Source organism: Shewanella sp. SP1S1-7 (assembly GCF_031932105.1).
Lineage (GTDB): Bacteria > Pseudomonadota > Gammaproteobacteria > Enterobacterales > Shewanellaceae > Shewanella > Shewanella baltica.
Genome location: NZ_JAUOEU010000033.1, coordinates 1 through 52582, shown reverse-complemented (window position 1 = coordinate 52582; position 52582 = coordinate 1). Strand labels below are relative to the sequence as shown.

General features: G+C 44.5%; 43 protein-coding genes, 1 rRNA gene and 1 pseudogene. 30 read left to right on the top strand and 15 right to left on the bottom strand.

The features are described 5' to 3' along the window. Positions 1-33: 33 nt before the first annotated feature. The 4 genes from rrf to Q4Q49_RS19340 all read left to right on the top strand — a co-directional run bounded on the left by rrf (position 34) and on the right by Q4Q49_RS19340 (position 4690). A 5S ribosomal RNA gene (gene rrf / locus Q4Q49_RS19355) occupies positions 34-149 on the top strand. A 1300-nt stretch (positions 150-1449) separates the two neighbouring features. Further along, positions 1450-1716 carry an OadG family transporter subunit gene (locus Q4Q49_RS19350; RefSeq protein WP_312000189.1) on the top strand — a complete coding sequence of 89 codons (267 nt, stop codon included), beginning with the start codon at positions 1450-1452 and terminating at the stop codon, positions 1714-1716. Between the two features lie 11 nt (positions 1717-1727). Continuing rightward, positions 1728-3551 carry a sodium-extruding oxaloacetate decarboxylase subunit alpha gene (gene oadA, locus Q4Q49_RS19345; protein ID WP_312000188.1) on the top strand — a complete coding sequence of 608 codons (1824 nt, stop codon included), beginning with the start codon at positions 1728-1730 and terminating at the stop codon, positions 3549-3551. Between the two features lie 8 nt (positions 3552-3559). Further along, positions 3560-4690 (top strand): sodium ion-translocating decarboxylase subunit beta, encoded by a 1131-nt coding sequence (locus tag Q4Q49_RS19340; protein ID WP_312000187.1) that lies wholly within the window; start codon positions 3560-3562, stop codon positions 4688-4690. Positions 4691-4804: 114 nt separating this feature from the next. Here Q4Q49_RS19340 and Q4Q49_RS19335 read toward each other — a convergent pair whose 3' ends face one another. Together Q4Q49_RS19335 and Q4Q49_RS19330 are read right to left on the bottom strand one after the other, a co-directional pair. Further along, the gene (locus tag Q4Q49_RS19335; protein WP_006080601.1) at positions 4805-4972 is read right to left on the bottom strand and encodes a hypothetical protein; all 168 of its coding nucleotides are present in this window, start codon (positions 4970-4972) and stop codon (positions 4805-4807) included. A gap of 243 nt (positions 4973-5215) precedes the next feature. After that, positions 5216-6475 (bottom strand): dicarboxylate/amino acid:cation symporter, encoded by a 1260-nt coding sequence (locus tag Q4Q49_RS19330; protein ID WP_071939274.1) that lies wholly within the window; start codon positions 6473-6475, stop codon positions 5216-5218. Between the two features lie 292 nt (positions 6476-6767). On the opposite strand from Q4Q49_RS19330, the gene Q4Q49_RS19325 reads away from it, so the two are divergent. The 5 genes from Q4Q49_RS19325 to Q4Q49_RS19305 all read left to right on the top strand — a co-directional run bounded on the left by Q4Q49_RS19325 (position 6768) and on the right by Q4Q49_RS19305 (position 13396). Then, positions 6768-7193, top strand: coding sequence for a YqaA family protein (locus Q4Q49_RS19325; protein WP_312000186.1), 426 nt, complete (start codon positions 6768-6770; stop codon positions 7191-7193). Positions 7194-7464: 271 nt separating this feature from the next. Then, positions 7465-10317, top strand: a complete 2853-nt coding sequence (locus Q4Q49_RS19320; protein WP_312000185.1) for a pitrilysin family protein — start codon at positions 7465-7467, stop codon at positions 10315-10317. A 184-nt stretch (positions 10318-10501) separates the two neighbouring features. Beyond that, a complete protein-coding gene (gene gshA, locus Q4Q49_RS19315) occupies positions 10502-12151 on the top strand; it encodes a glutamate--cysteine ligase (RefSeq protein WP_312000184.1) in 1650 nt (549 codons plus the stop codon). Beyond that, on the top strand, positions 12148-12612 hold the full coding sequence (locus Q4Q49_RS19310) for a hypothetical protein (RefSeq protein ID WP_006080606.1): 465 nt from the start codon (positions 12148-12150) through the stop codon (positions 12610-12612). Before gshA ends, Q4Q49_RS19310 begins: the two co-directional genes overlap by 4 nt. A gap of 166 nt (positions 12613-12778) precedes the next feature. Continuing rightward, on the top strand, positions 12779-13396 hold the full coding sequence (locus Q4Q49_RS19305) for a hypothetical protein (RefSeq protein ID WP_311900400.1): 618 nt from the start codon (positions 12779-12781) through the stop codon (positions 13394-13396). Positions 13397-13659: 263 nt separating this feature from the next. Here Q4Q49_RS19305 and Q4Q49_RS19300 read toward each other — a convergent pair whose 3' ends face one another. The 4 genes from Q4Q49_RS19300 to dauA all read right to left on the bottom strand — a co-directional run bounded on the left by Q4Q49_RS19300 (position 13660) and on the right by dauA (position 18705). Continuing rightward, entirely contained in the window at positions 13660-14913 is a 1254-nt protein-coding gene (locus Q4Q49_RS19300; protein ID WP_312000183.1) for a sensor domain-containing diguanylate cyclase, read from the bottom strand. Between the two features lie 163 nt (positions 14914-15076). Next, on the bottom strand, positions 15077-16180 hold the full coding sequence (purK, locus tag Q4Q49_RS19295) for a 5-(carboxyamino)imidazole ribonucleotide synthase (protein ID WP_126491349.1): 1104 nt from the start codon (positions 16178-16180) through the stop codon (positions 15077-15079). Beyond that, positions 16180-16671, bottom strand: coding sequence for a 5-(carboxyamino)imidazole ribonucleotide mutase (purE, locus tag Q4Q49_RS19290; RefSeq protein ID WP_312000182.1), 492 nt, complete (start codon positions 16669-16671; stop codon positions 16180-16182). Before purE ends, purK begins: the two co-directional genes overlap by 1 nt. A gap of 270 nt (positions 16672-16941) precedes the next feature. Beyond that, complete coding sequence (dauA, locus tag Q4Q49_RS19285; RefSeq protein ID WP_312000181.1) at positions 16942-18705, bottom strand: C4-dicarboxylic acid transporter DauA; 1764 nt, start codon at positions 18703-18705, stop codon at positions 16942-16944. A 231-nt stretch (positions 18706-18936) separates the two neighbouring features. Here dauA and Q4Q49_RS19280 point away from each other — a divergent pair. The 4 genes and pseudogenes from Q4Q49_RS19280 to Q4Q49_RS19265 all read left to right on the top strand — a co-directional run bounded on the left by Q4Q49_RS19280 (position 18937) and on the right by Q4Q49_RS19265 (position 22965). Further along, positions 18937-20831 (top strand): annotated as a pseudogene (locus Q4Q49_RS19280) (vWA domain-containing protein). A gap of 45 nt (positions 20832-20876) precedes the next feature. Further along, positions 20877-21482, top strand: coding sequence for a sigma-70 family RNA polymerase sigma factor (locus Q4Q49_RS19275; protein ID WP_312000180.1), 606 nt, complete (start codon positions 20877-20879; stop codon positions 21480-21482). Further along, positions 21475-22197 carry a hypothetical protein gene (locus Q4Q49_RS19270; protein WP_312000179.1) on the top strand — a complete coding sequence of 241 codons (723 nt, stop codon included), beginning with the start codon at positions 21475-21477 and terminating at the stop codon, positions 22195-22197. Before Q4Q49_RS19275 ends, Q4Q49_RS19270 begins: the two co-directional genes overlap by 8 nt. Before the next feature lie 231 nt (positions 22198-22428). Beyond that, positions 22429-22965, top strand: coding sequence for a hemerythrin domain-containing protein (locus Q4Q49_RS19265; protein WP_106649732.1), 537 nt, complete (start codon positions 22429-22431; stop codon positions 22963-22965). 210 nt (positions 22966-23175) lie between these two features. Here Q4Q49_RS19265 and Q4Q49_RS19260 read toward each other — a convergent pair whose 3' ends face one another. The 5 genes from Q4Q49_RS19260 to Q4Q49_RS19240 all read right to left on the bottom strand — a co-directional run bounded on the left by Q4Q49_RS19260 (position 23176) and on the right by Q4Q49_RS19240 (position 30151). Further along, the gene (locus Q4Q49_RS19260) at positions 23176-23361 is read right to left on the bottom strand and encodes a DUF3545 family protein (RefSeq protein WP_006080618.1); all 186 of its coding nucleotides are present in this window, start codon (positions 23359-23361) and stop codon (positions 23176-23178) included. A gap of 216 nt (positions 23362-23577) precedes the next feature. Next, positions 23578-25215 carry a glucose-6-phosphate isomerase gene (pgi, locus tag Q4Q49_RS19255; RefSeq protein WP_312000178.1) on the bottom strand — a complete coding sequence of 546 codons (1638 nt, stop codon included), beginning with the start codon at positions 25213-25215 and terminating at the stop codon, positions 23578-23580. A gap of 19 nt (positions 25216-25234) precedes the next feature. Then, a complete protein-coding gene (gene tal, locus Q4Q49_RS19250) occupies positions 25235-26191 on the bottom strand; it encodes a transaldolase (protein WP_106649734.1) in 957 nt (318 codons plus the stop codon). 250 nt (positions 26192-26441) lie between these two features. After that, positions 26442-27545 carry an OmpA family protein gene (locus tag Q4Q49_RS19245; protein ID WP_220592251.1) on the bottom strand — a complete coding sequence of 368 codons (1104 nt, stop codon included), beginning with the start codon at positions 27543-27545 and terminating at the stop codon, positions 26442-26444. Between the two features lie 239 nt (positions 27546-27784). Continuing rightward, positions 27785-30151 carry a phosphoketolase family protein gene (locus tag Q4Q49_RS19240; RefSeq protein WP_312000177.1) on the bottom strand — a complete coding sequence of 789 codons (2367 nt, stop codon included), beginning with the start codon at positions 30149-30151 and terminating at the stop codon, positions 27785-27787. Between the two features lie 433 nt (positions 30152-30584). On the opposite strand from Q4Q49_RS19240, the gene Q4Q49_RS19235 reads away from it, so the two are divergent. Together Q4Q49_RS19235 and yaaA are read left to right on the top strand one after the other, a co-directional pair. Continuing rightward, positions 30585-32027, top strand: a complete 1443-nt coding sequence (locus Q4Q49_RS19235; RefSeq protein ID WP_312000176.1) for an alanine/glycine:cation symporter family protein — start codon at positions 30585-30587, stop codon at positions 32025-32027. A 129-nt stretch (positions 32028-32156) separates the two neighbouring features. After that, positions 32157-32930 carry a peroxide stress protein YaaA gene (gene yaaA / locus Q4Q49_RS19230; RefSeq protein ID WP_312000175.1) on the top strand — a complete coding sequence of 258 codons (774 nt, stop codon included), beginning with the start codon at positions 32157-32159 and terminating at the stop codon, positions 32928-32930. A 72-nt stretch (positions 32931-33002) separates the two neighbouring features. On the opposite strand, the gene Q4Q49_RS19225 is transcribed toward yaaA, so the two are convergent. Continuing rightward, on the bottom strand, positions 33003-34409 hold the full coding sequence (locus tag Q4Q49_RS19225; protein ID WP_312000174.1) for a M28 family metallopeptidase: 1407 nt from the start codon (positions 34407-34409) through the stop codon (positions 33003-33005). A gap of 136 nt (positions 34410-34545) precedes the next feature. Here Q4Q49_RS19225 and Q4Q49_RS19220 point away from each other — a divergent pair, with 136 nt between their 5' ends. Next, positions 34546-34842, top strand: coding sequence for a metalloregulator ArsR/SmtB family transcription factor (locus tag Q4Q49_RS19220; protein ID WP_006084975.1), 297 nt, complete (start codon positions 34546-34548; stop codon positions 34840-34842). 63 nt (positions 34843-34905) lie between these two features. On the opposite strand, the gene rpsT is transcribed toward Q4Q49_RS19220, so the two are convergent. After that, on the bottom strand, positions 34906-35172 hold the full coding sequence (gene rpsT / locus Q4Q49_RS19215; protein WP_006080633.1) for a 30S ribosomal protein S20: 267 nt from the start codon (positions 35170-35172) through the stop codon (positions 34906-34908). A gap of 252 nt (positions 35173-35424) precedes the next feature. Here rpsT and murJ point away from each other — a divergent pair, with 252 nt between their 5' ends. From murJ to Q4Q49_RS19155, 12 genes are all read left to right on the top strand, one after another. After that, on the top strand, positions 35425-36984 hold the full coding sequence (gene murJ, locus Q4Q49_RS19210; protein ID WP_312000173.1) for a murein biosynthesis integral membrane protein MurJ: 1560 nt from the start codon (positions 35425-35427) through the stop codon (positions 36982-36984). A 65-nt stretch (positions 36985-37049) separates the two neighbouring features. Then, entirely contained in the window at positions 37050-37985 is a 936-nt protein-coding gene (ribF, locus tag Q4Q49_RS19205) for a bifunctional riboflavin kinase/FAD synthetase (protein WP_106649739.1), read from the top strand. 32 nt (positions 37986-38017) lie between these two features. Then, on the top strand, positions 38018-40840 hold the full coding sequence (ileS, locus tag Q4Q49_RS19200; RefSeq protein ID WP_312000172.1) for an isoleucine--tRNA ligase: 2823 nt from the start codon (positions 38018-38020) through the stop codon (positions 40838-40840). 9 nt (positions 40841-40849) lie between these two features. After that, positions 40850-41365: a signal peptidase II gene (lspA, locus tag Q4Q49_RS19195; RefSeq protein WP_006080637.1), complete on the top strand. Its 516-nt coding sequence runs from the start codon at positions 40850-40852 to the stop codon at positions 41363-41365. Continuing rightward, entirely contained in the window at positions 41362-41784 is a 423-nt protein-coding gene (gene fkpB, locus Q4Q49_RS19190; protein WP_006080638.1) for an FKBP-type peptidyl-prolyl cis-trans isomerase, read from the top strand. The genes lspA and fkpB overlap by 4 nt, the downstream gene beginning before the upstream one ends. Positions 41785-41812: 28 nt before the next feature. Next, positions 41813-42742, top strand: a complete 930-nt coding sequence (gene ispH / locus Q4Q49_RS19185; RefSeq protein ID WP_170927454.1) for a 4-hydroxy-3-methylbut-2-enyl diphosphate reductase — start codon at positions 41813-41815, stop codon at positions 42740-42742. A 185-nt stretch (positions 42743-42927) separates the two neighbouring features. After that, a complete protein-coding gene (gene pilV, locus Q4Q49_RS19180; protein ID WP_199908792.1) occupies positions 42928-43533 on the top strand; it encodes a type IV pilus modification protein PilV in 606 nt (201 codons plus the stop codon). A gap of 23 nt (positions 43534-43556) precedes the next feature. Then, positions 43557-44540 (top strand): PilW family protein, encoded by a 984-nt coding sequence (locus Q4Q49_RS19175; RefSeq protein WP_106651781.1) that lies wholly within the window; start codon positions 43557-43559, stop codon positions 44538-44540. A gap of 12 nt (positions 44541-44552) precedes the next feature. Continuing rightward, on the top strand, positions 44553-44984 hold the full coding sequence (locus Q4Q49_RS19170; RefSeq protein WP_107946753.1) for a PilX N-terminal domain-containing pilus assembly protein: 432 nt from the start codon (positions 44553-44555) through the stop codon (positions 44982-44984). A gap of 2 nt (positions 44985-44986) precedes the next feature. Further along, entirely contained in the window at positions 44987-48496 is a 3510-nt protein-coding gene (locus Q4Q49_RS19165) for a PilC/PilY family type IV pilus protein (RefSeq protein WP_312000171.1), read from the top strand. A gap of 7 nt (positions 48497-48503) precedes the next feature. Beyond that, on the top strand, positions 48504-48896 hold the full coding sequence (locus tag Q4Q49_RS19160; protein WP_107950146.1) for a type IV pilin protein: 393 nt from the start codon (positions 48504-48506) through the stop codon (positions 48894-48896). Then, complete coding sequence (locus Q4Q49_RS19155) at positions 48893-49192, top strand: TapY2 family type IVa secretion system protein (RefSeq protein WP_107946755.1); 300 nt, start codon at positions 48893-48895, stop codon at positions 49190-49192. The genes Q4Q49_RS19160 and Q4Q49_RS19155 overlap by 4 nt, the downstream gene beginning before the upstream one ends. Before the next feature lie 4 nt (positions 49193-49196). Here Q4Q49_RS19155 and Q4Q49_RS19150 read toward each other — a convergent pair whose 3' ends face one another. Then, entirely contained in the window at positions 49197-49724 is a 528-nt protein-coding gene (locus Q4Q49_RS19150; protein WP_107946756.1) for a GspH/FimT family pseudopilin, read from the bottom strand. A 180-nt stretch (positions 49725-49904) separates the two neighbouring features. Then, positions 49905-50417, bottom strand: coding sequence for a GspH/FimT family pseudopilin (locus Q4Q49_RS19145; protein WP_312000170.1), 513 nt, complete (start codon positions 50415-50417; stop codon positions 49905-49907). A 242-nt stretch (positions 50418-50659) separates the two neighbouring features. On the opposite strand from Q4Q49_RS19145, the gene glnB reads away from it, so the two are divergent. Both glnB and Q4Q49_RS19135 read left to right on the top strand, forming a co-directional pair. Continuing rightward, positions 50660-50998: a nitrogen regulatory protein P-II gene (glnB, locus tag Q4Q49_RS19140; RefSeq protein ID WP_006080649.1), complete on the top strand. Its 339-nt coding sequence runs from the start codon at positions 50660-50662 to the stop codon at positions 50996-50998. Between the two features lie 259 nt (positions 50999-51257). Beyond that, positions 51258-52547 (top strand): NAD(P)/FAD-dependent oxidoreductase, encoded by a 1290-nt coding sequence (locus Q4Q49_RS19135; RefSeq protein WP_006080650.1) that lies wholly within the window; start codon positions 51258-51260, stop codon positions 52545-52547. Positions 52548-52582 lie beyond the last annotated feature (35 nt).

Genomic DNA, 52582 nt, shown 5'->3' with positions numbered 1-52582 from the left:
GTCAGAGATGGCCACGGTAATAAACAGAATTTGCTTGGTGACAATAGCCTTGTGGAACCACCTGATCCCATCCCGAACTCAGAAGTGAAACGCAAACGCGCCGATGGTAGTGTGGGGTCTCCCCATGTGAGAGTAGGTCATCGCCAAGCATCCAAATAAACACAAAAGCCCTAGCCTAAACCGCTAGGGCTTTTGTGTTTATACGCTTCGCGAGAACCTATCTCGATGTCGGTCAATAAATGTTCCTTCAATATTGACACTTCCACCATCCATGGTGGTCGCCCCGCCGCTAAGCGGACTCCCCTGCTACGAAGACAAGCTTCTTCGCGTTCAATCATGGCTAAATACTACGTATTTATAGCGCTATGATTTCACCCCCATGTGAGAGTAGGTCATCGCCAAGCGCCTAATTATCTCATTGAGATGTAACGAAGCCAGCTGAATAAGCTGGCTTTTTTGCGTCTGAAATTTGCAGGAATTGATATATTTTCTTCCAACTTGCATTTTCCTTGCTATTTTTCTCACCAGCTCACCAGCTCACCAGCTCACCAGCTCACCAGCTCACCAGCTCACCAGCTCACCAGCTCACCAGCTCACCAGCTCACCAGCTCACCAGCTCACCAGCTCACTAGCTCACCAGCTCACCAGCTCACTAGCCATTTGAATTACTGAGTACATTTTCGATCTTAGGCTTTCTTATCTCGTTCTTGTCATAGTGCTATTACTTAATCTTGCGCATATCTAAAAGCCTAAGGTCTACTGAGGCAACACTCTTGCGTGTCTCTCAAGGTAACCGTTCGATACACAGATCGTATTGCCGGGCACTTCTCTGCGTTGATACCAAGGCGGATACTTAAGTTGTCAAAATGGGTGATTTAATTTGTTAGATTGAACCCATTCCTCTTCTTCAATCAATGCCTTTAGAACGACATTCCTTTTTTATCTTCTACCAGAATCAAATAGCAGTAACTTGGATTGTGAAATTTGCATACTTTTTCACTTGGTTTATTCCTATGTCCGTTGTCTTCAATTTAGGAATCATTTTTTAGCCTAGGACATCATTTCGACTTAAATCCAGCATAGTAGGTATTTCATTATGGAATATTGAATTAATGGCCCGATTTATGAGGATTAATGACTGGCCGCCTTTGAATTTATTTAATATTGGTAAGACCAATTTACATGTATATGGTTTTTTTGTTATCAATTGGTTATGTTTGTGGCGGATTAAGTTCAGCTTACTTTCTTGTTGCGTGATTTATTAGCTTTTAAATGTGATTTTTTATTCAAATGTTCTTTGGTTTGGTGGTCGCTATAGGTCTGTCTACGAGAGACCCATAGTTTGTAAACCGTTCAACCGATTGAATGTTGAACTTGTGATGCGATAGCGATGGTTTGGGGCAATCGTACTGTTGATAGGGATTGAGAGAGTAAGGGGGAAGGGGAGCTATGGAGGATGTAACACAATCTTTATTGGATGCCGTTGGCATTATGTTTTTGGGGATGGGCTTAGTATATTTATTTTTAAGTGTACTAATCCTTGGGATCCATGTGGTTGCGCGCTGGTGTGCAGTCGATGCTGCCTCAGCACGTTTTGCTAAAAATCATGCTAAAAGTCAGCAGAGGGTAGCGCAATCTGATGTTAAGCCTTTAGACCCAAATGTGGTCGCTGCGATTTCACTAGCGGTAAAGCAGTATCGTTCACAGATTAAGTAATGGGGAGCAGTATGACTTTTGTATCTAATTCTACGACGGCAGTGGCTAAGCCATTATTTTTAACTGATGTCGTTTTGCGGGACGCGCATCAATCTATTTTAGCAACGCGCTTACGCCTTGATGACATGTTACCGATTGCGCCATTACTCGATAAGATCGGTTTCTGGTCACTGGAATCTTGGGGTGGGGCGACGTTTGATGCCTGTATTCGTTATCTTGGTGAAGATCCTTGGGATCGGATTCGTGAGCTGAAAAAGGCCATGCCCAATACGCCACAGCAAATGTTGTTGCGTGGCCAAAACCTCTTAGGTTATCGCCATTATGCCGATGATTTAGTCACGCGTTTTGTTGAGCGCGCCCACACTAATGGCGTTGATGTATTTCGGATTTTCGATGCGATGAACGATGTGCGCAACCTCGAGACTGCGGTGAAAGCGGTGCGCCAAGTTGGCGGCCATGCGCAGGGGACGATTTCGTATACCACGAGTCCAGTGCATACCATAGAGACGTGGGTTGATATGGCAAAACGTCTCGAAGATATGGGATGCGATTCTTTGTGTATCAAAGATATGGCGGGGTTGCTTAAGCCGATGGAAGCGTTTGAGCTTATTAGCAGACTCAAATCTCAGACGCAACTTGTGTTATCTATGCATTGTCATGCGACGACAGGGTTGAGTACTGCCACTTATCAGAAAGCCATTGAAGCGGGTATTGACGTGCTCGATACGGCAATTTCGTCGATGAGTCAAACCTATGGACATACTGCAACTGAAACCGTTATCGCTATGGTGGAAGATACTGAGCGCGCGACTGGTTACGATATGGTGTTGCTTGAGGAGATTGCCGCTTATTTCCGTGAAGTGCGCAAGAAGTACGCTAAGTTTGAAGGCGCACTGAAAGGCATAGATTCGCGGATCTTACGTGCACAAGTGCCTGGTGGCATGCTGACCAATATGGAGAGCCAACTAAAGGAACAGGGCGCGGCCGATAAGATGGACTTGGTATTGGAAGAAATTCCCCGCGTACGTGCTGACTTAGGTTTCTTGCCGTTAGTGACGCCTACATCGCAGATTGTCGGCTCGCAGGCGGTCATTAATGTGCTAATGGGTGAGCGTTACAAGTCACTGACTAAAGAGACTGAAGGCGTGCTTAAGGGCGAATATGGCGCGACGCCTGCGCCAGTAGATGCCGCCTTGCAAGCCAGAGTCTTGCAAGGAGCTGAAGCCATTACATGTCGTCCAGCGGATCTATTAACGCCTGAATTGGCTAAGTTAAGGCTTGAGTTAGCAGATAAAGCACAGGAACAAGGCATTCGCCTATCTTCAGAGCATGACGATGATGTGCTGACCTATGCACTCTTCCCACAAATAGGATTGCAGTTCTTAAAGAATCGTGACGATCCAAGCGCCTTTGAGCCTAAGCCTGAATTGACTGCGGCACTTGCTACTAATGCTGCGGATCGTGGCCCTGAAACCTACACTGTGACTGTCGAAGGGCAAGAGTACGTAGTTGAAGTCGCCGCAGGCGGGGAGATCTCGCAAATCCAGCTACAGGGCCAAGGTGTTCATGCCGTGCAAACGGCTACGGCGAGCACTATGCCAACTGCGTGCCATGGAGAGATCAGGCTTGAAATGAGCGCGCCGCTGTCGGGCAACATCTTCAAAGTGCATGTTTCTCCAGGCGATAGAGTGTGTGAAGGCGATGTCGTGATCATCCTTGAGGCGATGAAGATGGAAACTGAAATTCGTGCTCAGGGCGATGGCATTATAGCTAAGCTCTGGGTGAAAGAAGGCGACTCAGTGTCTGTGGGTTCTCAATTACTGGCCTTGGCGTAGGAGTCATTATGGAAGGTTTAATGGCTTTTTGGGCCGAGACAGGTATTGCCCATTTTACTGGCGGGCAAGTGTTGATGATGGCAGTGGGCGCTTTGCTCTTGTATCTCGCCATAGTGCGTGGGTTTGAGCCTTTATTATTGCTGCCAATAGGTTTTGGCGCAGTACTGGCGAACATTCCCCATGCGGGATTTACCGAAGAAGGCGGCATGCTGTATTACGCCTATCATGTGGGGATTGAGACTGGGGTGTTCCCACTGTTGATCTTTATGGGCGTCGGTGCGCTGACCGACTTTAGTGCCTTGATTGCCAATCCTAAAACCCTGTTGTTAGGGGCGGCTGCGCAGTTTGGGATTTTCGCGACACTGATTGGTGCGATAGCGCTGAACTTAGTGCCGGGTTTTGAGTTCACCATGAAGGACGCGGCGGCCATTGCGATTATTGGCGGTGCCGATGGACCTACGGCGATTTTCCTCGCCTCAAAACTGGCACCTGAGTTATTGGGTGCGATTGCGGTCGCTGCCTATTCCTACATGGCATTAGTCCCGATTATTCAACCGCCGATCATGCGCTTACTGACAACCCAAGCTGAGCGCGAAATTAAAATGGAGCAGCTGCGCGATGTCAGTAAGAAGGAAAAGATCATTTTCCCTTCGATGGTGCTGGGATTAACGATCCTCTTCTTACCTGCGGCCACGCCGTTAGTGGGCATGTTTTGCCTTGGTAACTTGATGCGCGAATCGGGCGTAGTGGATAGATTATCGAAAACGGCGCAGAACGAGCTTATTAATATCGTTACGATTTTCTTAGGGTTAGCTGTGGGTTCTAAGTTATCGGCCGATCAATTCCTGCGACTTGAAACCTTAGGGATTCTGGTATTGGGTGCCTTGGCTTTCGGCGTTGGAACTGCCGCGGGTGTGTTGATGGCAAAGCTGATGTGTAAGCTGTCGGGCGGTAAAGTAAATCCGCTGATTGGCGCGGCAGGGGTATCGGCTGTGCCTATGGCGGCGCGAGTCGTCAACAAAGTCGGGTTGGAAGCGAATCAACATAACTACCTGCTGATGCATGCAATGGGGCCCAATGTGGCGGGGGTGTTAGGCTCTGCTGTGGCGGCGGGGATTTTACTTGCTGTTCTTGGGTAACGGATTGGGTTAATCACTGAGTTAACCGATTTGGGTTAACTGAGCTTTAAACATCTTCCAATCGTTAGCTCAGTTTTATCACTAAGGCCAACTCAGTATTGAGTTGGCCTTTTGCTAAGCCGTTAACCACATTAACGTGATGAGGATTAAAATCATCCCTTCACCTATGCCGATAATGTAGATAAAACCTCGTCTGCCTTGTTTTAGCGTGAGTTTGTTGGCTTTTAAAAATAACGCCCAAAACAAACATAGGATCAGCGGGATAAGAAAGAGTCTCGTCATTGTCTGTTCTGCTAAAATGTGAGTTAGAGTGGCTTCAGAGTCTAACAGCTTGATCTTATTTGGGTAACCTATTTTGCAGCCGATGAGGACCGTTGGAGTTGATTAGGGCTTTAAAGCCGACGAATTAAAGGCCGTTTGCTGGATAATAAAAAAGACCGCCTAAGCGGTCTCTTGATTTACATCATCTGCGTAATTTACCTAATGTTACTGGTGGTTTAGCGCAGTGGCTTCGACCCAGTATTGTTATTGTTGCGAATTCACAGGTGTAATGTCTTGGTTATCGTTCGAATAGAACTGCGCTTCATCGAGTTCATTTTCTGATTTACCAATCACGACTGCTGTCATCATATCGCCCGTCACGTTCGTTGCCGTGCGGATCATATCGATAATACGGTCAATCGCGGCGATAAAGGCAATGCCTTCAAGTGGCAGACCAATCACACCTAAGGTCACAGTTAACATCACCATTGCACTTCCTGGCACGCCAGCGGTACCAACAGAAGCGACGGTCGCAGTCACGGCAATCATCACATAGTCCAGTGTATCGAGCGGAATATTGTAAATCTGCGCGATGAAGATAGCGGCAATCGCAGGGTAAATACCCCCACAGCCGTCCATGTTCATGGTCGCACCTAATGGCATCACAAAGGCGCTATAACGCTTTGATACGCCCATGGTTTCGACTGCACGTGTGCTCGCAGGTAAAGTACCGAAACTTGAAGAAGTACTAAAGGCGACTAACTGCGCAGGCATAGCTTTGCGGAAAAATTGCAGCGGGCTTAAACCACCGACAAATTTCACTAAGCCACCGTAAACAAAGATGATGTGGATAAAGGCGGCAATGTAGATAGCCCCGATAAACTTACCTAACGGCAGTAGAGTTGATAAACCGTATTCACCGACAACCCAAGCCATTAAACCAAACACACCGATAGGAGTGAGTTTTAAGACCATGCGAGTCAGTTGGAACATGACTTCTGCGCCCGCTTCTATGGTGCGTTTTAGCGGCTCAGCCTTCTCGCCAACTTTATTGATAGCGATACCCACTAATGCGGCAAACACGATAATTTGCAGTACCTTGCCTTCAGCCAGTGAGGCGAAAGGATTGACAGGGATCATGTCGAGTAGCACTTGTGCAAAACCGGGAATATTACGCTCGCGCACTTCAGTCGCCGTGAGCTGCATAGTGCCGCCCATGTCGATCATTGAGCCTACGGCTAAGCCGATCAGCGAGGCAATCGTGCCTGTCAGCATGAACATACCTAAGGTTTTAAGGCTTAAGCGTTTTAGGCTAGTTTGCGAGCCGAGCGATGTGATACTGACGACAATGGCACAAAAGACCAAAGGCGCGACCAACATCTTAATGGCGCCAATGAACAGATCACCGAGTGGTTTTAGCACTGTGGCGCTTTCACCTAAAATAACGCCAACGAGCGCACCTAAGATAAAGCCTGCTAAGACTTTTTGCCAAAACGGAATGCGGCTAATGGTTTGAAGGATCATGCATATTCCAGAAAAATAAATTAAGAGTGAGCCAATAGAACAGCGATGATAGGATTCGTATTCAACGAGTTGAGCGTGATGTTAACGCGCTCTCAGTCATGCGCATGGTCATTGATTGCCATAGTTAAACCATTGTATCGACAGAGCTAGGGTTATAACAAACCGTTTTTCTTATAACTTATTGTGATAAGTGAGTTTGTTGTAAAAAGATTAAGTGAAACATTCAATTAACCCATGACAAACCTTATCGCATTGAATACAAAAAGAGAGATTTATCATTGAGTAAGCCATTATGACTGAGTTAGGCATTATGTTCTCCGGCGCTTTTTTAGCGGCGACTTTGTTACCGGGGGGATCTGAAGTCTTACTCGTGGCGCTATTAAATAAAATCCCAGAGGCTTGGGTTGCGCTGGTCGTGGTGGCCAGTATTGGCAACACGTTGGGCGCGATGACCAGTTTCTATTTAGGCCGCTTAGGTCGCCTAGCAAAATCACCAGAAGCGTTAGCGACAGGTAAACACGCAAAGGGATTCGCCATGATTGAACGCTACGGCGTGTGGGCGCTGTTACTCTCATGGGCACCAGTTGTTGGCGATATTCTCTGTTTATTGGCGGGCTGGGTGAGGTTGCCGTTAATTTCCTCTTTACTGATGATTTTAATCGGTAAAACAATTCGTTACTTAATTGTTGCCGCTGCCGTGCTGCAATGGATGGCATGATGGCGTTAGGATGCATTTAATGGTTAAGGTCGGGGAGTGTTTTTCCGTTTAGACTGAATTTACTGTATAGATAGGAACTTAGTGTCAATTTCGCGAGTCATAAATTCCAATGCTTAATCATTTAAGCGCACTTTATTCTAAGGACTTTGACTCAGCGGACTGTGAATAAGCGTACTATGACTAAGCGTACTATGACTAAGCGCATTATGACGCTACACAGCGATGACTATACGCAGCACTATGATTATGAAGCTGTATTTTTGACCCATTGATGTATGAGGGGAATGTTTTGAAGAAATGGATATTAGCGGTCGCAATTTCTGCCGCACTCGCGGGCTGTGCATCTGAAACGACTACGGCGAACTTGCCCGCAGGCGTTAAACTTATTGAAAATGTGCAACTGGCCGATTCGCAAGTAGGGATCCCCTACAAAAAGTACCAATTAGCCAATGGGTTAACGGTTATTTTGCATCAAGATGATTCCGATCCCTTAGTGCATGTCGACGTCACTTATCATGTGGGCTCTGCCCGTGAATTGGCTGGCCGTTCGGGTTTTGCGCATTTATTTGAACACATGATGTTCCAAGGCTCGCAGCACGTCGCCGATGAACAACATTTTGAAGTGGTTACCGAAGCTGGCGGCACCTTAAACGGCACGACCAATACCGACAGAACAAACTACTTTGAAACCGTACCCAGCAATCAATTAGAAAAAATGCTGTGGCTTGAGTCGGACCGTATGGGCTTTTTATTGCCGGCACTCACCAGTGAAAAATTTGAAGTGCAGCGCGAGACAGTGAAAAACGAGCGTGCGCAACGTATCGACAATCAGCCCTATGGGCGCATGAGTGAGCGTTTTAGCCAAGCCATGTATCCTGTCGGTCATCCTTATTCTTGGCCTGTGATTGGCTGGCCGGACGATCTTAATCGCGCCACAGTTGATGATGTTAAACACTTTTTCCAACGTTGGTATGGGCCTAACAATGCAACCCTGACCATAGGTGGCGATTTCGATGAAATGCAGACCTTAGCCTGGGTGAATAAATATTTTGGTGAAATCCCCCGTGGCCCTGAAGTCTCTTTAGAGCAAAAGGCGCTGGTTAACTTAGATAAAACGCGTTACATCTCCATGGAAGATCAAGTGCACTTGCCCTTGATCCGTATTGGTTTCCCAACCGTATACGCAAGGCATCCTGATGAAGCTGCGCTCGATCTGTTAGCCAATATTTTAGGCGGCGGCAAAACATCCTTGTTATATAAAAACTTGGTGAAAGATGGCTATGCCGTGCAGGCCAATGTCAGCCACCCTTGCCAAGAGCTTGCGTGTCAGATGTCGATTTATGCTTTAGCTAATCCTGAAAAGGGTGGCAAACTGGCGGATCTGGAACAACGTATCCTCGACTCGATTAAGGAGTTTGAGCAACGTGGCGTTACCGATGACGATTTGCAAAAAGTTAAAGTGCAGTTTGAGGCCGATACCATTTACAGCCTGCAAAGTGTTTCTGGCAAAGTGTCTGCCTTAGCGATGAACCAAACGCTGTCGGGCAATCCGAACATGATAGCTTCAGATTTGAGTCGTTATGCCAATGTGACCAAAGACGATGTGATGCGCGTGTTCAAGCAATACATTAAAAATAAGCCTATGGTGGTGATGAGTGTGGTGCCGCAGGGTATGACGTCACTTATCTCCCATGCCGATAACTTCACGCCAGCGACCTTGCCCATTGCGCAAACGGCGGTTGAAGGGGATTTACCAAAGCCTGAACTTGTTTCAAGTTTTGATCGGACTAAGATGCCCGCATCTGGCGCTGCACCTGTGTTAAAGGTTCCGACAATATGGACTAAAACCTTAGCCAATGGCATAGAAGTCATGGGGACACAAAGCACTGAAACGCCTACGGTTGAGTTAATTGTGTACCTCAATGGTGGCCATAGACTGGTACCAGTTGAAAAAGCGGGCTTAGCAACGCTGACTGCGGAAATGCTTAATGAGTCGAGCCAGAAACGCAGCAGTGAAGCGCTTTCGCAAGCGTTAGAAATGCTCGGCAGTTCAGTCGACTTTAGTGCCTCTGAATATCAAAGTGCGATTAAAATATCGACGCTGACAGCGCATTTAGATGAGACGCTGGCGATTATGGAAGAAAAGCTCTTCCAGCCAGCCTTCAACGAAGCGGACTTTACCCGAGTAAAACAGCAGCAGTTACAGCAGATCCAGCATATGCAGTCTGATCCTAGCTACCTTGCTGATACGGCGTTGTCGTCTTTGTTATACGGTAAAGACAATGCTTTAGGCGTGAATGACATAGGTACACTCGATTCAGTCGCGGCGCTTACGTTAGCCGATGTAAAAGCGTTTTATGCCCAGCAGTATCAAGGCGGTAACGCTAAAATCGTCACAGTCGCCAATTTACCTGAATCAGTATTATTGCCTAAGTTAGCGGGATTGAGTCAGTGGCAAGGGGCCGCAGTTGTGGTGCCGCCACTTAAGCCATTCCCTGCATTAAAAGGCGGTACGATTTATCTGATTGATAAACCTGGCGCAGCGCAATCGGTGATCAATATCGCCAAGCGCGCATTGCCCTATGATGCCACAGGCGATTACTTTAAATCTTACCTGATGAACTACCCGCTCGGCGGCGCGTTCAATAGTCGTATCAACCTGAATTTACGTGAAAATAAAGGTTATACCTATGGTGCTCGTACCAGTTTTGCAGGTGGTGCTGAAGTCGGTGATTTTGTCGCATCAAGTAACGTTCGCAGTGACGTGACGGCGAAAGCACTCACTGAGTTTGTAAAAGAAATCAGTGCGTACCAGCAAAAGGGGATGACGGATACTGAACTTGCCTTTATGCGAAATTCAGTCTCCCAAGGCCAAGCACTTGATTATGAAACGCCGTATCAAAAAGCGGGCTTTATGCGCATGATTCAACGTTACCAATTGAGCCAAGATTTTACGACTCAACAGGACAAGATCATTAATACTGTAACAAAAGATGAACTCAATGCCCTCGCGGCTTCCGAGCTAGATATCAATAAAATGGTGATTCTAGTGGTGGGAGATAAAGCGAAAATCGAAGCAGATTTAGCGGCGTTGGGCTATCCAATTGAAACTTTAGTATTGTAAATTGGTATTTCGCCCTTATATAGGTGATAGACGTGTACGTTAATTAACGACTATTCGTCACATATTTACCGGATTTACATCGAAAGACGGTGACAGCATTAGCTGTCACCGTCTGCTTTTAACAGTACAAGTTGTGAATTTGGCTTGCCCCACAGACAGGTTTAGATTTATTTTGAGGCGTATTTTGCAAGATAAGCCTCAAAATAAAGGTCTGACTGTTAACCTTGTCGCGATAGCGAATCACCAATTAGAGAAGCGCAAATTGAAGTCATTCAATGAATTAGTACAACATCTCTCGGACGCCCATGGGCGCACCGCACTCTTGGGTATGTTACGTGGCATAGAACGTGAGGCGTTGCGGATTGATGAGTCGGGTTATCTCGCCACCGATTCACATCCTGAAGCCTTAGGCTCAGCGTTAATGCATTCGCGTATTACGACGGATTACAGTGAAGCCTTGCTCGAGTTTATTACTCCGGTACATAACAATGTTGAGCAACTGCTAAACGGATTAACTGAAACCCACGCCTTCAGCGTGCGCCATTTACATGGCCAGCGTCTGTGGCCGGTGAGCATGCCTTGTTATGTGAAGGACGAGAAACAGATCCCCGTTGCCCGTTATGGTTCATCAAATACCGGTATGATGAAAACCTTATATCGTAAGGGCTTAACCTATCGTTACGGCGCCTTGATGCAGATTATTTCTGGGGTGCACTTTAACTTTTCGGTATCGCAAGAGTTATGGCAAAGTCTGTACGAATTGAGCGATAAGCAGTTAAGTTACGATGATTTTATTTCAGAATCCTATTTTGGCTTGATCCGTAACTACCGCCGTTTAGTCTGGGTGCTACCTTATTTATTTGGTGCCTCACCAGCATTATGTAGCTCTTTCATTAAAGATCAAAAAACCGATCTCAAGTTTGAAAAAACGGGCCACGGTACTTTGTATCTACCCTTTGCGACTTCGTTGCGTATGAGCGATTTAGGCTACACCAACAAAGAGCAAGAAGAGCTGAATATCAGCTATAACTCTTTGCCTGAGTATCTGGCTGGCGTGAATGCGGCCATCAAAATGCCTTCGGCAAACTTTGCCAATATCGGCGTTAAAGTCGATGGTGAGTATCGTCAGCTCAATGCCAACGTATTGCAGATTGAAAACGAGTTCTACTCGCCAATCCGTGCAAAACGGGTGACGCGCAGTGGCGAGAAGCCATCAGAAGCCTTAGCCCGTGCAGGGGTGGAATACATTGAAGTGCGTGCTTTAGATGTTAATCCATTTAGCCCGATTGGCATTGAGGCGACCCAAGTGCGCTTCCTTGATTTATTCCTACTCTATTGTTTATTAACGGAGTCGCCTAAGTCTGAAGCTAGCGAAGAGTCGAGATTAAGCGCGAATCTTAAAGCTGTGGTGCTTGAAGGCCGTAAACCTGGGCTTGAGTTACTAACCGCAAACGGTTCACGTTCGCTTAAATCTTGGTTAGAAGAGTTGTTTGATGCCTTGCAACCTTTGGCGCTATTGCTCGATGGTGAGGCGACGGATTATCAAGTGGCGTTAGCCCATTGGCGTAAAGCGGTTGAAGATCCTAACTTGACCCTGTCGGGACAAGTGCTGCAAAACGTGATCAACAAAGGCCAAGATCATGGTCAGTGGGTGATGACGTTGGCGCAGCAATACTATCAATTCTTTGTCGATTATCCCTTGTCGAGCGAGACAATAGCGCAGTATCAAGCCGAAGCATCCAGCTCGCTTAACAAGCAGGCCGAGCTAGAAGCGGCGCAGCGTTCAGTTTCGTTTGATGATTATCTGGAAGATTACTTTGGAGCTCAGTCGTGAAAGAGGGCTTATTCTCTTTCACTCGCTTGCGTATCAGCGCAGCTTTGATTGGAGCCAGTGCCTTATTATCAGGCTGCGCCGCTTCACCAGAAGATCCACTGGGCTGTGGCACTGTGTCGGGTTATTTGCAGCCCGATGCCAGCACTCACTGGTATCGCGTCGTCGTGACCCATTTAAACGGTCAGGCAGTGGTCTCTAAGCCTAATTATCAGCTAGCACCCGGCGAGTATGAGTTTACTGTCGCGGAACTGATTGATGATCCTAGCTTGTCGGTCACACTTGCCGCGCGAACGCCTAAGGTATTTAAGCTCAATGTCGAGAGCCACCAGCGTTATCATATCGGTGCGTTATTTCACACCGATAAGCGTTATATGGGCAAAGACACGGGATATTGGGAACCGGGCGTATGGCAGCAAGAAGAGCATGAGTGTCAGTTTGAGCTGAGTCCCGAAACGAAATAGCCAAAGCGATCAGCTCAAGTACTAAGCCAGCAATATCCGATTTAAGTCAGATTGATTTACCCCTTGCGCTTAGATCTTCTAAGCGCAAAAAAGGCTTTTTATGCTTGCCTCAGACTGAGTCTATGACATCATGGAGCCAGCTAACTCTCCAAAGAATATGATATTAATGAATAAACCCTTCATCCTCTTACTCTGCGCAAGTCTCGGCATCTTGTCAGGGTGCGCGACGTCTCCGCCTAAGTCACCAGAAAATTTGTGTGAGATATTTCAAGAACACCGAGATTGGTACGATGCCGCTAAAGACGCCCGTGACAAATGGGGCGTGCCAGTGCATGTGCCGTTGGCGATGATGTATCAAGAGAGTTCATTCAAGCACAATGCCGCGCCACCGATGGAATACTTTCTAGGATTTATCCCTATTGGCCGTGCCAGCGATGCCTATGGTTACGCACAGGCTAAGACCATGACGTGGGATGATTATGTGCGTGAGACGGGCAACAGTTGGTCGAGCCGCAGTGATTTCGATGATGCGATGGATTTTATGGGCTGGTTTATCAGCAAAACCCATAAAATTAATGGTGTGTCTAAATGGGATGCGCGGGCTCAGTATCTTAATTATCACGAAGGTTGGGGCGGGTATCGCCGTGGCAGTTACAAGTCTAAGGCGTGGTTAGTCAAAGTAGCGAACAAAGTGGATGCGCGATCTAAACGTTACGCGGCGCAATATAAAACCTGCCAAAAAGATTTGGATTCATCTTGGCTGTGGCGCTTATTCTTTGGTTAGGGTTAGGGTTAGGGTTAGGGTTAGGGTTAGGGTTTGGCTAGAGCTTAGTTTGATCCCATTGTCAGCCATTTGAATGAGCGTCTATGGCTGATTTTAGGTGTTTAACTCAGATATTTGATTGAGAGAGTTAATCGAGATAATCAGTTGAGATAGTCAACTCAAATCTTCAAGCCTGATATTCAAGCCTGATATTCAACTTCAATACTTACTGACTTTTGATATTGGCCTGTTAATAGCGGCTGTAGTAACTGATTTCAACGAGCTTATTGTGCTTTTACCGCGAAAGTTTCTAATGCTTTAATGGCTTTCTTCTTCGCGCGCTTTTGCTCATACATGGCATGATCTGCAGTCTTAAAGGATTGATACCAATCAGTTTCAAACGGAGCAATCCCAAAACTAAAAGCTAGGCTAAGCTCTGAACCTTGATTCAAGGTTTTGCGCATATTATCTAAGTCCTCCTCGATTTGGGTTAGCGGCCCATGGCATAAAGCGACAAACTCATCGCCACCAAAACGGGAAATAATACCTTTATTTTGCCAATAGGTCAGTATGGCTGTGGCCGTGCGCTTAATGGCAACATCGCCTGTCTGGTGTCCATAGGCATCATTAATGGCCTTGAGATTATCCATATCGATAATAATCAAAAAGCTGCCAAGGTGAGGTTTGTGCTGCCAGTGGTGCAGTTCATCTTCAAAATTCTTTCGATTATAAAGCCCTGTGAGGGGATCGAAATTCGCAAATTTAGTGATCTGCTGTGACTTCTGATAGAGCGCAATAGCATTACTGGCTTCGTGGGTCAGGATAGAGACAAGGTTGCGGTCGTAATCGCTAAAGGCACCAAGGCTACTGCTGTCGAGGTTGAGCATGCCATAGAGCTTGCCATCGATACGGATAGGGCTAGACAGGGTTGAGCGTATCGGCTGCTTCGACACTGTGAGTAACACTCTTTGATCATCTTCCGTTAAAGTGCTGGCTGCATTGATATTTTTCATATCATTGATGACCACGACCTGATCGCATCTCCCCTTAGTGAGCCGATATTCAAAGGTTTGCTCTAAGGTAAAATCCAGTTGTCTGAGTTTTGCTAAATCGAGCCCCACCACAGATTCGAAATGCAGTTTGTTATTAGCCTCGTTGACTTTAATGATGCTGCCCATTTCGGCACCATTAATCACGTATACGGCTTTGTTGAGTAAGGCGTCGAGAAAGGCATGCTCATTTTTATAATGGCTTGAGAGGTGCGCGAGCTCGTAAATGGCATCATTGATGGTGACGACTTGCTCTAAATGCTCCCACAGTCGAGTTAAACGACCTTGATGCAAATAGTAAATCAGGCTGTAGGCAAAAATGTAAATGATGCAAACAAACAGTAATGGCAGGATAGTCCAACCTTCTGTGGGTGCATTAAAGATAAATAGCAGGACGAATAGACATATCGGCACAATGAGCAATAGCAGATGATAGCGATAATCTAAGCGATCTATGGTCTTACGTTTGAAATTATCCCTTAATTTCACTCGAGTATTCCTTTATCCGTGTCATTGCTAGCCACAATTGAATGCTATACATCACTAACGTATCCACACTGAGTTCTGTTAAGTATATAACGAAAATTGAAATATAAACTGATATGAAACTGCGAACAATTTCATATCAGTGATTTTGGTACTAAATACTGAATTAACGCGAATTTTCTGCGTATTCGGCCAATATCCAGGCTAAAGGGGCTTGGTATTGGATGGGCATCCACGTTTGCAGTGCGGCTATGCTCTGGTTGAGCACAGTTTGATTGGGCACTGATAGGTTCAAATGGCCCACTTTACGACCAGGGCGCACTTCTTTGTTGTACCAGTACAGCTCAGCATTAGGCAAACTTAACCAGCGTGGATCATTATCGATACCGATAAGATTGACCATAACACACTGAAAATTCACTTGTGGCTGTGGGATCGCAATTCCGCAAAGTGCACGCAAATGCAGCTGGAATTGATCCATATGGGTTCCGGCTTGAGTCCAATGGCCTGAGTTGTGCACTCGCGGTGCCAGTTCATTCACCAATAACTCATCGCCAACACGGAAGCATTCCATCGCCATCACGCCAACGTATTCAAGCTCATGCATAATGGCGCTGAGCATAGCTTCGGCTTGGGCTTGCAAAGGGCTTAAGCGTGTCAGTGGCGAAATCGACGCCATTAAAATGCCATCTTGATGTAAGTTCAGCGTCAGCGGATAAAACACGCATTCGCCTTCGCGAGTACGTACGCCAACTAATGATACTTCTTCATCAAAATTAATCGCTTGCTCAGCAATTGCAAGGTTACGCCAATCGTTTGGAATATCACCCGCTTCGGCTTGTTTAAGCCAATGTTGACCTTTACCGTCATAACCACCGGTACGGCGTTTCATCAAGACTCTTGGGCCATAGTGCTGATACAGGGTATCGACTTGGGTGTTATCGTCAACTAATGTCCAAGGCGCTGTGGGAACACTGAGCTGGTCGAGTAGACTTTTTTGGCTAAAACGGTCGGCTAAACGGCTAAATACCGGACCATTAACAAAATGGGGGTGTGAGCTGAGTTGTAAACTCAGGGCGGACTCTGGCCACTGTTCGCGCTCGGCGGTAATAATGTCGTGGGGCGCGAGTGGCAGAATGTCATCCGTAGGCGTCATGATATCGACGGCGTTAACTTCAATCGCTAATGGCTCACCAGCGTGGGTCAACATGGCGCCCAGCTGACCATTACCTAATACCCACACCTTAGGTTTAGTGTTTGTCTGGGTCATTAGACTTCCCTCGGGTCTGGATTGTTCAGTACCGCACGGGTCTGTTCTTCTCTGAAAGCGTCAACACGAGCCGCTAATTCTGCATCGTTATTCGCAAGGATTTGGCAGGCCAATAATCCCGCATTGAATGCGCCCGCTGTGCCTATGGCTAAGGTGCCAACGGCGATGCCTTTTGGCATTTGAACGATAGACAATAAGCTATCCATACCTGACAGGGCTTTACTTTGGACTGGGACACCTAATACGGGTAAGCGAGTTTTAGAGGCAATCATACCGGGTAAGTGCGCTGCACCACCGGCGCCACCTATGATGATTTTAAAACCACGATCGGCGGCAGAGGCTGCAAACTCCATGAGTTTATCTGGCGTTCTATGGGCGGAAACCACTTCAACATGATAAGGCACTTGCAGTTTATCCATTATCTCAGCGGCGGCTTCCATCGTGGGCCAATCACTTTTAGAACCCATAACAACAGCAACAAGGGCTTGCATGATAACTCCTTAACTCACTAATTTTAATTATATTTTGACCTTGTTTCAGGTCTAGGTACAGTTGATGCTTGTCTAGCCGTCACCGGTAGCAAGCATCATGGCGCTGAATAATACCATGATCCTCGTCATTTCTGCCCGTTTTTGCGAGCGAAAAAACGTCTTTTGCGGCGATGAATAGGTGAGGTGATGGAGCAATAAAAAAGACCAACACTGAGGTTAGCCTTTGGCGTTAGTTTGCAGTCATAAGCCGCTGATATTGGGTTGCAAGGTTTACAGTATTTGCTTATCCGTAGTGATTTCTGTTTGCTGAGTGATGACTGGCGCTTCTGTCATTGCCTCACGTAGGGTCGAGTAAAACTTCAATACACCTTCAATTGGCTGGATCTTCGCTCTTGCCAGCGTTCGGATGGGCTGGAACTGCAGATCGGCGATAATGAGCTTAGTCTTATTCGCTTTGCATTTTTCAATCAGCTTCGTCAGTGCGGCTAATCCTCCCGCATCCAGAATAGATACTCCATCGAGATAAAGCACTATCACTTGTTTATCTTCAGTGAGACTCGCGATTTCGGAGAAAATGCGGTCAGCAGCAGCGAAGAATAGCGGCCCGTTAATTTTAAGGACAGCCCAATCGGCAGGTAGCTCTTGATCCACATAACGCTTGTTGGTGCTGATATCGTAAAGCTTTGTCATCTCGGCAATTTCTTTCATAAACAGTAAGGCAGCAAGGATAATTCCTACACTGATGGCTATCACCATGTCGAAAATAACCGTTAATGAAAAACAACTGACAAAAACCATGATATCGCTGGTGGGCGCAGTTTTAATTAAATGCAGCGCTTTGTGGGCTTCACTCATGTTCCAAGCCACAACAAGTAGCAGGGCTGCCATGGCTGACATGGGCAAATAAGCTAATACGCCCGCTAAGGCGACTAAACCAATTAAGACTACTATGGCGTGGAGCATAGCCGCTATCGGGCTCTGAGCTCCCGCTTTGACGTTTGCCGCGCTACGGGCAATTGCCGCTGTCGCTGGAATGCCGCCAAAAAACGGCGTGATGATATTACCTATGCCTTGGCCGAGTAACTCACTGTTAGCACTATGGCGTTTGCCTGTCATGCCATCGAGCACCACAGCACAAAGTAGCGATTCAATCGCCCCTAACATGGCAATGGCAAAGGCGGCAGGTAACAAGGCTTGAAAGGTCGCGAGATTAAATTGAAATGCTTGACCATTGGCGCCAGCTTGCAGCCATGGCCACTCGAAACTTGGCAATACCGCTGGGATCCCCATGCCTGTGGTGCCATCACTTAGTTGATAGTGAAAACGGGTTCCTATGGTTTCTATATCAGCGCCCATGGCATTGAGCACCAAAGCGAGGATAGTGCCGAATATGATTGCCGGAAGGTGCGCTGGCACAGGTGTTCTGAGTTTAGGCCAAAGCAGCATAGTCGCTAGGGTGGCGCTTGCAACCAGTAAGCTAGGTAAATGGACCGAAGGTAGCGCTTGGGCTAATGCCATTAGCTTGGCCAGATATTGCTCCGGCATATGGGCAATCTCGAGCCCGAAAAAGTCCTTTAGCTGCAAGGTGGCAATCACTACGCCAATCCCTGCGGTAAAACCTAAGGTAACGGATTCGGGAATATACAGAATCAACCGACCTAGGCGCAGCGTCGCCATGCCGACGAGTATCATTCCCGACATCACAGTCGCGATTAATAATCCTGCTAAACCAAACTGTTGGGCTATGGGGTAGAGCAATACCACAAATGCCGCTGTCGGGCCGGACACGCTGTAACGTGAGCCGCCAGACATGGCGATAATAAAGCCACCGACAATAGCGGTATACAAGCCGTATTGAGGCGCAACACCACTGGCTATGGCTAATGCCATCGCTAATGGAATTGCAATAATACCCACAGTGAGACCGGCAAGAAGATCTTGCCCAAAACGTTTAAACGAATACTTATCTTTCACGCAAGCTTCTGTGAGTGCGTGGGCGATCCTTAGGGAAAATAAATGAGCTGAGTGTGACACGAGAGGGTCCCATAGCGAGGCTAGCAACAAGCTTCTATTTTAGTGGCCAGATTGAATGTGCAGTGTGATCTTGCCAGCAAAAGCGATTGAAAATACTTTGTTTTGTATAAATAGTGTGCTTGAGGCGGTTTGATTCTCATTTAAGTATGTTTTGCAAAATATCGAGATGTTTTAACCCTTTTGCTAATGCGCGCCGTTTACAGCTTTAGGTCAACATCAAAGGTATTCAACATGAAAACACACTATTCCCCAAAAACCGTTTCAGTTTCCGATCCAACTCTCTACCAGCAACGGGGAAACGGTATCCCATCGGCGACCAATATGGCAGCTCTATTACTGGTCGCAGTGAGTTTAACGGCCTGTGGCGGTAAAGGCGCCGAGGTTGAACATCGACAAGCCAAGCAGCAAGCAGAACAGCAAGCTGAGCAACGTCATCAAGAAGCGTCGCAGCGCCAAGCTGAAATGCGTGATGCTGCTAAGGTTGAGATGGCGAGAATTGCGGCGCCGATGCAAATGTCTAGCAATGGGGCAGTGATGGGAATGAGCATAGCGCCAATGCCGCGTGATTATGTCGCGATTCCGTTAGCGCAAAATAAATTCGAGCAGCAAGTGCAAAATGGCATCATGGTGGCAGGGGAGATCCCGGTATCGACGTTTTCCATCGATGTCGATACTGGCAGTTATGCCACTTTAAGGCGGATGCTGAGGGAAGGGCGCTTACCCGAGAAAGGCACTGTCAGAGTTGAGGAAATGCTCAATTATTTTGCCTACGATTATCCCTTACCCGCTAAAAACGCGGCGCCGTTTAGCGTGACGACAGAGCTTGCTCCCTCACCCTATAACGATGACATGATGCTGCTGCGGATTGGCCTTAAAGGTTATGACTTACCTAAATCTCAGTTAGGCGCCAGCAACTTAGTCTTTTTGCTCGACGTGTCAGGCTCTATGGCGTCAGCGGATAAATTGCCTTTACTGCAAACGGCGTTAAAGCTGCTAACAGCGCAATTAAGTGCGCAGGATAAAGTGTCTATTGTGGTTTATGCTGGGGCTGCTGGTGTGGTGCTCGATGGCGCGTCGGGGAACGACACTCATACCTTGACCTATGCGTTAGAGCAATTAAGTGCCGGTGGTTCAACCAATGGTGGGCAAGGGATCACGCAAGCCTATCAATTGGCCAAAAAGCATTTTATCCCTAATGGCATAAATCGAGTCATCCTTGCGACCGATGGCGATTTCAATGTTGGCGTGACAGATTTTGATGATTTGATTGCCTTGATTGAAAAGGAAAAAAATCATGGCATTGGCCTAACGACCTTAGGGTTTGGTTTGGGCAATTACAACGATCAACTGATGGAGCAATTGGCGGACAAGGGCAATGGCAACTATGTCTATATTGATACGCTGAATGAAGCGCGAAAAGTGCTGGTGGACGAGTTGAGTTCGACCTTATTTACTATCGCCAAAGATGTGAAAGTGCAGGTGGAGTTTAATCCGGCCTTAGTCTCGGAATACCGTTTGATTGGTTACGAGAATCGCGCCTTAGCACGGGAGGATTTTAATAACGATAAGGTGGATGCGGGCGAGATTGGCGCGGGTCATACCGTTACAGCCTTGTATGAATTAAGGTACGTTGAAGCCGGGAATAGGATGAATGATAAACTCAGATATGGCGTTGATGCTCAAACGGGGAAAGAGAAATACAGCCGTGAAGAAATTGCCTTCCTTAAACTGAGATACAAGTTGCCTGAGCAAACGCAGAGCCAGTTACTGAGTTATCCCATCAGGCTAGATCAAAGCGTTAAACAGCTCGAGCAAGCAAGTGATGATTTTAGATTTGCCGCCGCGGTTGCAGGGTTAGGGCAATTACTGAATGGCAGTCACTATCTACATCAATTTGATTATACTAAGTTAAGCTTACTCGCACGTTCAGCATTAGGGGATGATCCCTTTGGTTATCGCCATGAGTTTGTGCAGTTAATGGAAACCGCAGCGGCGATAGAGCAATCTAATCAGCTGCCAATTAACAAAACATTCGAGGGCTCGGATAAACCTTTCCTCCCCAAGATAAACTCCATGGCGAGCCAATGAGAGATAAGAGCAATCCGCGTAATGAGAGATTACAATAGTAAAAGTGAATACAGGGGGTTAACCCAAATGACGAGGAATTTCCCGTGGCATTAGCAATACCGCAATTACCAACCCATGAGCACTCAGATGAGCAATTGATGTTGTGCTATGCCAAGGGCGATTCAAAAGCATTTGAGCAGTTATACCTGAAGCACAAAGGCGCGCTTTATCGCTACTTTGTGCGCCAGTTAGGTGATAAGCAGTTAGCTGAGGATTTATATCAAGAAACATGGGGACGGGTGATCCGCGCAGCGGCTAACTACGAGGCCAGTGCTAAGTTTACTACTTGGCTATATCGTATCGCCCATAACTTATTGATTGATCATGTGCGAGCGGTAAAACCCGTCGATTTAGTCGCCACCGATGAGGATGAAACTGGACCCGATACTTTTGTGGCGAGTGAGCAAGATAAACCCGACGTGCAGTGGCAAGAAGCGCAAAAGAGTTTATTGCTAAAGACCTGTATCGCACTGTTGCCCCAAGTCCAGAAAGAGGCATTTATCCTGAACATTGAAATGGGTTTTACGGCTGCCATTATTAGCGACATTGCGGGCGTAACTTTAGAAGCGACTAAGAGCCGTATTCGCTACGCTTACCAAAGTCTAAAGGATTGCGTCAGCGCGAAATGGCAGGAGACGGGTCATGAGTAATTTATCTTCAAGTGCTGATGAGCGCGCATTACAACAAGAAGTGTTGGCTTGGTATCGTCAACAGGCCTTAGAAGTTCCACCGCAGCAACTCGACCAAGATATCTTGCACCTAGCGCAAACTCACTTAGCTGAAATGCCTCAAAGTAAAATAACCGCTGTTGAGTCTCCAACTTCTGTTTGGCGACGCCATCCTTGGGCGTTATCGAGTGCGGCATCTTTGGTGCTTGTTGTGGGTTTATTGGTCCTTAATCGGCCGAAAATCGAAGATGTTATGGCTCCAACTCCAATGGCGATGAGTGCTCCGGCGCCACAAGCCATGACAAGGATGGCCGATACGCAAGCGCTGCAATCTTCAAATATGCAAGCAGAAGCTGTAGCTAAGCATGAAATACAGACTCAAATGCAGCAAGCGAAGGCTGCAGCGGGTGCTGAGCGACAACATGATGCAAGCAGCCCTGCTATCGCTGCAAGGTCTATGAATGCTCCGAGCAATGCTGAATCTTCAGGCTCCGATAAAGTGCCACTTGGAGAGTCTTTGCATCTGTTAAACGCTCTCATCGAAGCGAAGGAGACTGAGCAAGCATTAATGCTTGAGCAACAATTGCTTACGGATTATCCGCAACTCGCCGTTGAGACGGTAGATAAAGCGTTGCTAAGCGAACCACAGCTGGAATTTAAAAAGCTTCAACAGCAGCTGCATCAGCTTGCTAAGTAAGTTTGTTGTGGTTTTAGCAATAAAAGCGTACTGAGCAATCCTAATGTGGTGAGAAAACCACTAAATGCCCCTGAGATTGGGATAGACGTATGCGTGCGTGCGGTCTGTTTACAGTTTGGTATGTGATTTACTTGATCAACGTCATAAAGTTAACAGGATTTAGCCTGTTATATTGGTGTTAGTCCACGACTTGACTAGTATCAATAGTCAGAACTATATCCAGGAGGCATTATGCTTAAGAGACTCATGCATGATCATAAACATATGGCGGTATTGCTAAATGTTTTAAAAAACAAGCAGATGAAACTGTCCGAAGGTGAGTCAATCAATTTCATCGTGGTGCGGGATATCGTTGAATATATGCAAGGATATGCTGAGCGTTGCCATCATCCGGTTGAAGATATTATTTATGCCTACTATCTAGCGCATAAAGCCAATGACAATATCGATAAATTGAGTGCTGAACACGAGTTAGTGATCCAAGCCTCGGCGGCTTTGATGACGACGTTGAATTTGATCCTCAGTGATATTGTGGTTGCCCGTGAGAAACTGATTGTTGATTTTGCAGATTATGTCGCATTACAAGAGCGGCATATGCAAATGGAGGAGCGGGAAATATTCCCGTTATTGGCCAAAACCTTGACTGAACAAGATTGGCAACTGATTGAGTCTGAGTGTCAGAAATCCTTGATTGATGATCCTTTGTTCTTAGATCGCGAGCAGAAAGAATTTGAGGATTTGCGGGCTTATCTAACAACAGCTGACTAGCATTGATTCACTCATAGGGCCCACCTTGTGGGCTTGAACCTAGGATTCAATACTACAGAGCGATGTTTTTTTTGCGTTAGCTTCTGTTACTCGCGAATCGTTATTCCCTCTTATTTCCCACCAGATCCGATAGTACAAATAAAAAAGCGCCGAATGGCGCTTTTCTTGTTCATGTTTGAGGCTAATGGTTTAGCTCATCTCAACATGTGATTACAACTGGATGGCATCAATGTCGTAGTTAAAGTTATTATCGATTTCTTGGAGTTCTTTGAGCAAACGATGCTTATCTTTTAATGCTTCGATCTCACGCCATTTACGCTTTTTATTGGAGCCTCGCGAACGATCGGGTCTTTCAACGACTTCATCTAGCGCACAACCATAATCTAAACGATCCATGGTAACCTCCTGTTGTTGTATGTTTTGTCAGCGATTAAATAACATATTTTTAAAACAGGGTGCAAGAATTATGTTTCAATTGTGTTAAGTTGAAATGAACTTTGAGTGATATGTCGTTGATCTTTACTGTGGCTTGAGAGCGGCGAGGAATTGAAAAGTTGAATAGAAATAATAGGATAAAATAAAAAAGCCAGCGATTGCTGGCTTTTTGTTCGATTAGATTTTGCCTTGTCGATAAAGGTTAATCAATGCGTTACTTGAGGCATCTAAGGCATCACAATTTTGCGTCGCACCGATGCGTGCTAACACATCGTTACCCAGATCCTTACCGAGCTCTACACCCCATTGATCGAAGGAGTTGATGTCCCAAATTGCACCTTGAACAAAGGTTCTGTGCTCATACAGGGCAATTAAAGCACCTAAGGTGCTCGGCGTGAGCTTATCCATGAGTAAGGTGTTGCTTGGCTTGTTACCTGGCATCACTTTATGTTTTGCAATCAGCTGCTTTTCAGTCGCAGAAAATGCACTATTAGCGAGTTCGGCTAAGGCTTCATCAAAAGTGCGACCTTGCATTAAGGCTTGAGTCTGGCCAAAGCAGTTTGATGCTAGCTGATCATGGTGCTCTCCGATAGGATTATGACTTTGCAGTGGCATAATAAAATCGGCAGGGATCAGGGCAGTACCTTGGTGCAACAGCTGGTGATAGGCATGTTGGCCATTAGTGCCTTCGCCACCCCAAATTACTGGACCAGTACTGTAGTCAACATCTGTCCCGTTTAAGGTGACAGACTTACCATTACTTTCCATGTCGAGCTGTTGGAAGTAAGCCGGTAGACCACGTAGATAATGATCATATGTCAGTACAACATGGGACTGAGCATTGAAGAAATTACCATACCATAGGGATAATAAGCCCATGATCACTGGCATGTTTTCTGTCAGTGGTGCATTGGCGAAGTGCTCATCCATTTGGTGGGCACCTGAGAGCAAGGCTCTGAAATTATCCATGCCAATCAAGAGTGCTATCGGTAAACCAATCGCTGACCAGAGTGAGTAACGACCGCCTACCCAATCCCACATAGGGAAAATGTTGTCTGCATCAATCCCAAAATCCGTCGCTTTAGCGACGTTTGAGGTTACTGCGACAAAGTGTTTTGCCACATCTGACTGCAAACCGCCTTTTGCTAAGAACCATTCTCTGGCAGTGAGGGTATTGGTTAAGGTTTCCTGTGTCCCGAAAGATTTGGACGACATGATGAATAAGGTCGTTTCAGGATCCAGTAACTTCAGCTTCTCACTGATAGAAGTACCGTCGACGTTTGCTACAAAGTGGCACGTTAACTCTGGGTTCCAATATGGGCGTAGCGCCTGAGAGACGATCTTTGGACCAAGGAAAGATCCACCGATACCGATACTGACGATATCGGTTATCGCTTTACCTGTGTAACCTTTCCATTGACCCGACGTCACTGAGCTCACAAACCCTTGCATTTTATTCAGAGTTTGTTGAACTTCAGGAACTATGTCTTGTCCCTCGGCAATAATCGATTGTTCCGCAGTGCTACGCAGCGCAGTGTGCAAAACGGCGCGCTTCTCTGTGGTGTTAATGATCTCACCCGCAAACATTGCTTTGATTTTTGCTTCAAGTTGACTATTGTTTGCCAACGCAAATAACAGATCAAGCGTTTCCGTCGTTGCTCTGTTTTTAGAGTAATCCAGTAATAAACCACAGGCAGTTAGCGACATTTTATTGAAACGTGCCGCGTCAGTGGCAAACAATTCCCGCATATGCGGTACATTTTTACTGTGTGCTGATAAAGCTTGCCATGTTGAGCTTTGGGTCAAGTGTGTCATCTCGCCGTCTCCAGAGTGCTTAGTTTGCTAGCTTAGCCGTGAGCATCACTTCGAGTTTGCCCTGGTCGATAGCAAAGTTTCGAATGCCTTCTGCAAGCTTATCAACTGCCATAGGATCTTGGTTAAAGTCCCAACGGAATTGCGCTTCTGTTAATGGAGCTTCGGCTGCGACAGTGCTGGTTGCCGGAACCAGTTTAGGAGTAATGTCGACTTGCGAATTAGCCAGTTCTTCTAACAGAGAAGGGCCAATCGTGAGACGATCGCAGCCTGCTAGTTCGATGATTTCACCGATATTACGGAAACTTGCGCCCATAACGACAGTATTAAAACCATGCTGTTTGTAATAATTATAGATTTCGGTAACAGAAATGACTCCTGGGTCATTTACGGCATCGTAGTCTTTACCTGTATCTTTTTTGTACCAATCAAGGATGCGGCCTACAAAAGGCGAAATTAGATAAGCACCAGCCTCGGCGCAAGCACGTGCTTGGGCAAAGCTAAATAGCAGAGTTAAGTTGCAGTTGATGCCTTCTTTCTCTAGCTCTTTAGCGGCACAAATGCCTTCCCATGTTGAAGCAAGTTTGATCAGAATACGTGATTTATCAACGCCCGCTTCTTTGTAGAGGCGAACCAGCTTATGGGCTTTCGCAATTGATTGTTCTTTATCGAATGATAAACGGGCATCAACTTCAGTTGAGATACGCCCAGGAACGAGTTTCAGTATTTCCACACCGATATTAACGGCGAGCTTATCGCTGGCATCATCAAGTTGCTGCGCGAGATCGGCACTTTGTGATTTTGCCCAATCGATAGCGTTATCTATGAGGGATTCGTATTCAGGAATTTGAGCCGCTTTCAAGATGAGTGATGGATTGGTTGTCGCATCTTCAGGTTGGTAGCGTTTAATCGCTTCGATGTCGCCAGTGTCAGCGACGATAGTGGTATATAACTTGAGTTGCTCTAATGTATTGGCCATGAAAAACATCCTTCTCAGGTAGCAGTCTTAACTCGGAATTCACTGATGACTATTAGAAGCGATTTTGCCAACTTTTCCAACCTTGAATGTAAAAAAATTACAAAAATGACAATTTTATGTCTATTTAGGTTTGGCTTGAGATACAGGCTCTCATCTTGGCTGTGGTAGAGGGTATCGCTTTTCCTAGTGTATACCCCATAAAAACAAAAAGTCGCTGCAAGCAGCGACTTTTTTACGTCAATAAGTAATATTACTTAAGAACAGGTTGTTTAGCTGTAGTTGTCACAACGGCTTCGATGCGACGGTTAGCAGCATGGGCTTCTTTCGAGTCACCAGCAACCAGTGGCTGAGTCACACCGTAACCGTTAGAAGTTACGCGGCTTTGGCTGATACCATATTTCTCAACAAGAATTTTGGCAACGGCGTCAGCACGTTTGTCAGATAGCACCATGTTGTACTCTGGTTTACCTACGTTTGAGGCATGGCCAGCGATTTCAACAGTGAACTCTGGGTTCTTGTTCAGGTAGTTAGCTAGTCTTTCGATATCTTTGTAGAAAACAGGCTTAACTACTGCTGAATCGTTAGCAAACTGGATTGAACCCACGTCTTCTTTATTTTTTACGTTTTCGTAAATGGTACAGCCAACAGAGTCAACTTTATGTGTTGCTGGTGTGGCTGGACATTGGTCTTTGTCGTCATAGACGCCATCGTTGTCTGAGTCAACAGGTGCTGCTGCGATAACCGCTGCTGCAACAGGTGCTGCAACTGCTGGAGAACCGAAGCGGTAGCTTAATTCTAAGCCCCAGTAGTTGCTATCAGCTTCAATAGTATTGAAATCAGTATCATCTAAGTTTTCATAACGACGGTATTTAGCTTGTAACTTCAAATTATCAGTGAAGTTGTAACCCACACCAGCACCAATGTATGGAGCAAAATCGTTTGAGCTGTATTTGTTAGTACCGTTCTGAGTATTCTCAAGTGAATAATACATAGCACCCGCTTCAGCTGATAAGCTCCAACGGTTAGCCAAAGGCCAAATACCTACTAAACCTAAAGTTCCACCTTTCACGCCAGCATCATTGCTGAAACCTGCTGCAGTCCAATCAGCATTACCCAAATCGCGGAAGCCGATTTCAGCGCCGAAGTAATCATTGAACATATAGCCTGCGAATACATCCCATGCATATGGGTCATCTTGACCATTCTGGGTCGCGATATGTTCATAGTTGTTAACGCCTAAACCTGCGCCAACATACCAAGGAGTGAGTTCTTGAGCCGCTGATACAGTGAAAGGTAATAGCGAGGCAAGCAGTACAAATTTTAATTTATGATTCATCATGTTCTCCAATTCCATTATTTATGATTCTCCACCAATATGTCTTGCTTTATGTGTGCAAAACATTGCTAGCACTTAATGTGGGGATCCTTTGGTATTGTAGCCAGCGGTTAATTATCACTTGGTTTGTTAAGTTTTACCAGTGTTAAGAGTTTCCTTTTTATAGTCGCTCGTGCTGTAAGCTGTTTTTTAAACATAAAAAAGGCACTCCGAGGAATGCCTTTAAAATGAACTGTTTTGTTAATTTTGTGTGAGAATTAACGTGTCCATATCCAATTCTCAATTTCTATTGGGTCGATGCCATTCGCTTTAATGTAGTTGCGGTGATCAACTAGTCTTTGTAGCATGTCTGTGGTGATTGAAACGTGCATAGTTTCATCAATAACGCCCTGTTGGAACAGTTTGTAAGCCATATCAATCACTAGGTGATAACGTGATGTGCCGTTACGAACGCCCATATCGAATGGAGTGGTTGTTGAACCTTCTTCTTCATAGCCTTTAATTCTGAAGCGACGGCTGCCTTTGTAATCAAATATTAACTTTTTAATCGTATTTGGGTAACCATGGTAGTTGAATACCACGCCTTTATCTTGGGTAAATATTTCGTCCATTAACCAAGGTTTTTCTTTAAATTTGCGGCTTCCTAAGCCATCACTGCTTAATTCGGTGACGCTAACGAAGCGAATTTTGACTCTTGGAAGGAGTTCTCTGATCAATACTAATGAAGCCATACACTCTTGAGTGACGTAATCACCACAACCTGCAAGTACGATATCTGGATTCTCATCAGAGGCAAAATCCCACACCATCACGCCATCTTTTGCTTGTTTACGCGCTTCTTCCAAGCTTAACCATTGTGGTAACTCTTTCTTACCCGCAACGAGAATATTGAGTTTGTCGCGGTCAGCATAAGCGCGTTCGGTATAAACTAAGGTGCTGTTAGCATCTGCTGGTAAATAAGCAGAGATAATTTTAGGATGCTTCTCTAGCATAGCGCCAAGGAAAGACGGGTTTTGATGCGAGTAGCCATTATGGTCTTGGCGTTCTAGCAACGAAGATAAAACGACGTTACATGCAGGCAGTGGCTTCCGGAAGTGTACGCCTTGGCTCGCGTAGACGTATTTACAGTATTGGTCTGCCATCGATGAGATCACTTGTGAGAATGATTCATAGGTTGGGAACATGCCGTGGCGGCCTGTGACTGTGTAGCCGTGCAACATACCAAAGAGCAAGTTTTCAGAAAGGAGCTCAATCACTCGTCCTTCACGGGACATGTCTTCATCCCAGCTCTCAATTGGCCATTGCCATGCACGATCGGTTTCTTCAAATACGGCTTGTAACTGATTTGAATAGGTTTCATCAGGGCTAAAAATACGTAGATTACGTTGATCACGGTTCAACTTGAATGCATCACGCATCCATTCGCCCATTTTCAGCATTGAATAACCACGGTGACCACGTGGTACTTCTGGGCCATAGCTGAGTTTTTCGAGATCGGGATTCGCTAACGCTCTAACGACTTCCCCGCCGTAACTCAAATGTTGACGACCACAGGCAAGTTGCTTAGGTGGAATTAATGAGCAAATGTCTGCATCAAAAATAAGCTCACCTTTATCATTCATTTGGTAAAGTTCTTGGAAGTTGTAACTGGCAAGCCAATTGTTTAGTGCATCTAGATGGCCTTTATCTGTGGCACATTTATTGACGATCACTTGGTGTGATTCGCAGTTACCTTCGAGTTTCTTACCTTTATACTCACTGACACCTGTCCAACCTTTGGCGGTACGCATTAAAATCACTGGCCATTTAGGCTTAACCACATCTTCGCCACTACGGGCACGACGTTGGATATCATTGATCATGGCGTAAGCGGTATCCATGGCATTTGTCATTTGCACATAGATATCTTCTTCTAATTCGTTATCAACGATAATAGGGAAGTAGCCAAGACCACGGAATTCAAGATCCAGTTCTTCATGGCTCATGCGTCCCATGCGGGTTGGGCCTGAAATTTTATAGCCATTGATATGCACAATCGGCAATACTGCACCGCTAGTCGCAGGAGATACTAAGCGGTTTGCATACCAAGATGCGGCTAATGGCCCAGTTTCTGCTTCACCGTCACCAATTAAGACGGTGGCGATCAGATCTGGATTATCGAGAACAGCGCCCCAGCCTACTGAAAGTGAGTAGCCGAGTTCGCCACCTTCAAGAATTTGTCCTGGAGCTTCTGGGTTTGCATGTGAAGGGTAGCCGTAAGCTGCGGAAAACTTCTTACAAATATCTTCGATACCCGTTTCATTGTAGGGGATTGTTTCAGGATAGAAATGGCTTAACGAACCCTCTATGAATAAGTTAGCTTGTACTGCAGGGAAACCATGACCTGGACCAACTAAATAGATGAATGAGCGATTGTGTTTAACAATCAATCTATTAATGTTGGCGTAAACAAAGTTAATGCCGGGGCAGGTACCCCAGTGGCCAAGTAAACGTGGTTTGATATCAGTATGGGCAAGTGGACGTTTATGTAAGACGTTTTGTTTGAGATAAATCTGCGAGGTCGCAAGAAAGTTAGTCGCTCTGACATATTTTTTCAGTGCATTGATTTCATGTATTTGTGTCATATAAAGCCTCACTAAAACAAACAAGAGATGATTGAAGTTTCTATGCGACTACTATATTTGTAATTTTATTACAAAAATGTGCCCTGCATCCAAATTTTAAAAGTTGTTTTTACTGTTAAAAATAATGTGCTAACTGTGCACTTTTGTTAATCAAGCTTTAACAGTGACTTAGCTTATGTTGTGAGACGTGATTTTGATGGTGTTTAACTGCGCAAACGCGAGCTTGATCACATGAGCAATTTCGAATACTGTGCTATTTTGCTGCGTTGAATTCGGTAGCCGTGATGTTGTAAATTCACGGAAGGATAATTTGAAAAAATAAATCTACCGAAATTCTTACCTTTAACTTGGAAGGATTCATTCACCACAGATGTTGTACCTCTAATTGCCATTCAATTTGAGGAGCATTTGCTACGGGAAGAAGTAAAATAATATGTTAGAAACCATAGTTAATTTTTTGAATGCGCTACTTTGGGGTAAGTTGTTAGTATACGGGCTAGTAGGAGCTGGTCTTTATTTTACCATTAGACTTGCCTTTATCCAGTTAACCCACTTTAAACATTCCATCAAAGTCATGACCATGAGTCGCCAAGGTTGCGATAGCGGTCTTTCATCATTTCAAGTCTTTTGTACCAGTATGGCGGCCCGTGTTGGTGCCGGTAATATGGCCGGTGTTGCAGTCGCTATTGGTGCTGCAGGTCCTGGTGCGGTATTTTGGATGTGGCTTATCGCTATTTTAGGTATGGCTACCGCTATGGTTGAATCAACCTTAGCGCAGGTTTACAAAGTGCGAGATCATAACGGTCAGTTCCGCGGCGGTCCTTCTTACTACATGGAAAAAGGCTTGGGTCAGCGCTGGATGGGCATTTTATTTGCTGTATTCCTGATCATTGCTTTTGGTCTGGTATTTAACGCGGTGCAAGCAAATACGATTACTGGAGCCATGGAGCGAGTTTTTGGGTTTAATCCAACTTATGTCGGGATTGGACTCGTGATTGCCAGTGGATTTGTGATTGTCGGTGGTCTGCGTAAAGTTGCCCGAGTCTCTGAGTTTATTGTTCCTATCATGGCATTAGCCTATATTCTCGTTGCCTTTATCATCGTTATTTTCAACCTTGATCAACTACCTGCGATTATTAGCTTAATTGTGAAAAGTGCTTTTGGTTGGCAAGAGGCAGCTGCTGGTGGTGTCGCTTATACTGTCGCGCAAGCTATGCAAGCGGGTATTGCACGCGGACTCTTTTCGAACGAAGCGGGTATGGGGAGCGCGGCGAATGTCGCGGCCAGTGCGTCGCCTAATCCGAACCATCCAGCATCCCAAGGTTTTGTACAGATGATGGGGGTATTTGCGGATACTATCGTTATCTGTACTGCAACGGCTGCAATAATCCTACTATCAGGAGATATTGGCTCGAGTGACGATGGCATACGATTAACTATTAATGCTATGTCTACTCATGTTGGTGACTGGGGTGGGGCGTTTATTGCGGTAGCGATTTTCTTATTCTGCTTTACATCAATCATAGCCAATTACTCTTACGCTGAAACAAACGTGATGTTTTTAATGGGTAACAGTACTAAATTACTGCCTTTGTTCCGTTTGTGTGTATTGGGCATGGTAATGTTTGGTGCCGTGGCGAAGATAAGTCTGGTGTGGAACTTAGCCGACGTTTCTATGGGATTAATGGCGACAGTGAACATTATCGCCCTCTTACTGTTGTCAGGTTTGGCCATTCGCGTCATCAATGATTATCGCGAACAGGTTAAAGCGGGTAAGACGCCAGAGTTTGACCGCAGTAAGTTTCCTGAATTAATGGATCAACTTGATGATGATATTTGGCAAGATGCCAGTCTCAAGCCAGTTAAAAAGCCTTAGTTAACCCAAATTATCGACGACAAGTATTACTGATTGTCGTAATCGAAAAGACCACGCCGTTAAAGCGTGGTTTTTTTATGTTCGTTCAGTATCATAGACATGTCTTTTTGTTTCTGTTGGGAGTTTTTGATGTTGATATTGGTTTCGCCGGCGAAGACCTTAGATTTTGAACAGCCGCCACTGACGCAGGTGTATTCACAGCCTGATTTCTTAACTCATAGTCAGGAGTTGATCCAAGTTTGTCGGCAATTAACTCCTTCAGATATCGCGACTTTGATGAAGGTGAGCGATAAAATTGCGGGTTTAAATGCGGCGCGTTTCGGAGAGTGGCAGCCAGACTTTAGTTTAGATAATGCTAAACAGGCCATTTTTGCCTTTAGAGGGGATGTGTACACTGGTTTTGATGCTGACACCTTATCTGAGGATGAAATCGCCCAGACTCAGTCGCAGCTGCGTATTCTATCGGGTCTTTATGGTTTGCTCAGGCCGCTTGATTTAATCATGCCTTACCGTTTAGAAATGGGAACGGCACTTTCAAATCCAAAAGGTAAAAATCTATATGAATTTTGGGGTGATACCTTAACGCAAGCGGTAAATGAAGCGCTTGCGGAAAGTGGTAGCGATATAATTGTCAATCTTGCTTCTAATGAGTATTTCAAAGCGATAAAGCCTAAAAAACTGCAAGGGCAATTAATTTCACCCGTGTTTAAAGATGGTAAAAATGGTCAATATAAAGTGATCAGTTTTTTTGCTAAGCGTGCAAGGGGCATGATGGCGAGATATATCATCACCAATAAAGTGAATACCCTAGCTGAGTTAAAGGCATTTAATCTCGCGGGTTATTATTATAGTGAAGAGCAAAGTTCACCGACACATCCAACATTTTTACGTGCAGAGCAATAGCGCAATATCGAGAAGATGTTAATTGATAGAGAGAACAGCTTATGTTGTTCTCTCTATTATTTTGTCGATTATCTATTTTTCAGACTGAATGACTAAAGGTGTTAATGTCGCGGTTGAATTTGCCATGATATAAGCAAATTGTGCGTAGGCGGCGACGTTTTGAGCCAATGCGGCGGGGTCAATCTTATCTAAGGTATCATTCGGTGTGTGATGGTAATCGAAGTAATCGTGACCATCTTGCCTTAATGATGCAACAGGTACGCCTAGGGCCGGAAACATAGAGACATCAGGCCCGCCAGAAGCTTGGTTGTTGCCAAGTGCAACAGCATTGAATGACATAGGGCTAAGTGCATGCTGTACCTCAGTCCATGCGCTCTCATTGACCTTAGTATCGATTTGATAGATTCGGCCCGCGCCAAAATCAGACTCTGCAGCAATGTAGTGCAATGGTAATTCGGCTTTATGCGCTTCGGCATAGGCTTTACCGCCCACAAGCCCAATTTCTTCAGCGGCATATAGCACCACTCTGACGGTACGAGCGGGTTTTACCGGAAGATCTTGAATATGCTTAGCTGCAGCTGTCACAATCGCGACACCCGCCCCATCATCAATTGCACCCGTACCTTCATCCCAAGAATCTAAATGAGCGCCAATCAATACTATTTCATTGGGCTTGCTGCTGCCTGTCACTTCGGCAATGACATTGTAAGACGTATTAAAGCCTGCATTCTTTGGTGACATCTGCAATTCAAGTAGAGCATCAGGATTGCGTTTTAGTAATGCATCGACCAAATCTGCATCGGGGTTTGACATGGCAGCAGCGGGGATCTTTGGCACGTCATCTTGATAGCGCATAACACCTGTATGGGCCATGCGGTCATGATCTGTGCCAATAGAGCGGATCACGATCGCAACTGCGCCTTTTTGCGCTGCTGCGACGGCACCTTTTGAGCGGCCGCCAACGCTTTTGCCATAACCTTCACCAGTAATGTGGCGTTCAGTTTTTTGGTCAATAAACGCAATCTTACCTTGCACGTCTTCAGGCTTGGCTTGTTGTAGTGCCTCTAGGCTATCAAAACGTGCGATTTTAGCCTGTAAACCACCTGCTGGTGTCGCAACGCTGCCGCCAAGCGCAGTAATGACCAGCGGCTGCTCGACTGGGAAGGTTATTTTGGCTTTGGCTTCACCGCGCTCCCAAATGGGCACTTGTACTGGTTCTTTATAAACGCGGTCAAATCCAAGGCTTGTCAGTTTCTCCATCGCCCAGTTAACGGCGATGATATCTTTTGGGCTACCAGCAAGTCTTGGGCCCACTTCAACCGTGAGCGATTCGACTATGTCATAGCCTAATTGTGAAGCTAATGCCGTCTGTTGTAATTTTATGGCTTCACTTGTCGTGGCGGTTTCTACTTGAGTTTGGCACGCACTTAAACTCCCAATTAAAAGACTAGAGAGAAGTGCAGTTTGATAGGGCTTCATTAGATTTCCTTTATTTTTATTAAGCATGTCCCATTTTTAAAAACAATCTAGCAAAAAGTGTGCTTTATGTCCCGACTATATCCGTAAGGCAACGCTATATTAGCGCAGGGGTTAGTTTTAGGAGAGAAAGTGCGTAATGAATATTGAATTAATGCAGGAGCGAGCCGATCATGCGGTAGTGCTATTAAAGGCACTTGCGAACGAACGCCGTTTATTTATTCTTTGTTATTTATTGAATGAAGGAGAAATGTGCGTTGGCGAAATGAATAAAAAATTAGGCTTAAGTCAATCGGCACTATCACAACATCTTGCTTGGTTACGCAAAGATAATTTAGTAACCACACGCAAAGAAGCGCAAACGGTATTTTATTCGCTCAAGAGTGATGAAGTTCGGGAGATGATCCACTTATTGAACAACATTTATTGTCATTAATAGTGTTTTTCAGATATAAAAAAACCGGCAATTGCCGGTTTTTTTCATTTGCTATTTTATAGATTAAGCAGCGATTGCTTTGATCTTAGCGTTCAAACGTGCCTTTTGACGAGCGGCTTTATTCTTGTGAATAAGACCTTTAGTCGCCATACGGTCAACGATTGGTTGTGCAACAGCAAAAGCTTCTGCTGCTGTTTTGTGATCGCCTGCTTTAATTGCAGCGATTACTTTTTTAACGTATGTACGTAACATTGAGCGACGGCTGGCGTTATGCTGACGACGCTTTTCAGATTGAAGCGCGCGCTTCTTTGCAGACTTGCTATTAGCCAAGGTGCAACTCCTAAAAACTGGATTTGATACTTTTAAAGGCCGAGGAATATGCCTGCATTTAGTCACTTTGTCAATGACTATGATTGAATATTCATCATAAAGATAAATTAATCCAACCTGCCTTGGCTATCTTCGACCCAACTCGTGTAATATGTGGCGCAATTCTAGCAGCTATTACCGCAGTGTGACAGAGCCTGAATCGATTTTTTGAGATGTATCACCTAATCAATTCGATATGGGTCTGGGGGACGTTTGAGTAGAAAATTATTAAAATCTGGTCTGATTGTTAGTGCTATGACATTGATATCCCGTGTGTTAGGTCTTGTTCGGGACGTCGTTGTTGCTAACTTGATGGGGGCTGGGACAAGTGCCGATGTGTTTTTCTTCGCCAATAAAATTCCTAACTTTTTACGTCGTTTGTTTGCTGAAGGGGCTTTTGCACAAGCCTTTGTGCCTGTTTTAACTGAGTACCAAGAAAAACACACCGCGGAAGAAACCCGTGACCTGCTGAGTAAGGTCGCAGGCACATTAGGTTTATTGGTGACGATTGTGACGCTTGTGGGCGTGGTAGCTTCGCCCGTGTTATCAGCCTTATTCGGCGGTGGTTGGTTTATCGCTTGGCTCAACAATGAGCCAGATGGCGCTAAATTTGAACTCGCTACCGTAGTGCTTAAGATTACTTTCCCTTACCTGTGGTTTATTACCTTTACCGCACTGGCTGGATCGATTTTAAACACCCGAGGCCGATTTGCGGTTTCGGCGTTTACCCCTGTATTCCTCAATGTGGCGATTATTACCGCGGCCATATTTTATGCGCCAACATCGACTCAACCCGAAATAACCCTTGCTTGGGGCGTTTTTTGTGGTGGATTAATCCAGTTTTTATTTCAAATCCCTTTTTTGCTGCGTGAAAAAGCACTCGTTAAACCTTCTTGGGGCTGGCACCACCCAGGCGTGGTGAAAATCAGAACCTTGATGATCCCGGCGCTATTTGGCGTGTCGGTTTCGCAGATTAACCTGTTATTTGATACCTTTATCGCCAGTTTTTTGATGACGGGCTCGATAAGCTGGCTCTACTATGCCGACCGTTTATTGGAGTTTCCCCTAGGATTGTTTGGGATCGCGATTGGTACTGTGATTTTGCCTGCGCTGTCACGAAACCATGTGAATGCTGAAGGTGCGGGCTTTGGCTTGACGATGGATTGGGGAGTTAAAGCGATTTTACTGCTAGGTCTACCAGCCATGATGGGGTTGATCGTGCTCGCCAAGCCTATGCTGATGGTGTTATTTATGCGCGGCGCTTTTTCGATGCATGATGTTGAAATGGCTTCTTATAGTTTGATGGCTTACGGTAGCGGTTTACTCAGTTTTATGTTGATTAAAGTTCTCGCACCAGGTTATTACTCCCGCCAAGATACCAAAACCCCTGTGCGTTATGGCATTATCGCCATGATCACCAATATGGGATTTAACTTATTGTTTGCTATTCCTTTTGGATATGTTGGTCTAGCAATTGCGACTTCAATGTCAGCATTGCTCAACGCCACTTTGCTTTATCGAGGATTGCATTTAGCCGGCGTTTATCGCATTTCTAGGCCGACTATGGTGTTTTTTGCTAAAGCCGTGGTCTCTACCGCCTTGATGGTGGTAGTCTTGTATTACTTTTTACCTTCGCAACAAATTTGGTTAGATTGGCATTTGTTCGAGCGTGCAAAAGCCTTGATAGGCTTGATTTTAGCGGGGGCAGTCAGTTACTTGTTGGGACTGCTTTTGCTCGGAATTCGTCCTTGGTCAATTAAACGGGGAGTTTGATTGCTGATTCTCATCGCTAGCTGTTATATAATCAGCCGATTTGCGCTTGGCAGTTGTCTAAAGTTATGGAATTAATCCGCGGTATACATAACATTTTGTCATCCCACCACGGGTGTGTATTGACTATAGGTAATTTTGACGGCGTCCATCGTGGTCATGCACAAGTGATTGCGAACTTAGTGCAGAAGGCAAAGCAGTTATCGCTGCCATCTACGTTGATGACGTTTGAACCTCAGCCGCAGGAATTATTTAGCGGCGACAATGCGCCAGCTCGTTTAAGTTTATTACGTGATAAAGTCATGTTGCTCGATGAACTTGGGGTTGAACGGTTAGTGTGTGTTAACTTTAATCGCACTTTTGCCAATCAACCTGCTGAGCATTTTATTGAAGAATTGTTGGTCCGCAAACTCGGTGTTAAATACCTAGTGGTCGGCGATGATTTTTGTTTTGGTCAGGGTCGTAAAGGCAATTTTGAGATGCTTGTGCAGGCAGGTATCCAATATGGCTTTACTGTGGTCAGCACCCAAAGTTTTATGCTGGGCTCGCAAAGAGTGAGCTCAACCGCCGTGCGTGAACAATTGGCTAAGGGTAATCTTGAGCAAGCAAGACGCTTGCTCGGTCATCCTTTTACCTTGAGTGGTCGTGTCGCGCATGGGCAAAAAATTGGCCGCACCATTGGTTTTCCCACAGCCAATATCGCCTTAAAGCGCAATGTTGTACCGGTACGCGGTGTGTTTGCGGTCAAGTGTTATTGGGATAACAGCGATATTTATGAGGGCGTAGCCAATATTGGGTTTCGTCCGACAGTGAACGGTCAAGTGTGTCAGCTTGAGGTGCATCTTTTTGATTTTGAAGGTGACATTTACGGCAAACATGTTGAGGTCGAGTTGGTGGCTAAACTCCGTGATGAGCAACCTTTTGACTCATTGGATGCGCTTAAGCAACAGATTTTAAATGATGCAAATGAAGCCAAAGCTTTATTTGGTAATGATGCAGGCTGAAATTTATCAGTTTAATTAACGGTATAGGATCAATGAGCGACTATAAATTTACTTTGAATTTGCCGGAAACAGAGTTTCCGATGCGTGGTAATTTGGCAAATCGCGAGCCAGAGATGTTAGAGCGCTGGACAAAAGACGGTTTGTATCAGCAGATCCGTGATAGCCGAATTGGCCGTACTCCCTTCATTTTGCATGACGGCCCACCGTATGCAAATGGCAGTATTCATATTGGTCACTCAGTGAATAAAATCCTCAAGGACATTATTGTTAAGTCAAAAACCCTATCTGGTTTTGACGCACCGTATGTGCCAGGTTGGGATTGCCACGGTTTACCTATTGAGCTTAAAGTTGAGCAAAAAGTGGGTAAGCCTGGTCAAAAAATTTCTGCGGCAGAATTCCGCGAAGAATGCCGTAAATACGCCGCCGAGCAAGTTAACGGCCAACGTGAAGACTTTATCCGTTTAGGTGTATTAGGCGACTGGCACAATCCGTACCTGACGATGGATTTTTCAACCGAGGCTAATATCGTACGTTCTTTATCGAAAGTGATTGAAAGTGGTCATTTACATAAAGGCGTAAAGCCAGTGCATTGGTGTACTGACTGCGGTTCTGCCCTAGCTGAAGCTGAAGTGGAATACGAAGACAAAACCTCACCTGCTATCGATGTGGCGTTTGTGGCGGCGGATAGCAATGCCGTTGCGGCTAAATTTGGGGTAAGCGATTACTCACATCCTGTTTCTATGGTGATTTGGACTACCACACCATGGACGCTACCAGCGAATCGAGCCTTGTCTTTAAGCCCTGAGCTGGATTACAGCTTAGTTGAATTCGAAAAAGACGGTGTGACGCAAGCGCTTATTTTAGCTGAAGTATTAGTTGAATCTTGCCTGACTCGCTATAACGTAGAAAGTCATACTGTGCTTGGTTCTACCAAAGGCGCAGCGCTTGAGCTTGTCCGCTTTAATCACCCGTTTTTAGATTTTGATGTTCCGGCAATTTTAGGCGATCACGTCACGACTGATGCAGGTACCGGTATCGTTCATACTGCCCCAGGTCACGGTCAAGACGACTTTGTGGTTGGTCAAAAATACGGTTTAGAAGTGGCAAATCCTGTTGGCGACAACGGTGTGTACAAGCCTGATACTGAGTATTTTGCTGGCCAACATGTCTTTAAAGCCAACGATAACGTGGTTGCTTTACTGAGAGAAAAGAGCGCCTTGTTGAATCACGTGGCTTACCGCCATAGCTACCCACATTGCTGGCGTCACAAAACACCGATCATCTTCCGTGCAACGCCGCAGTGGTTTATCTCTATGGATAACCATGGTCTGCGTACGCAAGCATTGAAAGAAATCGAACAGACTCAATGGATCCCTGATTGGGGTCAAAGTCGTATCGAAAAAATGGTTGAAAACCGCCCTGACTGGTGTATTTCACGCCAACGTACTTGGGGTGTGCCTATCACGCTGTTTATGAATCGTGAAACTGAAGAGCTGCACCCAGATAGCGTGTCGCTAATGGAACGCGTGGCGAATCGTATCGAACAGCAAGGTATTCAAGCTTGGTGGGATCTCGATGCCGCCGAATTGTTGGGTGATGAAGCTGAGCAATATCGTAAAGTCACTGATACTCTGGACGTTTGGTATGACTCAGGTTCAACCTTCTCGTCAGTGGTAGCGGCGCGTCCTGAATTCCACGGACACGGAGTTGACTTGTATCTTGAAGGTAGCGATCAACATCGCGGTTGGTTTATGTCATCTTTGATGATTTCAACCGCAATGAATGGCAAAGCACCGTATAAGCAAGTACTTACCCACGGTTTTACCGTCGATGGTAAAGGCCGTAAGATGTCAAAATCTATTGGTAACGTGATTGCACCACAAACGGTAACCAACAAATTAGGCGCCGACATTCTGCGTTTATGGGTTGCGGCAACAGATTACAGCGGTGAGATGACGGTTTCAGACGAAATCTTAAATCGCAGTGCCGATGCCTATCGTCGTATTCGCAACACTGCGCGTTTCTTATTAGCCAACTTAAACGGTTTCGAGCCCGCTAAGGATTTAGTGGCCGTTGAAGATATGGTGGCGTTAGATCGTTGGGTTGTTCGCCGCGCTGCTGCATTGCAACAGGAAATCATCGAAGCCTATGATCAATATAACTTCCATATAGTGACTCAAAAACTGATGCAGTTCTGCTCGGTTGAGTTAGGCAGTTTCTATCTGGACATCATTAAAGATCGCCAATATACGGCTAAGCAAGAAGGCCATGCACGCCGTAGTTGTCAATCGGCGCTGTATCTGATCTCTGAGGCCATGGTGCGTTGGATTGCGCCAATTCTAAGCTTCACTGCTGACGAAGTATGGCAATTACTGCCTGGCGAGCGTGATGCTTATGTCTTTACCCAAGAATGGTATCAAGGCTTGAAATCAGTCACCTTAGCGACTGATTTGAGCGATGACTATTGGCAGCAGTTGCTAACCGTGCGTAATGAAGTCAACAAAGTGATTGAACAAGCTCGCCGCGACAAACGTATCGGTGGCTCATTAGAAGCTGAAGTGACCTTGTTTGCGGATGCTACCTTGACTGAGCAATTAACCCATATCGGCGATGAGCTAAGATTTGTGTTATTGACCTCTGAAGCCAAAGTATTGCCTTTAGCCGATGCTACATTGGAAGCGGTTGAGACTGAGTTGGCATCACTGAAATTAGTGGTTGCTTCAAGCACTGCTGAGAAATGTGAGCGTTGTTGGCACCACAGAGAAGAGGTCGGCACCATTGAGGCCCACCCAACACTCTGTACTCGCTGCGTAACAAACATTGAAGGCGACGGCGAAGTTCGCCTGTTTGCGTAAAGGATCTGTATGCCATTAACTTGGAAAGACAGTGGCTTACGTTGGTATTGGGTAGCTGTATTGGTGTTTTTTGCCGATCAGCTATCTAAACAATGGGTCTTAGCCAATTTTGATTTACATGAATCGCTGAATTTATTGCCTTTCTTTAATTTCACTTATGTACGTAACTACGGGGCCGCCTTTAGTTTTTTAAGTGATGCCGGTGGTTGGCAGCGTTGGTTATTTACGATTGTTGCAGTTGGATTCAGTACTCTACTCACAGTGTGGTTGCGTAAGCAATCCGCTTCGTTGTTGAAACTGAATCTGGCTTACACCTTAGTGATTGGTGGCGCCCTAGGCAATTTGGTCGACAGATTAATGCACGGTTTTGTTGTTGATTTTATCGATTTCTTTTGGGCTAAGAGCCATTATCCAGCTTTCAATATCGCCGATTCGGCGATTTGTATTGGTGCTGTGTTGATCATTTGGGATGCATTTTTAAGCGGTAAATCTGAAACAGATAGCGCCGAAGGGGTTAAGAAGTGACTGTGACGCGATCTTTACTATGCCATATGAATATTGTGCTTTCTGATGGTTCAACCGCAGACAGCACTAAAGCTTCGGGTAAACCAGCTCGATTAAATGTGGGTGACGGTACGTTAAGTCCTGCATTTGAGGCGCAATTGGCAACGCTTGCTGAAGGTGATAAACACAGTTTTACCCTTGAAGCGATTGATGCCTTTGGTGAATCAAATCCTGATGCTATTCACTATCTAGACAGAAGCCGTTTTCCGGCAGACATGAGTTTAGAAGCAGGCGTGATTGTCAGTTTTGCCGGCCCAGGTGGCAGTGAAATCCCGGGTATTGTCCGTGATGTCGCGGGTGATTCCATCACAGTCGATCTGAATCATCCTCTGGCAGGGCACAAGATCACTTTTGAACTGGACGTTGTAAAGGTACTTTAAGATGAAACTCGATCCTACCAGCCCAAGTTTGAATATTATGCTCGCGAACCCGCGTGGTTTTTGTGCGGGTGTTGATCGTGCTATCAGTATTGTTGAACGGGCGTTGGAATTGTTTTCACCGCCTATCTATGTTCGACATGAAGTCGTACATAATCGCTATGTCGTGCAGAATCTGAAGGATCGCGGTGCGGTTTTTGTCGAAGAGTTAGATCAAGTGCCGGATAACAACATTGTTATCTTCAGTGCTCATGGTGTCTCTCAAGCGGTGAGACAAGAAGCTAAGGCGCGCGGCTTGAGAGTTTTCGATGCGACATGTCCCTTAGTGACCAAAGTGCACCTTCAAGTGACGCGTGCAAGCCGTAAAGGTATTGAATGTATCTTGATTGGGCATGAAGGACACCCTGAAGTCGAGGGGACTATGGGTCAATACGATAATCCTAACGGCGGCGTTTATCTGATTGAATCGCCTGCTGATGTGGATGCGCTAGAAGTGCGCGACCCTAACAATCTCTGCTTCGTGACCCAAACAACCTTATCTGTCGATGATACGTTAGACATTATTGCCGCGTTACAAAAAAGGTTTCCTTCAATTGAAGGACCCCGTAAAGACGATATTTGTTATGCAACACAGAATCGTCAAGATGCAGTACGTAATCTATCTGCGGATGTGGATTTGTTGATTGTTGTTGGTTCAAAAAACAGCTCTAACTCTAATCGGTTACGCGAGCTCGCATTGAAGACCGGAACCCAGTCTTATCTGGTGGATACTGCTGACGATGTTGAATCAAGCTGGTTCGATAATGTTTCGCGTGTTGCTGTTACCGCAGGCGCTTCTGCACCTGAGGTCTTAGTTCAACAAGTTGTCCAAGCGATTGCAAAACTCGCCCCTAGCGTGGTAACTGAAGTCGAAGGACGTAAGGAAGACACTGTCTTTGCGGTGCCTGCCGAACTGCGCTAAATCTATGTGATGTTAAGTTATTTATAAAAAAGAGGCGATAAGTCTCTTTTTTATTGCCTCAAATTCATTCAAGGCATAATGATGTCAATGCTTATATGCTATTGTTACTGGCTACTTACATTTTTGTCATCTATTATTAACTGTTAGTGGTTTTTTGTCGTAAGACTAAGATTTTAAAAGGGTAAATGGCTGAAAAGCTTGTCAAAAATATGGCTAAATTCGAACGATTGACACAAAAGGACTTTCAACGGGGTTTCTCATTAATTGAGGTGCTTGTTGCATTGGTGATCTTAGTCATTGGCTTAATCGGTATTTTTAATCTACATATCGTTGCAAAGCGTGGCAGCTTCGAGTCATTTCAGCAAACCCAAGCCTCTTATTATATCGATGATATTATTAATCGAATGAGATTAAATCGAGGGCAGCTAGCGAATTATGTTGGCACCTATAAAGGTAATTTAACTGCTCCGGAGAAGATTTGTGATGTTGGGGTCGGGCATGACGTAAATGACGTATGCTCAGATGTTCAGACTTCAGCTTCTGATTTGTATCAGTGGGAGCAGTTGTTTCTTGGTGCTTCAGAACAAGTTGGTGGTCATAATGTTGGCGGGTTAGATCTACCAACCGCTTGTATCAAGGCATCTTTAGCTGGAGAGGTTACAGTTGTCATGAGTTGGCGAGGTATTCGAGCACTGAGTGACGGTGCAGCCAAAGCCAATTCATTCGTACAATCTTGTGGTACGAGTAGCGATCGTCGACGAGTTTTGACTATTACGACAATAATCCTTTAGGTGGAGTTGATTAAGTGAAGTTAATGCGTAAAGGCTTATCAAATCATGCTGGTTTCTCATTGGTCGAGTTAATGGTAGCCATGATCATTGGGTTATTTTTAACTCTGGGTGTATTTACCATGTTTAGTATGTCCTCCTCTAATGTCACCACTACGAGTCAATTTAATCAGTTGCAAGAAAATGGGCGTATCGCCTTAGCACTTATGGAAAGGGATATTAGCCAGTTAGGTTTCATGGGGGATATTACTGGCACAGAGTTGGTTAGAGGTGTAAATACAACATTGTTGGCTGCCATTATCCCTACTGGAGATGATTGTATTGGTGGTGGGATTAATAATGCATCGTTTCCTAATACAACCTCAAGCCATTTTCGTAAGCTATGGGGTTATGAAGCGGGTGTTGGAACAGAAAGCTTAGCGTGTTTAACTAATGTAGTTAAGAATACTGATGTAATACAAATCAAGCGTTTATCAGGCCCGCCTACGACTAATCCCAATGATGTTAATCGATACTATATTGGTGCAACGGCAAATCAAGCAATCATTTTTAGTGGTTCGCAACCCACACCTACATTGGACAATGGAAGATTTTGGGAATATGTCCATCATGTTTATTACATTCAAAATGATGGTTCGATACCGGTACTTCGTAGACGTTTATTATTAAATGGTGGAATGAATACCTCTGGTAGTTATGAGCAGTTGGTTGAGGGTATTGAAAATATGCGGATATTGTATGGTTTTGATAATGATGGTAATGATACAGCTGATATATTTATGCCAGCACAAAATGTCACTTCACTAATGTGGGATAACGAACAGTTTCAACGTTTAGTCGCTATTCGAATATTTCTTTTAGTACGTTCGACAGATGAAGATTCAAGTTATACCAATGACACTAAATATGTATTAGGTGACAAAAAAATTGCTGCAACTCAAGATCATTTTCGACGAAAAGTAGTCTCGACAACAATAGTTCTCGAGAATCCTGTATTAATTAGACAGTAACTGGGTTAGTGAATGAAAAAGCAGAAAGGGATAGTGTTATTTTTTTCTTTGATCGTACTGATACTCATGACTGTTATCGGGGTTGCTTTGGCTGTGAATTCGACTCAGTCAATGCGAATGTCAGGCGCTGGGTCTGATCGCATTGGAGCGATGGCCTCAGCGATAGGTGCTCAAGATAAAGTAATCGTTTCTCAGCAAGGTAAAATCATGGCAAATATGTCAGCTGTTACTACAGTTAAAGATGCGGCTTTTGGTGTAATTAATACTTTTACCCCGATGGTTTCTGGTGATGTTACTTGTCAACGTAGTTCAAAAGCGAGCTCTTCAAGTTTAATTATGTGTCGTCGTGTTGAAGTGAGTAGTGAAGCAAAGTTTGGCCGAGATGACATGGGGCGGTTGACCGTCGTTGCTGGTATCGAGCAAGAAGTATTAACCGGGAGTTAATTATGTGGGCTAAAAAAATTACCGTCTCTATATTGTTTTGTTTGGTCATTCTTTCTGGGTTGAGCTTTGCGGACGATACCGAATTATATGTTTTCGAATCTACAGCACGTTCAGGTTCTCGTCCGCAAGTGTTAATTATTTTTGATACGTCAGGAAGCATGGGAACTAATGAGTATACAGATACTTTTTATCAAAGGGGCGATGTAATCACTGATAGCACAAAACTCTATTTTAGTCGCAGTAGCTCGGATGTTCCTGAGAGTAGTAGTCAACGTTTTTTCATAAACTCACTAAATGGTTGTGCTACGTCATTAGAATATTTAAAAGATTATGGCATGTTTACAGGCTTTCTACGTGAGTATAGTTTTTCTGGCCAAACGGGGAGTTGGGAGGATTTGCCTGTTGAAGGCACAAATATCCATCTTATCGACTGCTTTGAAGACATAGATTCTAAGAATATTAAAAATGCGAAAGGACAACCAACCGGATTTCCTATCGACGGCGAAGGTACTCAAGCATCTCCGGTGCCTTATGCCGTTCTAAATGCTAGCTCGACCCAAGAGCAAATTAATGTAGCAATAGATAAATCTAAGTTAACGGGTCTAGGTACAGGTCAGCCTGTTACCATTTACACCGAAAAATATATTAATTGGTATCATTCTACTAAAGCAAAAAAATATTACACTCGAATGGCAATCGCGCAACGGGTTGTGGGAGATACCATAGTTACAACTCCTGGAGTTGATTTTGGTATTGCCGTCTTTAACCGAAATAATGATGGTTCAGGTAGTGATTCAAACAATGGAGGTCGCATTATAAATGGAATAAAGCGAACTGATGAAACAACAAAGTCAACTTTACTTGATATCGTTCCGGATTTAGTCGCAGGGGGGAATACTCCATTGTGTGAAACACTCTATGAAGCTTATCGTTATTATTCTGGTGGTAATGTTTTGTATGGTTATGAAAATAGAGACCCCAAATTAAGTCCTAGTCGTGATACTTCTATTGAGAAAGATGGGAAATATAAATCACCACTATCATTGCAGAAGTGCCAGAACAAAGCTTATGTAGTATATATGACGGATGGCGAACCTACATCTGATACTGCAGCAGATGGTTATGTAAAAAACTTGCCCGGTATTAGCAGTTCTAATCGATATGAAAATAGTTATTTGGCAGCCCTTGCTGGGTGGATGAATAAAAATGATGTTAATAGTGAGATAGAAGACGTTCAAACAATCAGTACTTATACTATTGGTTTTAGCTCTGGCGCTAATGATGCTGAGCCTTTATTGAAAGAAACTGCCGCTCGAGGCGGTGGACAATACTTCGCTGCAAGAAATGCTATGCAACTACAAGCGGCACTTCAAAAGGTGTTCTCAAATATTCTTGAGGTGAATGCAAGCTTTACTTCACCATCGATCGCCAGTAATAACTTTGATCGTACTCAAACTTTCGATGCAGTTTATTACGCAATGTTTTTACCAAATAAGGGGCCTCGTTGGCAGGGGAATCTTAAAAAATTTACCGTCACAGGAAATGGTGACATAGTTGATAAAAATGGCGATAAGGCTATTGGTCTAGATGGAAACATTAAGTCTTCTGCTTGTTCAATTTGGACCGATGATGCAATTTGTGCGTCAACTAGTGCGGGGGGGGATGGTAATGATGTTGGCTTAGGTGGCGCTGCACAGGTGTTAAGAAGTACCAGTAGTCGTAAACTTTATGGTAATTTTGGTTCTGGTTTAACGGATTTTACGAAAACTAATGCTGAAAATAAAGCTGGTGGTGAAACCGCTCTGGCTAATTATATTGGCGTTGAGAAGGCGCAACTGACTAAGCTATTTGATTGGGCTAAAGGGGCAGATGTAGATGATGATGATGGTGATAACAGTGTAACAGACAAACGTAAGGATATTTTAGGTGATCCGTTACATTCTAAACCACTCGCTATTAATTTTGGTACTAAGACATCTCCTGATATCCGTATTTTAATGGGGACCAATCATGGTTTCTTACATATGTTTAAAGATGAGGGAACTGCTGTTAATGAAAGTTGGGCTTTTATGCCTTATGAGCTCTTACCAAATTTAAGAGAATTAAGAGCCAACGTTCCAACCGGCGTGCATTCTGTATACGGGTTAGACAGTCCACCCGTTGCTTATGTTAAGACCGGTTCTACATCGATTGAAAAGGCATGGGTATTTGTCGGTATGAGACGGGGCGGTAAGTCATACTATGCTCTGGATATTACGGCTCCTGACTCGCCTAAGTTTATGTGGAAGATAGATGCTGCGTCCTTAGGTATATCTGAAATGGGGCAAAGCTGGTCGGAACCGGTAATCACAACGATTCCAGGCTGGCCATCAGGAAATACTAGCCCTTCAAGTGCTAAGCCTGTATTGATATTTGGTGCTGGTTATACCCCAACAACAAAAGATGGTAGTGGAGTGGGTGAGACTGATACTGAAGGGCGTGGAGTGTTTATCGTTGATGCTGAAACTGGAACCTTAGTTCATTTCTTCGGACCAAGCTCTGGAGGGAATAGTACACTTATGCCAGGCATTACAGACAGTATTCCTAATTCAGTTGCTGTGTTAGATTCTAATGGAGACAGGCTAACGGATAGGATTTATGCTACGGATACTGGTGCTAATATTTGGCGAATTGACTTACCGAGTGCAAATCCAAAAGACTCTGTAAGGCCTTGGACAGCCTTTAAATTCGCCGACTTAGGTGGAACTACCGTCGCAACAGATAGACGTTTTTTTGCTGAGCCTGTAGTAGCCCAAACATCATTTAGTAATTTAACTGAGGTTTCAGTTACCGAAAATGGCCAAACAAAAGTAACTAAAACTTATCAGAGTATTCCATATGATGCTGTTGTTATTGGTAGTGGACATAGACCTATACCAACAGATAAGTGGCGCTCAGATATGTTTTTTACATTGCAAGATCGCAATGTAGTAACCAAATCATTTAATGGGACAAAGGGTAACGAAATTCCAAATGCTTTGGTCTTAAATGATTTATATAATGTATCTTCACCACTTCCTGAAACTGAAGTTGACAACATTGCTTTTGGTAAGAAACGTGGTTGGTATTATAAATTTGGAAGTATTGGTGAGAAGAGTTTAGCTGGTGCGACAATTATTCAAGGAAGGGTATTTTTTACTTCATATGTGCCTGGTGATAACTCAGCAGAGAATCAATGTTTAGTCTCTGGATTAGGGCGACTTTATGGCTTTGACCTGCATAAAGGGACTCGCGCCTACAAATCAATCAATAATAAAGATTATCTTGAAATGGGGGAGCGAGTTCCGGATACTCCACAACTTGTTATTCCACCTAATGGAGCAAGTGAAAGCTATATGTATCTTATTGGAATTGGTGCAGCTGGTGACAAAATGGAAAAGATCGATGGCGATGACGGTTGTAAAGATGGAGATGAAAAATGTGTTGGTGGCGGCTTAGGAGTTAATAGAATTTATTATCACATTGATGAGTAACTTAAGTATGAAGCAAAGTGAAGGTTTTACGTTAATTGAGCTAATGATTGTAGTGGTTATCATAGGTATCTTAGCATCTATTGCCTATCCATCTTATACTGCGTATCTTGCTAAAGGAGCTCGCGGAGATGGAATCGCTGCAGTTATGCGTATTGTTAATCTTCAAGAGCAGTTTTATCTCGATAATCGTGAATATACTGCTGATATGGTTAAGTTGGGTTTAAAAGTGGACCCTTTTGTGGTTGAAAATCAACTTTATAAAGTGGATTCATCCGTAAGCTCTGGAGCGTTTACCGTAACTGCAACCGCTCAAGGTATTCAAGCATCTCGAGACGCGCCATGCGTGACAATATCCATGAATTCAATTGGTGAAAAAACACCTAAGGAATGTTGGAAATGAAGAATTTAACGAGTGTTGTCGTTGTTGGATTGAGTTTTGTTACTGCTCATGCAATTGCAGGTTCTTTAGATGAAACCTATAAATGTTATATTGATACCTCTAGAGGAGAGCAGATTGCTTATTTTAGTTGGCTAAAGGAGGAAGCGGACCTTAGAGCTGCAAGCCTTATATCTACAGAGGTAGGTATTCTCGATAATCAATCAGTCTATGTTAGAAATGTAATTGAGTGCATCCCTGACAATCGAGATTTTAAATCACTAATCGCAAGAGGACTTGATAGAAAGCACTTAAAATAAATCGTTAATTGCAGTTGGCTGTCGTTGCTAAGGATTGTACTCGACCAGATGAACTTATTTGTATACCTTTTGACTGAGTACTTGTTTTACTACCTGGGCAGTAAATTATTTTTCCTGTACCTAATGAACCAACGATTAGGCCTTCAGCATTAAAACTAATTGAGGATTTATCATATTCAACATAATCTTTATCATTAAAACCATCAACTACTTTGATGACTTTATCGGTTCTACCATTTGTTGAATCAAGAGTGCCAAGAGTACCATTGTCAATGAAGACCTTAAATCCTTTGCTCCAATCATTGCCACAGCTAGAACCTGATAGAGGGCATATACTAACTGTATTGCCATAGCTTACTGCTTGATTGCGAGCAAATGATATTGACTCTTGTATACTTTCAATTTCAGTATTTGCTCGGATACCTTCGTAGAGTGATATCATTGATGGTACACCAATAGTCAGTAATATTGCTGCAACTGCGATAGTGACCATCAATTCCACTAATGTAAAGCCCAGCTTTTTTTTACACATATCATCATCCTCGCTTATTCTTTGTAAAGTATAAGCGAGAACGTTGCTAGTTTCAGCATAAATAGATAAGTCATTTTACAATCAATCTTTTGACTTTTATGACTATAACTTTTAGAAAGATATGTTGTTTGCGATATTTTTAAAAGGTTAGTCTAATTTAATCATTTTCCTGTTATTCGATTATGAGCAATTTATATTACTGTTTTTTGATAGACGTACACGTCCAGCTTGATTAACAATAACAGCTCTAGAATAAGGGCTTGTGGCTGATGAGGGACAATATTTGAGTGTTCCATTTGTACCAGATGCCAGCCCGTCAGGTTGAAACCGGATTGCCGTACGATTGTATTTAACTATGTCTTTTGAATCAAAAGCATTTGTTATATAAAGTTTTTTATCGCTGTCATCTAGTTGGTTATTATTGTTAGTATCAATAAAAACAGTTAGCCCAGCTTGCCAGTTTTGCTCACATTTCTGGTCGATAACAGCACACGCTGTCACTGTTCTGTTAAGGGTAATCGCTTGGTTACGTGCAAATTGTAGCGTTTGTTGGATAATTCGTATGCTGCTATCTGCTCTATATTGGGTATAAACATCAGTTAAGGATGGTACTCCTCCAGTAAGCAAGATGGTTAAGACGGCAAGTGAAATGATAAGTTCTATTAGGCTAAAGCCTTTTTGATGAGTGTTCATAACAAATCCCTGTTATTTTGCGCTTGCATCCCGCGAGCGAGTTAGTTTTGGCTAGAATGTAAGTATAAAGTCTGGCGCTATACTCATAGTGCTTTTTTTAGACTTTTATGTGCTAAAAGCGATTTTGTAGAAACTGTGTTTTATGAGTAAAGCACTACATTCACTTCAATATTGACCTAACCCCGTGTAAGCTAGTGTTATTCTGTTTGTTTATGTTATTGCAAGGGATGAGGAATTTTTTAATGAAAAAAGTTGAAGCCATTATTAAGCCATTTAAATTAGACGACGTAAGAGAATCCCTTGCTGAGATTGGCATTACAGGTATGACGGTTTCTGAGGTCAAGGGTTTTGGTCGCCAGAAAGGGCATACAGAGCTGTATCGTGGTGCTGAATACATGGTGGATTTTCTGCCAAAAGTGAAAATAGAGTTAGTGATCCAGGATGATCTGCTCGACCAAGCTATTGATGTGATAGTTGATACCGCGCGCACAGGAAAGATAGGCGACGGTAAAATTTTTGTTACTGATGTCGAGCGAGTGATTCGTATCCGTACCGGTGAGGAAAATGAAGAAGCGGTATAGTGATTCAAATGAATTTTATTTAACTAAAAGGGCCTATTTGGCCCTTTTAGTTTTTAACGCTAAATTTATTTTTGTAACCTGATTTTATTGGACGAATAAACTGCTTAATTTGTTTTTATTGGAGTTTAAAATTGCAGTTTGCTAAGTCTGTATTGCGATACGCTAGATGCTGTAGCCGCTAAAGTAGTTTTCTCTTAATGAAATCGTGGTATAAGGTACAACGCGTGGTTCTGTATATTTATCAGTGAGTGAGGATGTTATGACCGGTAAAAGAATTGTTATTGTCGGTGGCGGTGCGGGAGGGTTAGCCTTAGCATCAAAACTTGGGCGAAAACTGGGTCATAAGCAAGGGTTCGACATTTGTTTAGTCGACAGAAGTCCTATTCACATCTGGAAACCCAAATTACATGAAGTTGCTGTTGGTGTCATTGATCAATCTCTCGATGGTTTACTTTACCGCGATCACGGCCTAAAGAATGGTTATCGCTATGTCCGCGGTGAGATTGAAGGCTGCGATCCATCGGGCAAAACGATCCAATTGGCACCTGTTTACAGTGACGATGGTGAATTATTACTTGCTGATCGTGCTCTGTCTTATGATTATCTTGTGCTGGCATTAGGCAGTGTATCGAATACCTTTAATACCAAGGGCGCCGAAGAAAACTGCATATTTCTTGATAGTTTAGAAAATGCTGAACGATTTCATCATAAGTTACTTGATGCCTTGCTGCAGTTAAATGAATCTCAAGGTAAATTGAGCATTGGTATTGTGGGCGCGGGTGCGACGGGGGTTGAACTTGCCGCCGAGCTGCATCATGTTATCGAGTCAGTAAAAGAATACGGTTATCTAAACATTTCTAAGCATCATCTCGATGTGCATCTTATTGAAGCCTCTCCAAAAATTTTACCCCAGTTACCTGAGAAGGTGAGTGCACGTGCGCAGTCCGTATTGGATAAAATAGGGATTAAACTGCATTTAGGTGTACAGGTAAAAGAAGTCACGGCGCAAGGTTTTGTCACGCCCGATGGCGATGTTATCGAAGCCAGTTTAAAGGTGTGGGCTGCCGGCGTTAAAGGGCCTGCGGTATGCGCAAAATTTACCTCATTGCCGATCACGCCACGTAATCAAATTGATGTCGATGCGTGTATGAGAGTTAAAGGGCAAGAAGACATTTATGCGATTGGTGATTGCGCGGCGCTCATTTTAGAGAATGGTAAAGCTGTGCCGCCACGGGCTCAATCAGCCGATCAAATGGCTGATAGATTGTATAAGAACATTGTTAATCGTTTGCAAGACAAAGCTGAGTTGCCGTTTGTGTATAAAGATTACGGCTCGTTAGTATCGTTAAGCCGTTTTTCTGCGGTGGGCAATTTGATGGGTAATTTGCGCTCTGGTGACTTTTTTATCGAAGGGCATGTAGCACGCTTGATGTACGTGTCCTTGTATCAACGACATTTAGGCAGTTTATATGGTTGGTTTTCGGCATTAATCTATCGACTCGCACAAAAGCTACTGCGCTGGCACAGGCCTAAATTAAAACTGCATTAAGCTACTGGCTTTGTAGAACAAAAAACGCACTCAAT

What these genes read in the sequence shown, in the direction of transcription:
- purE (WP_312000182.1), bottom strand. Translation starts at nt 16,671, where the DNA reads ATGCAAGCCCTTGTTGCTGTTGTTATGGGTTCTAAAAGTGATTGGCCC.
- ileS (WP_312000172.1), top strand. Translation starts at nt 38,018, where the DNA reads ATGAGCGACTATAAATTTACTTTGAATTTGCCGGAAACAGAGTTTCCG.
- Q4Q49_RS19175 (WP_106651781.1), top strand. Translation starts at nt 43,557, where the DNA reads ATGCGTAAAGGCTTATCAAATCATGCTGGTTTCTCATTGGTCGAGTTA.
- purK (WP_126491349.1), bottom strand. Translation starts at nt 16,180, where the DNA reads ATGACCCAGACAAACACTAAACCTAAGGTGTGGGTATTAGGTAATGGT.
- Q4Q49_RS19330 (WP_071939274.1), bottom strand. Translation starts at nt 6,475, where the DNA reads ATGATCCTTCAAACCATTAGCCGCATTCCGTTTTGGCAAAAAGTCTTA.
- Q4Q49_RS19260 (WP_006080618.1), bottom strand. Translation starts at nt 23,361, where the DNA reads ATGGATCGTTTAGATTATGGTTGTGCGCTAGATGAAGTCGTTGAAAGA.
- Q4Q49_RS19270 (WP_312000179.1), top strand. Translation starts at nt 21,475, where the DNA reads ATGAGTAATTTATCTTCAAGTGCTGATGAGCGCGCATTACAACAAGAA.
- Q4Q49_RS19220 (WP_006084975.1), top strand. Translation starts at nt 34,546, where the DNA reads ATGAATATTGAATTAATGCAGGAGCGAGCCGATCATGCGGTAGTGCTA.
- Q4Q49_RS19155 (WP_107946755.1), top strand. Translation starts at nt 48,893, where the DNA reads ATGAAGAATTTAACGAGTGTTGTCGTTGTTGGATTGAGTTTTGTTACT.
- Q4Q49_RS19165 (WP_312000171.1), top strand. Translation starts at nt 44,987, where the DNA reads ATGTGGGCTAAAAAAATTACCGTCTCTATATTGTTTTGTTTGGTCATT.
- Q4Q49_RS19245 (WP_220592251.1), bottom strand. Translation starts at nt 27,545, where the DNA reads ATGGAATTGGAGAACATGATGAATCATAAATTAAAATTTGTACTGCTT.
- Q4Q49_RS19135 (WP_006080650.1), top strand. Translation starts at nt 51,258, where the DNA reads ATGACCGGTAAAAGAATTGTTATTGTCGGTGGCGGTGCGGGAGGGTTA.
- lspA (WP_006080637.1), top strand. Translation starts at nt 40,850, where the DNA reads ATGCCATTAACTTGGAAAGACAGTGGCTTACGTTGGTATTGGGTAGCT.
- Q4Q49_RS19305 (WP_311900400.1), top strand. Translation starts at nt 12,779, where the DNA reads ATGAATAAACCCTTCATCCTCTTACTCTGCGCAAGTCTCGGCATCTTG.
- ribF (WP_106649739.1), top strand. Translation starts at nt 37,050, where the DNA reads ATGGAATTAATCCGCGGTATACATAACATTTTGTCATCCCACCACGGG.
- Q4Q49_RS19325 (WP_312000186.1), top strand. Translation starts at nt 6,768, where the DNA reads ATGACTGAGTTAGGCATTATGTTCTCCGGCGCTTTTTTAGCGGCGACT.
- Q4Q49_RS19350 (WP_312000189.1), top strand. Translation starts at nt 1,450, where the DNA reads ATGGAGGATGTAACACAATCTTTATTGGATGCCGTTGGCATTATGTTT.
- yaaA (WP_312000175.1), top strand. Translation starts at nt 32,157, where the DNA reads ATGTTGATATTGGTTTCGCCGGCGAAGACCTTAGATTTTGAACAGCCG.
- pgi (WP_312000178.1), bottom strand. Translation starts at nt 25,215, where the DNA reads ATGACACACTTGACCCAAAGCTCAACATGGCAAGCTTTATCAGCACAC.
- Q4Q49_RS19340 (WP_312000187.1), top strand. Translation starts at nt 3,560, where the DNA reads ATGGAAGGTTTAATGGCTTTTTGGGCCGAGACAGGTATTGCCCATTTT.
- Q4Q49_RS19265 (WP_106649732.1), top strand. Translation starts at nt 22,429, where the DNA reads ATGCTTAAGAGACTCATGCATGATCATAAACATATGGCGGTATTGCTA.
- Q4Q49_RS19235 (WP_312000176.1), top strand. Translation starts at nt 30,585, where the DNA reads ATGTTAGAAACCATAGTTAATTTTTTGAATGCGCTACTTTGGGGTAAG.
- Q4Q49_RS19320 (WP_312000185.1), top strand. Translation starts at nt 7,465, where the DNA reads ATGTATGAGGGGAATGTTTTGAAGAAATGGATATTAGCGGTCGCAATT.
- glnB (WP_006080649.1), top strand. Translation starts at nt 50,660, where the DNA reads ATGAAAAAAGTTGAAGCCATTATTAAGCCATTTAAATTAGACGACGTA.
- Q4Q49_RS19335 (WP_006080601.1), bottom strand. Translation starts at nt 4,972, where the DNA reads ATGACGAGACTCTTTCTTATCCCGCTGATCCTATGTTTGTTTTGGGCG.
- Q4Q49_RS19170 (WP_107946753.1), top strand. Translation starts at nt 44,553, where the DNA reads ATGAAAAAGCAGAAAGGGATAGTGTTATTTTTTTCTTTGATCGTACTG.
- oadA (WP_312000188.1), top strand. Translation starts at nt 1,728, where the DNA reads ATGACTTTTGTATCTAATTCTACGACGGCAGTGGCTAAGCCATTATTT.
- Q4Q49_RS19225 (WP_312000174.1), bottom strand. Translation starts at nt 34,409, where the DNA reads ATGAAGCCCTATCAAACTGCACTTCTCTCTAGTCTTTTAATTGGGAGT.
- Q4Q49_RS19240 (WP_312000177.1), bottom strand. Translation starts at nt 30,151, where the DNA reads ATGACACAAATACATGAAATCAATGCACTGAAAAAATATGTCAGAGCG.
- Q4Q49_RS19160 (WP_107950146.1), top strand. Translation starts at nt 48,504, where the DNA reads ATGAAGCAAAGTGAAGGTTTTACGTTAATTGAGCTAATGATTGTAGTG.
- tal (WP_106649734.1), bottom strand. Translation starts at nt 26,191, where the DNA reads ATGGCCAATACATTAGAGCAACTCAAGTTATATACCACTATCGTCGCT.
- pilV (WP_199908792.1), top strand. Translation starts at nt 42,928, where the DNA reads ATGGCTGAAAAGCTTGTCAAAAATATGGCTAAATTCGAACGATTGACA.
- Q4Q49_RS19150 (WP_107946756.1), bottom strand. Translation starts at nt 49,724, where the DNA reads ATGTGTAAAAAAAAGCTGGGCTTTACATTAGTGGAATTGATGGTCACT.
- Q4Q49_RS19145 (WP_312000170.1), bottom strand. Translation starts at nt 50,417, where the DNA reads ATGAACACTCATCAAAAAGGCTTTAGCCTAATAGAACTTATCATTTCA.